Here is a 54,705-nt window from a genome sequence, read left to right on the forward strand (position 1 = left end):
CGCGGACTCGGAGCCGAGATCGGCGCGGAACTGGAGCGCCGCGGCTTCGAGGTGCTCGGGGTCTCCCGCAGCGCGGGTGAGGCGGTCGACCTGGCCGACCCGAGCGCGCTGACCTCCTGGCTCTCCGGAGACACCTTGCGCGACTTCCTCGCCGACGCCGACGACATCGTCCTCGTCAACAACGCCGGCCTGCTCGGGCCAGCGACGCTCGCCGGCGAGCAGGACGCCGAGGCCACCATCGCGGCCGTCAACGTCAACGTGACGGCGCCCATCCTGCTCACGAACGCGGTGCTCCGCGACCGCCCCGACGGACTGCCCGTGCGGGTCGCGCACATCTCCAGCGGCGCAGGCCGCCGCCCGCTCGAGGGATGGAGCGTCTACTGCGCGACGAAGGCCGCAGTCGACCACCACGCCCAGACCGTCGCGGCCGAGCAGCTGCCGGGAGTGCGGATCGCCGCCATCGCGCCCGGAGTCGTCGACACCGACATGCAGGCCGAGATCCGTGGCTCGCAGGACTTCCCGGCGCGCGAGGAGTTCGTCGCCATGAAGGACGAGGGCCGCCTGTCCACCGCGGCCGAGGCAGGCGCGGGTGTCGTCGACCTGCTTCTCTCTGACGGCTACGGCTCCGAGGTCCTGACCCGCATCTGAGCCCGCTCTCCTCTTCCGGTCGCGCCCATCACGACGCCCGCCTACACCCCGTTCTTCGCGATGGCCTCCGCCCTGGTCACCGACGTCGGCCGGCCGTTGCCGCACAGCTCGATCGTCGCCCGCGAGTACGGCTTCCCGACGGTGCTGGAACCGGCTCTGCGACGGCACGGATCAAGGACGGCGACGAGGTGACGGTCGACGGGGTCAAGGGGATCGTCCTGCTGGCGGAAGCCGACTGACCGCCGCGTCGACATCCTGGCCGACGCGGGCTCGCGGCACCCGGCACCGTTGGTTGACGCGCTCCCCACCTTCAGCACGGCCAGCGTCCGGAGCGTTCGCCGGCACCGACATAGGCTTGGGCCATGAACCCCCTTCAGTCGCTGCGCAACCTGATCGGCTCGGCCATCCGGTCCCGGGTAGCCGGGCCGGACCCGGAGGAGCGCGAGGCCAAGATCTGGGGCGCCGACGGTGAGCGCTGGCACAGGCCGAGCGACGCGATCTGGAAGGTCAACCGTGACGCGGCCATGTACGCGGGCGGCATCCGGGCCCTGCTGCTCCAGGCGCTGCACCCGGCTGCGATGGCCGGGGTCGCGGGCCACTCCGGCTACCGCTCCGACCCCTGGGGACGATTGCAGCGCACGGGCGAGTTCATCGCCATGACGACCTACGGCCCCGTCCCATCCGCGGAGGAGCTGATCGGCCGGATCCGCGCCGTCCACGAGCGGGTCCGCGGCAAGACAGACGACGGCACGCCTTACCGCGCCTCCGACCCGCACCTGCTCGAGTGGGTGCACGTGGCCGAGACCCAGAGCTTCCTCGCCGCCTACCAGCACTTCGGCCCTGAGGCTCTCGAGCAGGGCGAGGCCGACCAGTACGTCGCCTCAGCGGCCCCCGTCGGCGAACTGCTCGGAGCGGTCGACCTCCCCAGGACCGAGGCGGATCTGCTCGCCGTGATCGAGTCGTACCGCCCGGAGCTGCGCGCCTCACCCGCCGCGCTCGACACGGTCGACTTCCTGCTCAGGACCCCACCCGTCCCGTGGCCGGGCAAGCCCGGCTACTGGATGCTCGCCGCCGGGGCGATCTCGACGCTGCCGGTCTGGGCGCGCGAACTGCTCGGCCTTCCGACGTCGAAGTGGTTCGACCGCCTCGTCGGGTTGCCACTCGGCCGCCTCGCCACCCGGGTCGCCGGCTGGGCGATCGCGACGCCGAGAACCTCCGCCGAGCGCAAAGTGGCGGCGTGAGCCAGGACCTCGACCGCCTCATGGTGCGGGAGCGGATCGGGGACTTGCGCGACTTCGGCCCGCCGCCGACCGGCTGCTGGGGCCGGACCTGCATCGCGCGGTCGGCCTCGGAGTCGACGCGGCCTCCCCCTCCCGGCACCGGGCGAGCGGCTGGTGCTTCGGCTGGGTCCAATTTCGGCCCAGTCCTGGTGACCTCCGCGGTGCGCGACGACCGCACGGCCTCATCGACCTACGCCGCGCTGCCGGGCCATCCGGAGCGCGGGTGGGAGAGGTTCACCGTCGAGCGACGCGAGGACGGGACCTGGATCGAGGTCGAGGCACACCCCAAGCCTGCGACGTGGTGGTCGAGGCTCGGCGGACCCGCCACGTACGCGATCCAACGCTGGGTGACCCGGAGATACGTGTCCGCCGCGAAGGGCGACCGGTGAGCGACCTGGTCGACGCGGCCCGCTTGGCACTGCGCGCGGTGGCCGATCCCGAGCGAGCGCCCAGGCAGCAGGCCTACATGCGTTCCGCGATGCCCTTCAACGGGGTGGGGGTCGCTCAGGCGCGGGCCGTCGCCCGCGGTCTGGTCGCGTCGCACCGGTTCGCCACGGCCAGACAGTGGAGGGAAGGTGTCGCCGAACTGTGGGACGCGGCGACGCACAGGGAGGAGCGCTACGTCGCCATCGGCCTGATCCGACATCGCGCTTACCGGCGGTGGGCCACGGAAGCGTCAACGGTCGGCCTGCTGATCGTGGACGGCGCCTGGTGGGATCTGGTCGACGAACTGTCGCACTGCGTCGGAGACCTCTTCCGCGCACGCCCCGACACGATGACCGGCGTCATCCGGGCCTGGGCGCTCGACGAGGATCTCTGGTTGAGGCGCGCGGCGATCATCTGCCAGCTGGGCTTCCGGGAAGAGACCGACCTCGACCTGCTGAGTTACGCCATCGCAGGCTCGCTCGACGACGGCGACTTCTTCGCGCGCAAGGCCATCGGCTGGGCGCTCCGCGACTACGCAAGGACGGACGCCGAGTGGGTGCGTCGCTTCGTGGACCGACACCGCGGGCGGTTGTCGCCCCTCTCCGTGCGGGAGGCGCTGAAGCATCTCGGCTGAGCCGCGCGGGCTGGGCCCGCAACCCGGCGGCGCGTGCACCGTCCGGAATGCAGGCCCCCCGGCTCAGAAGACCTGGCGCCAGTTCGTCGTCGCCAGGTCGAGCAGCTCGTCGCCGCGACCGTTGAGCACGGTGCGGATCGCGTACAGGGCGAAGCCCTTGAGCTGCTCCTGCGTGATCTTCGGCGGGATGGTCAGCTCCTGCCTGCCGGTCGGGATGTCGATCAGGGCTGGCCCGTCATGCTTGAAGGCCTCTCTGAGCGTCTTCTCCAGATCGGCGGAGTTCTTGACGCTGTAGCCCGCGATCCCCATCGCCTCGGCGACCTTCGCGAAGTCGGGGTTGACCAGGTCGGTGCCGAAGTCGACGAACCCTGCGGCCTTCATCTCGAGCTCGACGAAGTTGAGACTCGAGTTGTTGAACACGACCACCTTGACCGGCAGCTTCTCCTGGACAAGCGTGATCAGGTCACCGAGCAGCATGGAGACGCCTCCGTCGCCCGACATCGTGATGACCTGCCGCTTCGGGAACGTGGCCTGCGCCCCGATGGCCTGCGGGACCGCATTGGCCATGCTTCCGTGGCTGAACGAGCCGAGGATGCGTCGCCTGCCGTTCATGGTGAGGTAGCGGGCGGCGTAGATCACGGGCGAGCCGACGTCGGGGATGAAGATCGCGTCGTCGGAGGCGATCTCATCGATCAGCTTCGCCACGTACTGCGGATGCAACGGCTTGCCCTTCGGCGACGGCGTGGCCAACTCGTCGAGCTTCTCGCGGGTCTTGCGGTAGTGCTTCTGGGCATCCTCGAGGTGACCGCGGTCCTTCTTCCTGGCGACGAGACCGTTCAGCGCCGCCGCGGTGTCCTTGACCGTTCCGATCAGGCCGAGGTCGAGCTGGACTCTGCGCCCCAACTGCTCACCGCGCACATCGACCTGGATGATCTTGGCGTCGTCGGGATAGAACTGCTGGTACGGGAAGTCGGTGCCGAGCATCAGCAGGGTGTCTGCGCTCGCCATGGCACGGTAACCGCTTGCGAAGCCGAGCAGGCCGGTCATGCCCACGTCGAAGGGGTTGTCGTACTCGATGGAGTCCTTGCCGCGCATGGCGTGCACGATCGGCGCCGCGAGGGTGTCGGCCAGCGCGACCAGTTCGTCGTGCGCCCCCGCGGCACCGGCGCCGGCCAGGATCGTGATCTTGCGGCCCCGGTCGAGCAGGTTGGCGGCCCGACGCAGATCCGTGTCGGCCGGAATCACCCGGGGAATCACCTCCGAGGCGAGCGCGAGCTCGTTGCTCACCGCGTCGCTGAGCGCCACGTCACCGGGGATCACGAGCACCGCGACGCCGCGCTTCGAGATGGCCTCCTGCATGGCGATGCGCAGCAGGCGCGGCATCTGGTCGGGGCTGCTGACCAACTCGGCCCAGACGGAGCACTCACGGAACAGCTCCTGCGGATGAGTCTCCTGGAAGTAGTTGGAGCCGATCTCCTCGGACGGGATGTGCGCGGCGATGGCAAGAACGGGAACCCGGCTGCGCTGCGCGTCGAACAGGCCGTTGATCAGGTGCAGGTTGCCTGGGCCACAGGAGCCCGCACACACGGTCAGCTTCCCCGTCAGCTCTGCCTCGGCCCCGGCGGCGAAGGCCGCGGACTCCTCATGACGGACGTGGACCCACTCGAGCTTCTTCGAAACGCGGACCGCGTCGGTGAGGCCGTTGAGCGAGTCTCCAGAGAGGCCGTAGATGCGCTCGACTCCCTGTGCTTCGAGCGATGAAATCAGATTCTGTGCGACATTAGCCATGTCTTGCATTCTTCATCATTCAACCTGTTGGACGAAGCCGAAAGCGGCAATCGGGCTTGTCAATGTTTACCCCAGTCGCGAACACGCCCGCGATGGCCTCGGCACAGACCCTTGACATACAACCAGTTGGTTGTATGTTGGACTCATGTCCGACGACGAGGAGCGCGCAGACGCGCTGTTCCACGCGCTAGCCGACCGGACCCGACGCGACATCGTCCGCCGGGTGCTCGCCGGCGAGCACTCCGTCTCGGCCCTGGCAGCGAAGTACGACATGAGCTTCGCCGCCGTGCAGAAGCACATCGCCGTCCTGGAGAAGGCCGGCCTGATCACCAAGCGCCGCCGAGGCCGCGAGGCCATGACGAGCGGCGACATCGACGCGGTGCGCTCGGTCGGCTCGATGCTCATGGAGCTCGAGACGATCTGGCGCGGCCGCATCGCCCGGATCGACGACCTGCTCGCCGAGACCTCGGACCACACACCACCGAAAGGCTGACCATCATGCCCGTCACCGCTACCACCCACGACCTCGAGTCCCGCACGATCACCATCACCGCCGACTTCGCCGCCCCCGTCGAACGGGTCTGGCAGATCTACGCCGACCCGCGCCAACTCGAGCGCACCTGGGGTCCGCCGAGCCACCCAGCGACCTTCGCAGCCCACGACCTCACCCCCGGCGGCCGGATGCACTACTACTTGACCGGCCCGGACGGGGAGAAGTACTTCGGCGTCTGGGAGGTGCGCGACGTCGACGCGCCCAACAGCTTCACCTTCGCCGACGGCTTCGCGGCCGACGACACCTACGCCGTCAATCCGGACCTGCCGGTCGGTGTGACCACGTTCTGCTTCACCCCCAACGGCGATGGCACCCGCATGATCGCCGTCACGACCTATCCGACCGTCGAGGCCCTGCAGCAGGTGCTCGACATGGGAGCCATCGAAGGCGCGACCCAGGCGATGGCCCAGATCGACGACCTCCTGGCCGCCTGAACGGCTGGCCCACCCGCGGGCGTGATTCAGGCCTGGGGGTGGTGGGCGCGAGTTCGTAGAAGCCGTGCAGGAGCTCGGACCAGCGTCCGTATTCGGGCGACTTCCGGAACCCGTCGGCATGGGCCTCGACCGAGTCCCAGGCGACCAACAGCAGGTAGTGGTCGGGCGACTCGAGCGACCGGCGCAGGGACACATTGAGGCAGCCCGCCTGCTTCTCCATCAGCGGGCGCGCCTCGATCCAGGCCTCTTCGAAGCGGTCGGCCTCGCCCTGGCGGACCTGGAGAACGGCGTGCTCGAGAATCATGGAACCATCGCCGACCCGGCTCCCCCGCTTGCCAGGCGCTTTCGCCTATGCACGGCAGGACACTCCGTCGCGAGGCCTCAGACGAGGTCCTCCAGGCCCGGCAGCTCGTAGCCACGCTCCTCGCTCCACTCGGCGGCACGTCATCGAGAGTGACCTCCCACGCGGCATCGGGAAGGCGCCGCCGCAGCGCGGTGACCCCAGCACGGAGGTGCAGCAGCGACTCGAACATGTGATCGGGGTCGGCGGACGGCTTCGACGAGCCGCTCAGCACCTCGGGCCGCTCCTGCGGATAGAAGCCGAGCAGTTCGGCGTCACCGACGCTGTTCTCGTTGAACGCCGCGCAGGACTGCTCGAGGAGTTCGCGCTCGGCATCAGTGACGGGAGCGGAGCTGGCTGCCGTGTAGGAGAGAGGAACACCCATGTGCCATCCTCCCCCGCCATGGGTTCTGCTCCGCGGACAAGCGGCCGTGCGTCGGAGCCGCCCCGGCTGCGCCGGGCGAGACGACCGCAGCACCTCTCACCGCCGGACGACACCAGCAGGGCCGCTCATGAAGCCCTCGCACGACTCCGTCGGCGGAGTCTGCTCAAGGAACGGAGGTGGGATCGCCGACGAACCAGGTGTGCCATTTTTGATTAGCCAAGGTAATGAGCTAGACTAATTAGCTGGAGAAACGGAGGGCACATGGCCACGAAGACGACGCAGACCATCGACGAGGCGGACATGTTCGCCCTCGCCAACGATCTGCGACTGGCCTGCCAGCGCATAGCGCGCAGGGTCAGGTTCGAGTCGACCAGTGCCGTCGCGCCCCACCAGTTCTCCGTGCTCGTCTACCTGGGCCGGGTCGGGCCGCAGACGCCCAGCCAGCTCGCCGCCCACGACAAGGTCAGCGCGCCGTCGATGACGCGCACCGTCAACTGCATGGCAGAGGACGGCCTCGTCGAGAAGGTCCCGCATCCCGACGACGGCCGCCAGGTCCTCGTCCGGGCGACCGAGGCAGGTGAGGCCGTCGTCCGCGAGACGATCGCCCAGCGCGACTCGTGGATGCTCGCGCACATCGAAGGCCTCGACGCGGCGCAACTCGCCCTGCTGCGTCAGGCCGCGGACCTGCTCCTGGAGGTGTCGGATGCCTGAACGCATGAAGACCTTCGCCTCCCTCGGCATCCGTAACTACCGCTACTTCTTCCTCGGCGCCCTCGTCAGCAACCTGGGCACCTGGATCCAGCGGATCGGCCAGGACTGGCTCGTCCTGACCGACCTGACCGACAACTCGAGCACCGCCCTCGGCATCGTCACCGCGCTGCAGTTCCTGGCCATCCCGCTGCTGGCCCCCTTCGCCGGCTCGATCATCGACCGCTATCCGAAGCGGAAGGTGCTCGTCGTCACCCAGATCGCGCTCATGCTCAACGCGCTCGGCCTGTGGGCGCTGGTCGCGACCGAGACCGTCGAACTCTGGCACGTGTACGGGTTCGCCCTGCTGATGGGCGCCATCACGGCCTTCGACAACCCGGCACGCCAGGCCTTCGTCTCCGAGATCGTGCCGCGCAACTACATCACCAACGCCGTCGGCCTGAACTCCACGTCGTTCAACGGTGCCCGACTGATCGGCCCCGGCCTCGCCGGCCTGCTTGTCGCGGCGGTCGGCGTCGGCCCGACGCTGCTGATCAATGCGCTCAGCTTCGTCGCCATGATCGGCGCGATCCTGCTGATGCACGGCGAGGAACTGCATCCCGCCCCAGTGTCCAAGACGCGCGGCGGGGCCATGGACGGCCTGCGCTACCTCGCCGGACGCCCCGACCTGATCGTCGTGCTCGTCCTGGTGTTCGTGCTCGGCACCTTCGGCATGAACTTCCAGATCTTCAACGCGACCATGTCGACCGTCGAGTTCGGAGTCGGCTCCGCGGAGTTCGGCCTGCTCGGCACGGTCATGGCGGTGGGCACCCTCGGCGGCGCGCTGATGGCGGCGCGACGGACCAAGCCGACGCTTCGCACGCTCGTGCTGTCCATGGTCGGTTTCGCGGTCAGCGCCCTCGCGCTGGCGCTCGCCCCCAACTACTACGTCTACGCGCTCCTGCTGATCCCGGCCGGGTTCTTCTCGCTGACGGCGATGACGACGGCGAACGCCTCGGTCCAGCTCGGCACCGCGCCCGAGTTCAGGGGCCGCGTGATGGCCGTCTACATGGCGATCTTCATGGGAGGAACCCCGCTGGGGTCGCCGCTGATCGGCTGGATCGGCCAGGTCCTCGGACCCCGCACCTCTGTGCTGGTGGCTTCCGTGACGACGGGTCTCGCCGCGGTCGGCGTGTTCGCCTACTTCGTCCTGCACAACGGGATGCGCGTTCGGATCGACCGTCACCCGCTGCGGTTGAAGGTCTGGACGCAGGAGCGTCGCCCGATCGACCCTGCCACGCCCGAACCGGCCGAGAGCAACGCCGTCGAGCGCATGGAGGACCGCCGCCGCCCCGAGCGGGCAAGGGCGGCATAGCGTGCGCGACGCCCGGCTCACCACTAGAGTCGGGCGTCAGAGCCACAGCGACCAACGGAGGCGGCATGGCCATCAGCGCCCTCGATCTGTTCAAGATCGGCATCGGGCCATCCTCGTCCCACACGATGGGCCCGATGCGGGCAGGAGCCATGTTCGTCTCCGCCCTCGGGGACCGGCTCGAGCTGGTCGAGTCCGTCCGGGTGGACCTGTATGGCTCCCTCGCCGCGACGGGGATCGGCCACGGCACCGACCGGGCGGTCGTCGGCGGCCTCATGGGCCTCGAACCGGACACCGTCGACCCCGACCACTATGCGACGGCGATCGCGGCGGTCGGGCGCGACAACACCCTCCTTCTCGCCGGACGCCGGGCCATCGACTTCGGCTGGGCCCGCGACCTTCGGCTGCATCGCGAGGCGCTGCCCCGCCATCCCAACGCGCTCGACCTGACCGCCTTCGACGCCGACGGCGGGGTCGTGCACAGCGACAGGTACTACTCCATCGGCGGCGGCTTCGTCGTGGACGAGGCGCAGGCAGCCGAGGGAGAGACCGGCGTGGAGGACGTGTCGGTGGAGTTCCCCTTCGCCACCGCCGTCGACCTGCTGGAGATCTGCCGACGCGAGGGCCTCAGCGTCGCCCAGGTCGTGGCGCGCAACGAGGAGGCCTGGCGGCCGGCCGCCGAGACCAGGGCGGGCCTGCTGCGGGTGTGGGAGGTGATGGACGCCTGCATCGCGCGCGGCACGCACCAGGAGGGCCTGCTCCCGGGCGGGCTCAACGTCCGCCGTCGTGCCCCCGAACTGCACCGTCGGCTCACCCGCGACGCCCGGCCCAACCTGATCACCGCGACCTTCGCCGCCATGGAGTGGGTGAACCTGTACGCGCTGGCGGTCAACGAGGAGAACGCAGGCGGCGGACGGGTGGTCACTGCCCCCACCAACGGCGCCGCGGGAGTGGTTCCGGCGGTGCTGCACTACTACATGGACTTCGCCGAGGATCCGGGTGAGGACGACGTCGTCGAGTTCCTGCTCGCCGCGACGGCGGTCGGCGTGCTGCTGAAGCAGAATGCGTCGATCTCCGGGGCTGAGGTGGGCTGCCAGGGAGAGGTCGGCTCGGCATGCGCCATGGCCGCTGCGGGCCTGGCCCAGGTGCTCGGCGGCACGCCTGAGCAGGTCGAGAACGCGGCGGAGATCGGGCTCGAGCACAACCTCGGCCTCACCTGCGACCCCATCGGCGGCCTGGTGCAGGTGCCGTGCATCGAACGCAACGCGATGGCCTCGGTCAAGGCGATCAATGCGGCACAGCTCGCGCTCGCGGGCGATGGGACCCACCGGGTGACGCTCGACCAGGCGATCCGGACGATGCGCGACACCGGCCGCGACATGCTCAGCAAGTACAAGGAGACCTCCGAGGGTGGCCTCGCCGTCGCCTTCATCGAGTGCTGACTAGGCGCCCCGCCCGACCACGCCGAGCTCTGCGAGGATCCGTCTGGTCGCCTCGATGCCGCTCACTCCGGGCATCCGGACGTCCCTGATCACCTCCGGCTCGAGCAGCTTCGCCGACGAGACCGCCTCGGCCCCGTCGGACGCCTCGCCGACGACCACGATGTCGTCCTGTGCCTCGAGCACGAGCCGGAAGCCGTAGCGCGCGCCCCACGGGCGTGGCGCAGCACGTTGGTCAGCGACTCCTGCACGATCCGGTAGACGGTGAGCCCGACGGCCGACTCGTCGTGAAGTCGAGGGAGTTGACGGCGACCTTGTCCGCGTACCGCTTGGTCAGTGACGTTGCCTTGATCATGTGAACTCCTTGTCCATGTCTGCGACGCTACGGCCGCCGCGCGGAATCCGCAGTGGCCGTCGGTGCCGTGCTCGCGGCCGACCAGCACCTGGGTCTACATCGCCGTCCGGACCGGGGTGGGGTCCGTTACGTGGAAGGCCACCCCGCGAAGCGACGACGCACGTCGTCGAAAGGTACCCAACCCCGCGCAGGAACCCGGGTCGAGGAACGCTGAAAGGCATCGTTACCTTTCGACGACGCCTGGCACGACTTCGCCGGCAGAGGCTCAAGGAACGGGAAATAGACGCCTGGCACCGCGTCGGCCGAGGCTAATCAGGGAACGAAGAAGGCGACGCCCCGCACGGCTCACTCGTCCTTGGCATCCTCCGCCGGCTCGGTGCGCTCGTTGAGTTCGATCCAGGACGAGTCGCAGCCGGGACAGCGGTAGACGGGCGCGCCCTCGACCCGCTCGTCGGTGGTGACGGTGCCGCAGGCGTCCTGGCAGGGCCAGCTGCTCAGGAAGCGGGCACTCATCGGCCGGTCCAGGTGGCGCGGAGCCAGTCCGCGCACAGGTCGATCCAGGCGTCCGCGTTCTCCGGCAGCGAGGCACGGTCAGCGTTGGCGACCGGGGTGGACGTCGACAGGCCGTGCTCGCCGCGGTCGAAGTGGTGGTACTCGAACGGGACGCCTGCCTCGGCGAGCGCCGTCGCGAAGCGGAGGGACTGCGTCGGCGGGACGACCGCGTCCTCGTTCGTGGTCCAGAGGAAAGTCGGAGGCACCTGGTCGGTGACATTGGCAAGGCAGTCGCCGAAGGTCAGCCACTCCCGCGACGAGTCGTCGGGCCAGTCCATGCTGAACACCGCGTAGCAAGGCACGATCGCATCGGGCCGCGAGCTGAACTCGAGCAGCCCGGAGTTGGACTCCACACCAGCGGCGACGAGTCGGTCGTACTCGTCCCTCTCTGCGGCGAGGAGATCCTCGGACTGCCAACTGGTGCCGATCATGCCGGTGACGTGTCCACCGGCCGAGAAGCCAAGGAAGGCCACACGCTGGGGGTCGACGCCGAGTTCTGCGGCGTGCGCTCGGACCCACCGCACAGAACGGGCAGCGTCGATCGCCGGGTTGGCGCCCTTCGCGTGCTCCCGGATGGAGTAGCGCAGGACGAACGTGTCGAACCCCTTGGCGAGAAACTCTGCGGCGACGGGGTCCGCCTCGCGCTGCGACAGGAACTGATATCCGCCGCCCGGGCAGATGATGACCGCGGGTCGGGGGTGCTCGAGCGGGGTCGGCTGCTCCTCCGGGCTCGGCGCGTCGTAGAGCGTCGCCTCGAGGGTGACGTCGCGTTCGGGATTCAGGTCGACCGTGAAGGTGCGCATCCCCACATCCTAGTGCGCGACCCGCCGCGACCTGCTTTCCAGATTCGGTCGCGCTCGGGCGGCGGCGGCTCGGACCGACCAGCGAAGAACCTGGACGAAGTGCTCGTCCGTTGGGTCCTGGCGGGCGAGGATGGGTTCATGAGCGAACTCGCCTTCGAACCCGACGATCCCCTCCTGGCCCGGGTGCGCGCCCTCGCGATCGACCTGCCAGGTGCGCAGGAGAAGCTCGTCGTCGGCCATCCGGCGTTCTACACGCGCAAGGTGTTCTGCTACTACGGCATGAGCCATAAGGTCGACGGCCACTGGGAACGTAGGCCCAGGACGGTCAGCTTCCTCCTTCCGGAGGACGAACGCCGAGCGATGCTCGAGGACCCGCGCGTTCACGTTCCTGGATACATCGGCCCCTACGGCTGGCTCTCGATGTTCCTCAACGATGAGACCGACTGGGCCGAGGTGGCAGAACTGATCCAGCTGTCGTATCGGGAGACCGCGGGCAAACGGCTGGCCGCCCAGCTCGATCGGCGCGAAGAAGACCATCCCGGGCCGTCGCTCCCGGCCTGACCCGCATCGTCCATCCGGAGCGCTCGGCCGTCGAGCTGGAGCGCCGAGCGCCGATGCAACGTAGGGACAAGTGCGCAAGGTGTCCGGCAACGGCGAGACGGCGCCGACCCGAAGGTCGACGCCGTCTGCACTGGGCGTGAAGGTCAGGCCTTCCTGCGCACCAGGCCGTAGATCAGGAGCACGAGGATCGCGCCGACGACCGAGAAGATCAGGCCCTTGATGGAGAAGATCTCGCTGTAGCTGACGCCGAGGAGGGCGCCGCCGAGGAAGCCTCCGACGAGTGCGCCGACGATACCGAGCAGCATGGTGGCGAGCCAGCCGCCGCCCTGCTCACCCGGAAGGATCGCCTTGGCGATGGCCCCACCCAGGAGGCCGATGATGATGTAACCGATGATTGTTCCCATTCGCGCCAGTCTGCCGTTCATCGGGAGGCCTGTAAAGCATCGATGCTTCTCAACGCCGCGTGCCACACGCCTGCCGAGGCGCCCGTCCCTACTCCGCGAACGCAGGAGCCTGGGGTCGGCGGAACGGAGCTCGTCCCTTGGCCGCGGCTGCCGCGCTGCGCGTCTCGCAGCGGCCAAGCCGAGATAGGTGCTTGTGGCGACCACATTGACGGGCGCAGGGTGCCGGATCGGCAGCGAGCCGACTCACCGCGCACCGACTCCTGCCGATGCCTGTGTCACCCTCCGACAAGGCTCCTGCCGACGCGCAATGCCCGAGTTTAATTCAGTGCATCCAGCGCGACGCCCACCGGCGTGTCGCCGTCGTTGCAACGCAGCGTCACGCGCTTGAGGCCCGGTCGGTCGATGACCTCCGCCACCAGACGGGCGACGGTCGATCGCGCGATCTCCCCTGCCGGAACGAGTCCTGTGTCGAGACTCACCCGGGGGTCGATCTCGATGCCACCGGCCGGCTCGAGGGTCAGCGCCGACGGTGCGACTATCACCCAGTCGACGAGGCTTCGGCGGATCGCGTCATCCGCATGGGCCTTCGCCTCGGCATAGGCGAAGAACGAGTTGTCGCTCGGCACGCCGTGATCGAGACGGGCTCCGAAGTACGACACCATGATCAGCCGGGTGCCGAGCGCCTCCGCCGCCCTCAGGACCCGGATCGCCGCCTCCTCGTCGACGGCCTTCGTCCGGGCGGGGTCGCCCCCACCTGCACCTGCCGACCAGACGACGATGTCGAAGCCGTCGACCAGTTCGTCGATGTCGCTCTGTCCGAGCCGCTCGACGTCGTTGACGAGCGCATGCGCGCCAGTGGCCTCGACGTCGGCGGCGTGGTCCGGGTTACGGATCACCCCGGTCACATCGTGGCCCTGCTGCACGAGAAGGGGCTCGAGCAGGAGCGCGATCTTTCCGTGGGCACCGATGATGAGGATCTTTGCCATGATTCGACCCTACGTCGGATCTCCCGGAATCATCCTGACCGGGCCGTTTCAGCAGAAAAGGGGGCGCCGCCGTCCAGGACGGACGGCGGCGCCTGCGGAAACTACTGGCCCTTGACCTTCCCGCTGACCCACTTGCCGAGGTCGCTGATGCCGCCGCCGACGTCGCGGGCGAGCTTTGCGAGGGCGTCTTCGCTCTGGTTGAAGTCCTTCGAGTAGGCGTCGGCCGCTGCGGCAGCCTCCTCGGAGATCTTCGCGTCCTTGTCACCCGCCCGACGGGGGTAGTCACCCTGCAGGATCTCGGCGTACTTGCCGGAGTCGACCCAGCGGCGCAGTTCGCTGGCCCGCACCACGTTCATCGGATGCGTGGTGCCGTCGACGAGAAGGAGTTTGGCGATCGAGTCGCGCAGGTCGTCGGAGTCCTGGTACTCGCGAGCCTGGGCCAGGAACTCCGTCTGGTCGAGGTCCTCGAGGTGACCGCCGGAGGCGAGCTTCATGTTGACCCGGATGGCCGCCTGGACGTCCTGGGTGGCGAGCAGGCCGGCCCGGTCGGAAGAGAGCTCGGACTTGCGTGACCACTCGCTGAGCGCCGAGCGCAGGGCGATCAGGCCGATGCCGCCGAAGGGGACGCTGGTAAGCGTCATGCCGAACATGAGGATGTACTGCAGCAGGGTCCGGTACAGCGCGTGGCCGCTCTCCGCATGACCGATCTCGTGGCCGAGGACGAAACGCAGTTCGTCGTCGTCGAGGAGGTCGACGAGCGCGGAGTTGACCACGATCTTCGGGGTGTCGATGCCGATCGTCATGGCGTTGAACACCGGCGAGGCCATCACGTAGAGCTCCGGAAGCTTCTGCACGTCGAGCGCGGTCGCGGCCTCAGCGTGGAGGCGGCTGATCCGTGGGAACTGACGCTCGCTGACGCGGACCGCGGAACCGAGCAGCATCATCTTGATTGCCCGTTCGTTCATGAACGCGGAGAACTTCTTCAAGATGGTGTCGAAGCCCTGCAGCTTTCGTAGCGCGACAAGGGCCCCACGGTCGGCGGGATGCTCCCAGGCGCGGCTGGAGATGCCTTTGAGGACGATGCGGTGACGGGTTGTTGCGCTGCTCTCGCTCATGAACCCAGTGTGCCCTCCCGCCGGACCAGGCAGCCTCAGACCCCGGTCTTGACCGCCCTTCGACCTCGGGACCGCCCTGTCCAAGACATGCCCCCATGGAACCGAGGTGAAAAGGAAGAGCCCCGGCATCAGCCGGGGCTCTTCACAGGTATCTCAGATCACTGAGCGACGACCTCGAAGGGCACGTGCGCCGTGACGGCACCGTGCAGCTTCACGTTGGCGGTGTGACCGCCGACGGTCTTGACCGGCTTCGAGAACGAAACCGAACGCTTGTCGATCGTGGGACCGCCGGCCTTCTTCACGGCGACCGCGAGGTCGTTGGCCGTGACAGCGCCGAACAGGTGGCCCTGCTCGGAGACGCGGGCGGGGATCTGGATGGTCAGGCCCTCGAGCTGGGTGCGGATCTCCTGCGCGTGCTCGACGCCGCGAACCTCGCGGGCGTCGCGGGCACGCTTGATGCCGTCGATCTGCTTCTCGTTGCCGCGGGTCCAGCGGATCGCCTTGCCCTGGGGCAGGAGGTAATTACGGCCGTAGCCGTCCTTCACCTCGACGATGTCGCCGGCGATGCCGAGCTTGTCAACCGTTCCGGTCAGGATGAGCTTCATGTGAGTGGTCCCTTCCTGATCAGCGCGCGGTCGACGCGTACGGCAGCAGGGCAACCTCACGCGCGTTCTTGACGGCGAGGGCGACCTTGCGCTGGTCCTGAACCGAGAGGCCAGTGACGCGGCGGGCGCGGATCTTGCCACGCTCAGAAATGAACTTCTTGAGCGTGTTGATGTCCTTGTAGTCGATGTTGGCGACGCGGGTCGTCTTCACCGGCATGATCTTCTTCTTGTTCACAGACTTGCGCTGTGGACCGGCCATTGTGGTGCTCTCCTTAGGTGATGGGCAGGATGCCCGTGAAAGCCCGTCTTGCGACGGAATGTGCCAGCTAGCCTTGGCGGGCTAGATAAGCGGGTGGATCAGAACGGGGGCTCTTCGGGCTGGGACTGCGCCCACGGGTCGTTCCCGCCGCGGTTGTTACCGCCGCCGGAGTTGCCGGAGCTGGCCCAGGGATCGGACTGCTGCGAGTTACCGCCGCTGTTGCCGCCGCCCTGATTGCCCTGCCACGAGCCGCCACCGCCGCCGCCACCCGTGGTGCGGGTGACCTTCGCGGTCGCGTAACGCAGGGCGGGACCGACCTCGTCGACATCCACCTCGAACACGGTGCGCTTCTCACCCTCGCGGGTCTCGTAGCTGCGCGACTTCAGACGGCCCGAGACGATGACGCGCATGCCCTTGGTGAGGGACTCCGCGACGTTCTCGGCGTACTGACGCCAAACCGAGCAGTTGAGGAACATGGCGTCGCCGTCCTTCCACTCGTTCGTCTGACGATCGAACGTGCGGGGGGTCGACGCGACCGTGAAGTTCGCCACTGCCGCCCCGTTGGGCGTGAAGCGAAGCTCAGGATCGGCGGTCAGGTTGCCGATGAGCGTGATGGGGGTCTCGCCTGCCATGTTTTCTGTGCCTTCCGATTGATCGGACTTCGATGTGCCGCTTCCGACACATCCTCGTGATACCAGTCATTCTCGACGGCCGGGCCGGCAAGTTTTCACGGTATCGGGAAGTTGTGGATTACTTCTTCGAGTCCTCGAGACGGAGAACCTTGGTCCGCACGATCTTCTCGTCGATGGTCATCAGACGATCCATCTCGGAAACGGTCGCGGGATCCGCGGTCACCTGGACGACCGCGTAGATCGCCTCGGACTTCTTGTTGATGTCGTACGCAAGGCGACGACGTCCCCAGATGTCGATGTTCTCGATGCTGCCGCCACCCTTGGTGATGACTTCGAGGTGCTTGTCAACGAGTGCGGGTGCCTGACGCTCATCAACGTCGGAATCGATGAGAACCATGACTTCGTACTTACGCATACTTCAGCCCCACCTCCTTCGGACTAACGGCCACGGGTCGATCCCGCGGCAGGAGGGCGTGACCGACCACATGGTCAGTCAGCGCGTAACTCTACCGTGAGCGTGAGCGGGGCGGAAATCTGGTCGGATCAGGCTGCGCGGAGCTCGTCGAGCCTTCCGCTGGCCTCGATCGTCTCCCAGAAGAGGTCGGCCCAGGCCCGGTAGCCCTTGTCATTGGGATGGAACCAGTCGGCCGCCGTGTTGGTGTGGAACCGCAGGTATCCGGTCTCGCGCATCGTCCGGTAGATCGGGACGAGATGGTGTCCGTAGGCGCCGATCAGGTGCGACGCGCGGGTCGTCATCGTCTTCGACCGCTGCGCGAGGCCGGGAATCATGAACCAGGGCACGTCGCCGACGAAGCTGCCCGGCGGAAGGGCGGCCAGGATCGCCTCGAAGCTCGACGCGAACGAGTCGACGGTGTTGTCCGCGGCGAAGACGACGTCGTTTCCTCCGATGTCGAGGGTGACGAGATCGGGGGTGAACCCGAGGTCCTCGAGCACCGGCAACTGCCGTGCGACGACGTCGCCGCTGACCGCCCCGGAGATGGACAGGTTCGTGATCGCGACGCGACGGCCGGTGGCGGATGCCAGGCGTTCACCGAGCAGCGAGACATAGCTGGCGCCGACGTGGGTCGCCCCGACGCCCTGGGCCGCGGAGTCTCCGAGCGCGACGTAGTGCAGCACACCCTCAGGATGGTCCTGTGGCCGCGACTCCCAATGGGCGCGGTAGTCGTCGACGTGACGGTTGATCAGCCGGTGGCCGCGCAGATAGTTGAGCCCGGCGGCGCCGGCGGCGGCCGCTGCGGCAACGACGGCGAGCCCGAGCGCGAAGCGGTTCATCGGCGGCGACGGTAGGGGCCGGGGATGACGGGGTTGCCGTCCTTCGCCCAGGCGCGGAGTCCGCCCGCGACCGACTCGGCGAGGACGCCTTGCTCGCGCAGCTGAGCCGCCGCGAGAGATGAGCGCAGCCCGTTGTCGCAGATGACGATGACGGCCGCGTCGCGCTCAGCGAGGGGATCGTCGCCGTGGATCGCGTCGAGCGGGTTGTCGCGCAGCGCTGCCGGATCGACCGGGCGGGCGCCGGGCGCGTGGCCCGCCTCGTACTCGACCTTCGTGCGGACGTCGACGAGGACAGCACCCTTGCTGAGAGCCATGAGCGTCTCTTCGATGCTCAGGCCTCCGGCGGATCGCTTACCGAGGAAGTCCATGAAACCCATGGCCCAATCGTGACCGTTACGGCGGCCTGAGCCAAGTCCGCCACGGAAATACCCGGTCTGCGTCCCCGTCGTGCCCTGGCGCGGTGCATCGAAAGGTCATCCATGCGCCGAACGTCTCCCACGCGCCGACAGCGGGTGCCAAGATGGATGAATGAGCGATCACGTAGAGGTGCACAACTACACATCCCAGGACGCGCAGCCGACCCTCGCCATCTTTCTCGAGGCCGTGACGAAGACCGCCGCGCCGCACTACACGCCCGAGCAGATCGGCGCCTGGGCCGCTCCCCGTGAGCGCGACCTCGTGACCTGGCATCAGCGGCGCAGCAGTCGGGCGACCCTTGTGGCCACCGTCGATGACGAGGCGGCGGGTTTCTCCGATGTCGACATCGAGGGGTTCATCGACATGCTCTTCGTCGCCCCGCGCTTCGGCCGACGCGGCATCGCGACCCGCCTGCTCCGCGAGGTCGAGTCACGGGCACGTGAGGTGGGTGCCCAGACCCTCTCGGTCGACGCGAGCGTCGTCGCCCGCCCGCTGCTGGAGCGGCTCGGCTTCAGCGTCGAGGCGGAGCAGCAGCCAGAGCTGCGAGGGGTGAGGCTGGTGAACTACCGGATGGTCAAACGCCTGGGCTGACTCAGAGGATGCCGATCTGGAACAGGCCGACGATGCCGACCAGCGCGCTGAGGCAGAGCCCGAGCAGCAGGTAGCCTGCCCACTTCCGCTTAGCCCACCATGCCGTCAGGACGGGCAGGACGACTCCGCCCGCCACCAGCGCGATCGAGACGGGAACCATCCAGCCAGGGGTGTCGACCGGTTGCAGATCTGTCCCCGCATTCGACGCGGCGGGCACCGTCAAGCCGACCAGGCCGGTGAAGAGCCCGGCCGAGGCGAGCAGGGCCGCGGCCAGCCCCATCACGAGTGCGCCGGGCCACGTCGCCCACCAGATCCGTCGCGGTCGTGCCATGGCCCCGAGTCTAGAGGGGTCGCTCCAGCCGTTTGCGAGGCGCCGACCTGGGCTCGGCTATGGGTCGCCGCCCCCTTCGGCCGGCCTCTCCCGCCGGTCAGCGGTCCTTGTGCTTGAGCTTGTCGAGCCGTTCGTACATCTCGTCGACCAGCGCCTTGAACCGCGCCTCCACCTCGCGACGGCGGACCTTCAGCGTCGGCGTGAGGAGCCCGTTGTCCATCGTGAACTCCTCGTCGACGACCTTCGTGTCCTTTGGCCGCTCCTGCGTTGGCAGCTTGGCCGTGATCTCCTCGACCCGCTTCTTGAGCTCGTCAAGGAGTTCGCTGGACTTCAGCCAGTCCTGCAGTTCGCCCTGCCACTGGCCGGCCTTCGCGAGCGCCTCCACGTGGGTGAGCGACGGCTTGACCAGCAGGGTGACGAACGGCCGGTTGTCGCCGAGCAGGACGGCGTGTTCGAACAGTGGGTCGGCGAGGATCAGGCCCTCGATCGGCTGCGGGGCGACGTTCTTGCCTCCGAGCGTGACGATGATGTCCTTGAGCCGGTCGGTGATCGTCAGGAAGCCGTCGGTGTCGATGTAGCCGACGTCACCGGTGTGCAGCCAGCCGTCGACGATGGTGTCCCGGGTCGCCTCCTCGTTGTTCCAGTACCCGAGCATCACGTTGGGGCCCTTGTAGAGGATCTCGCCCAGCTCGGCGATCCTCAGCTCGCCGCCGGCGAGGACCTTTCCGACGGTGCCCTCCTTGAAGTCGGTCGGTGCGTTGAACGAGACGAGCGGGGAGGCCTCGGTCAGCCCGTAACCCTGCATCACCGGCATGCCCACCGAACCGAAGAACTCCTCGATCTCCACCCGCAGCGGGGCGCCGCCGCAGGCGAGGACGGTCTTCGGCCCGCCCATGGCGTCACGCACGGCCTTGAGCACCAGCTTGTCCGCGAGCTTCAGCTGGCTGCGCAGCCACAGGCTGGGGGTGCGGCCCGCGCGGTGTGCGTACTGGTTGTGCCTGCCGACCTTGAGCGCCCAGGCGAAGATCTTGCGCTTGACCGGGGAGCCTGCGGCCTTGGAGTGCGCCGTCGTGTAGACGGTCTCGTACAGCTTCGGGACGCTGACCATCATGGTGGGCTGCGCGAGCACCATCTGCTCCGCGACGGTGCGCGCGTTGGCGACATAGGTGTTCATGCAGCCATGGGTCAGGACGACGACCGTCCAGGCACGCTCGAGCGCGTGCGAGAGGGGCAGGAAGCACAGCGAGTGGTCCTCGGGCGTGAGGTCGAAGAACTCGTCGAGGGCGTCGGCCTGCGCGATCAGGGCCTTGTGCTGGATCATCACGCCCTTGGGGTTCCCGGTCGTGCCGGAGGTGTAGATGATCGACGCCAGGTCGTCGCCGTCCGCCTCGGCCAGGCGGGCATCGATGGCGGCGAGGTCGGGTTCGGCCATGAAGTCGGTGTAGGAGACGACGTCGTCGGGCATGCCCTCATACGGGTGCACGACGACGACCCTGCGCAGGTCGGGAAGCTCGGCGGCGAGCACGCGCTCGGCCTCGCTCCTGCCTCCCACGAACATCACGGTCAGTCCCGAGTCGCGGCCGATATGTTCGATCTGCTCGGTCGTCGACGTGGCGTACAGGGGGACGGGGACGGCGCGGGCGGTGAGCGCTCCGAAGTCGATCTCCGACCACTCGGGGCTGTTGTTCAGGAAGATGCCGACCCGACTGCCGGCCTCGACACCCGCGTCGAGGAGGCCCTGCGCGACCTGGAGGATCTTGGCGCCGAACTGCGAGTAGGTCTGCACCGCCCAGTCGTCACCGGTGCGGATGCGCGTGGCCGGGCGCATCGGGTGTTCGGCGATGACCGAACGGAGCCTGGTGATGATGTGGTCGGACAAAGCGGCCTCCTGGGTCGTGTGCACGGCGTGCCCCAAGGGTACTGGCGCAACCCAGCCTCACGGGCGGTTCCACCCGTACCGGCGAGGTGGTCTCGCCGCCCATCGGCGGCTACAGTTGGTCGCACCCCTAGTAGGAGGTCCCGAGTGACTGACTGAGCCTGGCACGCCCCGTTGGCGTGCCGTCGTGAACAGACCGCATCCCAGCGACCCTCCAGGACTCACTCATGGCTCATTCCTCCCCTGCCGTCGTCGTTGACGGCCTCTCCTACCACCTCACCGATGGCACCGTCATCCTCGACGGTGTCAGCGCAACATTCCCCGTTGGCATGACCGGCCTCATCGGCCCCAACGGCTCCGGCAAGTCGACCTTGCTGCGGCTCATCTCAGGCGAGCTCGAACCGACCGCCGGGCAGGTGCGGGTCTCCGGAAGCGTCCACATGGTGCACCAGAGACTCTCCACCGCCGGCACCGTCGCCGACCTGCTCGGCATCGCCCCCGCGCGGCGCGCCCTCGCCGCGATCGAGGCGGGATCGGTCGACCAGGCCGACTTCGACGCCGTCGGCGACGACTGGGACGTCGACGCGCGCGCGGTGGCGGAACTGGCCGCCCTCGGGCTCGACGCCGACCCCTGCTTCCTCGACCGGGATGCCTCGACCCTCTCCGGGGGTGAGGCCACACGGATCGCGCTCGCCGGGGCCCGTCTGGCCCGCTCTGAGATCACCCTGCTGGACGAGCCGACCAACAACCTCGACACCCACATGAGGCGCTGGCTCTATGACGCACTCGACGGCTGGGACGGCGCGTTGATCGTGGTCAGCCACGACCGCGACCTCCTCGAGCGGGTCGACGCGCTCGTCGATCTCGACCCCCGCGGCACGGTCAGCTTCGGCGGCACGTTCAGTCAGTACCGCGGGCACAGGGCGACACTCCAGTCGGCGGCCGAGCGACGGCTCCGCGACGCCGACGCCGAGCTCGACCGGGCAAAGCGTCAGGCGCAGGCCGAGTTGCAGCGACAGGCACAGCGCGACCGGTCGGCGCGCAAGGAGCGGGCCCTCGGCAACGTGTCGAAGGGTGCGGTCGACTTCTACCAGAACCGCTCCGAGAAGAAGGCGGGCTCGAAGTCGCAGCTGCACGGCCAGGCCATTGCCGAGGCCGGGGAGGCGAGGGCCGAGGCGGACGCGGCCGCCCGGACGGCCGACACCATCCGGATCGCCCTTCCCGACACGACGGTTCCGGCAGGCAAGGGCGTGCTCCGCCTCGAGCTGGGCGGAATGCGTCTGGACGTGGTCGGGCCGGAGCGGATCCGCCTGACCGGCCACAACGGGACGGGCAAGTCGACACTCCTTGCCCGGATCCTCGGCGCGGGGAGCGAGCCGTGGCGCGACGCCGTCCTCGGCGACGTCAGCCTAGACCTTCCGCCGAGCGTTCCCACGGGCCTGCTCGCCCAACGCCTCGACGAGTTGGACGGATTCGGCAGCGCGATCGAGGCCGTGCGCGACGCCGCCCCACAACGCACCCCCCACGATGCCCGCGCGCTGCTCGCCCGCTTCCTGATCCGTGGCGACCGCGCCGACCAGTCGCCCCTGACGATGTCGGGCGGCGAGCGCTTCCGGGTCGCACTGGCCAGGACGCTGTTCGCCGACCCCGCGCCCCAGTTCCTCGTCCTCGACGAACCGACCAACAACCTCGACCTCGCCTCGGTCGAGCAACTCGTCGAAGCCCTGGACGACTACCGCGGAGCCCTGCTCATCGTCACCCACGACGAGCACCTCGCCGCCGACCTTAGGGTCACCAGACGGTGGCACCTGAGCCGCGGCGGCGCGACGCTCAGCGTCGAGGACGAGACCGTCTGATCAGCCGCGCGCCTCGTCCTCGGCGATCACACGGCGCATGCCCTCGATGGCCACGGGGATCAGGTTCTCGACCTTCGAGGCCTCCTTCTCCTCGTCGGTCATCGGAGCGAAGTCGTGGTGACCCATCACCATCATCACGCCGCCAGCGCGCACGCGGCGCACGGACGCGACGAGGAACAGGGCCGCGCACTCCATCTCGGAGACGAGGCAGCCTCCCTTGACCCAGGCGTCCCAGCGCTCGCGCAGCCGGGGGCCCACGGGCATCGAGTCGGGGTCGTGCTGCCCATAGAAGGAGTCCTTCGACTGCGAGACACCGATGTGGTAGCGCTTGCCGAGGTCCTTCGAGGCGGCGACGAGGCCGTTGATCAGGTCCTGGTCGGCGACCGCCGGGTACTCCATCGGGAGGTAATGCAGGCCGGTGCCCTCGTCGCGGATAGACGCGTTGATGACGGCGATGTCGCCGGGCTGGGTCTCGGGCTGCATGGCGCCCGAGGTGCCGACGCGCATGAAGGTGTCGGCTCCGACGTGGATCAATTCCTCGACGGCGATCGCGGCGCTCGGGCCGCCCATGCCGGTGGAGGTGACGGCGACGGGCACGCCGTCCAGCTCGCCCGCCCAGGTGGTGTGCTCGCGGTGGGAGGCCACGAACCGGGGGTTGTCGAAGTGCTGCGCGATGACCTCGCAGCGGCCCGGATCACCAGGCAGGAAGACGTAGCGACCGATGTCACCCTGCTTCAGGTGGATGTGGTACTCGTAGCCCTCTGAATAGGCCATGACTGCTCCTTCTCACGGAATGGGACCTCCTACGCTAACGCGGATCGCTACCCGCGTGGGACCACCCGGGTCTAGAGTTGTCCTGCTGACAGGAGGAACCGATGTCTGGACGCTGGGTGCGAGGCGCCGTGACGGCGCTTGCCGCGGCCTGTCTGGCACTGGCGGCGCTCCCGTCCTCTGCAGACGATGTCGAACCGGTGCGACGTGTGTCGTGCCCCACCGTCGAGGCGGTCAGCGCCACCTCCGGATACGAGCTCGACTCCCTCTCGTCGTCGGTCGGCTCCTGCTGGTACGGCTCACCCGTGAAGGGTCCTCGACACCGCATCGAGTTCACCTACACCAAGGATGCCGCCCTGAGCGATGCCAGGGCGCGGGTGGCCTCGTGGTCATCCCCCTCGCTCAAGGTCACCGAGGCGCCTGCCCTCGGCGAAGGCGCATTCGCTTGGTCCGACGGCTCGGGCAGCAACCTCTACTGGGAGGTCAGCCCCGGTGCCGTCGCAACGCTCAGCGGGGTCGGCGACGAAGCGACCGCAGCGAAGGTCGCGACCCTCTTCGCCCCGCAGATGCAGGTCTACACGATCCCAGGGGAACACTCCGTCGCCGGCCGCAAGTGGCGCACCACCTGCGAGAACTACTCGGCGACCGCACGCTGCCGCACCGAGATCTGGGCGTCGGTCATCGTCCCGAACGGAGACGGCTTCTCCACGAACCAGGGCTGGCAGTTCAACTCGCCGACCTACCGCTGGTCCGATCGTGAGATGTGGGGCACCAACCCGCTTGCCAACTCCGGAACCTGGACCGACTCGACGGGACGGCACTGGCGCACCGAGTGCGACACCGCTTCCACCGGGCGCGGCGCCTGCCGCAGCTGGTTCTTCGGCCCGACCCTCGACGCCTCCGCGTCCACCCCGACGGTGCGGCAGGCCTGGGTGTTCAACAACCAGGTGCTGTTCTCCTGACCTTCCCCGTGTTTGCGACGCCCCTCCCTGTTGCGACGCCGACCTGATGCCGACACCGTCAGCCGAAGCCCCATCCGAATCCCCGGAGCCGATCCAGTGCGATACGCCGACCCGCCCCATGCCCGGCCTACCTGGTGACCAGTGACTACGGGGGAGTACGCACTGCCTGGTCCTCGCGGCGATCGGCCCGTCGTGAGGTCCCGCCCGACCCAGCCGCGCCGGGCGATGTCGTGGGCGACCCCCAAGCCCGCCCACGACATCGGTCACTGGTCCCAGCGCATCGGCCGGCGAGACGAACAGTCCGGTTGACGGCCGGGCCACTCGCCGCCGAAGGACCGGTTGCATGGGCATCGCTGCGCGGTGTTGGGGTTTCGCAGCACCCGGAAGCGGCGTGGCGTGTGGCGATCCGTGTAGTCGAGCGTTGCGCCGGTGAGCACCTCGAGCGCCGGCTGGCTCACGAACAGTTCGGCGCCCGGGCACCCGAAGGCGGCGTCGCCCTCGACCCCCTTCGAGTCGGCGAACTCGTAGCTGAGTTCGCAGCAGCCCCGCCCGTCGAGCCACACCCGAACCGCGCCCCCGAGGCCGACGATCTTGTCGATCGCCTCACGCGTGACGACGAAGGGCGGAAAGACCGTGTCGTTGTCCATGACTAGAGGCTCCCAGGCTCCACCGACAATTCGTGGGATCGGCTTCCGCGCGAGGCTCACGCCTGCTTAGATGGGTATCTAAGGATGACGGACGGACATCGACTCGAAGGTCACCCTGCTCAAGACCATCGCCGACGCGACCCGACTCAGGATCCTCGGCCTGCTCACTGAGCGCCCGCGCACAGGCGGCGAGCTCGCGACCGAACTCGGCCTGAGCGCGCCGACGATCAGCCACCACCTGCACCGCCTCCGCGACGTCGGCATCGTCGACTCCGCCGACGACGCACAGCGCCGTATCTTGTCGCTCAACCGGACCCTGCTCGACGACGTTCGCGCGGTTCCCGCCCCGGAAGGCCCAGACGACCCGGATCACAAGCGGACGCTTCGCATCTTCTCCGACGGTGACCGCCTCCGCTCGATCCCCGCCAAGCGCAAGGCAAGGGTCAGCATCCTGCTCGAACTGCTGCGCCGCTTCGAGCCGGGCCGTCGCTACCCCGAACGCGAGGTCAACGACATCCTCCGCAGCGCCCACGACGACGTGGCCACGCTGCGTCGCGAGCTGATTGACTACCGCTACCTCCGTCGCGAAGGCGCCGTGTACTGGGTCAACGAACGCCAGCCGGCCCGCGACGCGAACGAGGCGCAGGAGGTTCCGGAGGGCGAGGCCGCCTGGCTGCGCGCGCTGCTGCGCTCCTGAGCCGGCGCGCCGGTCCGTGACAGCGCGGCGGGCGGCACAGCACGCAGGAGCCGAGGTGAGACGCCCTTCCCGTCTGCAAGACTCGTCCCAGATGAGTCTGTGAGGGGGCGCCATGTCCGTGATCATCGGGACGCTGACCAACGTCGCGCTGCTGATGTACCTGTCCCGTCGCCTCCTCGGGGTACCCGTCGGCTGGGGCCGCACCCTGGTCGTCGCCGCGCTGCAGAACATGGTCGGCTGGTACGCCGCCGAACAGGTGCTGGGAACCCTGGGGGTGACGGCGGACACCCCGACCCTTCCGGTCCTGCTGGTGGTCGTGGTGCTCGGTGGCTGCATCATCGCCTTCGACCTCATCGTGCTGACGGTGCTCGAGGCGATCATCCCGACCTGGAGCGTTCCGACCCTGACCAGCGTCGTGACCGGGTTCCCCTCCGCCGTGCGTAGGCTGCGTCGCTACGTCGTCATCTGGTGGATCCTGCTGAAGAACGGGCTGACCGCCTACATCGGCCCCGCCCCGAAGCGCGACCTCGACTCACCGCGGGTCGCGCGCTCACTGCGCAAGGCCCTCACCGAGGCCGGGGTCACCTTCGTCAAGTTCGGCCAGATGCTGTCGACGCGCGCCGACCTGCTGCCCGCGTCCTACGTCCGTGAGCTGTCCAAGCTGCACTCCGACGTCGAGGCCGAGCCGTGGAAGGACGTCTCGCCGGTGCTCACCGAGGCCCTGCCCCGTCCGAGCGACGAGGTCTTCAAGGAACTCGACGAGACGCCGATGGCGGCGGCCTCGGTCGCGCAGATCCACGGCGCGACGCTGCTCGACGGGACGCCGGTGGTGGTGAAACTGCAGCGGCCACAGGCGCGTCGCCAGGTCACCGCCGATCTCGACATCCTCCGCCGCCTCGCGGTCCGGCTCGAGAAGCGCACGAGGTGGGGGCGCCACCTCGGCGTCGTCGCGTTGGCCGACGGGTTCGCCGACTCGCTGCACGAGGAACTCGACTACACCGTCGAGGTCGGCAACATGCGCTCGGTCGCCGCCGCGTCGGATCTGCTCGTGCCCACCCCCTACCCGGAGCTGTCCTCCGAGCGCGTGATCGTCATGCAGCGGATCGCCGGCCGTCCCCTCTCCTCCGCGGCCGAACAGCTCGCCGCCCTGAGCGACGAGCAAAGGGCAGAGCTGGCCGACCGGCTGCTCAGCGGCGTGCTCCGCCAGATCTTCGTGCACGGCGTCTTCCATGCCGACCTGCATCCCGGCAACGTCATCCTCACCGACGACGGCGACCTGGCCCTGCTCGACTTCGGCTCCGTCGGCAGGCTGGATCGCCCCACCAGATCGGCGCTCACGATGCTGCTCTACGCCGTGGAGCGGCAGGACTCGATCGCCGCCACCGACGCGCTGCTGGACCTGATGGACCGGCCGTCCGGGCTCGACGACCGCGAGCTCGAGCGGGAGGTCGGCAAGCTGATGCTGCGCTTCGGGGACGGCTTCGCCCCCGGCGGCGCGGGCACCATGTTCGCCGAGCTCCTCAACGTGGTGGTCCGCTTCGGGTTCCGGGTGCCGCCCCAGCTCGCGGGCGTCTTCCGCACCCTCGGGACCCTTGACGGCACGCTCCAGTTGATCGATCCCGACGTCGACCTGATCGGCATCGCCCGCGACCGCGGCTCCGAACTTGCCCAGTCGTTGCTCGGCAGGGACGCCATCCGGGAGCAGGCCGAGCACCAGTTGGCGACGCTCATGCCGATGCTGTCGCGTCTGCCGAGGCGGCTGTCCCGGATCACCGAGCAATTGGAGGACGGCACGCTCTCGGTCAACATCCGCCCGCTCGGCGACGCCTCGGACAGGAGCTGGATCGCCCGCGTCGGAAGCCAGCTCAACCTCAGCCTGCTCGGCTGCGCGCTGCTGTTCGGCGGGCTGTTCCTGCTGACGAGGGCGGCCGGTCCGATGCTGCTCCCGACGGTGCCGCTGTGGCCGATCCTCGGCGCGGCCCTGCTCTTCGTCGCCTTCATCCTCGCCGCCCGGGTGCTGGCGGGGGTCTTCATCGCCGACCGGGAGTAGGGCGGGGGGCTGCGATGAGCACTTTTCCGGACTCGTTCAGGATGTGACCGCGCACACGGGCCTCGATGCGAAACGAACCCGGAAAGGTGCTCAAGGCGCCACCTGCCCCGAGCAGAGAACCGACGGGAACCGTCGGGATCCGCGGATAGGGTGGGGCCATGACCATCCGACTCGGCGCCCACGTCTCGTCCGTCCATCCGCTCACCGACGTCGCAGGGATCGGTGCCGAGCTCGTGCAGGTCTTCGTCGGGGATCCGCAGAGCTGGAAGAAGCCGGTCAGCCCGTTCCCCGAGGGGGCAGCCGCGCTCAAGGCTGCCGCGGATGCCGACGGCGTTGGCATCGTCGTCCACTCCCCCTACGTGCTCAACGTCGCGTCCACCAACAACCGGATCCGGATCCCGTCGCGCAAGCTGCTGCAGCAGACCATCACCGAGTCGGCGGCCGCAGGAGCCATGGGCGTCGTCGTCCACGGAGGCCACGTCACCGCCAACGACGACCCGGCGGTCGGCTTCGAGAACTGGCGCAAGTGCATCGACGGCCTCACCCTCGACGTGCCGATCTTCATCGAGAACACGGCGGGTGGAAACAACGCGATGGCGCGCCAGCTCGACGCGATCGAACGGCTCTGGGAGGCAATCGCAGACTCGCCGAACATCGACAACGTCGGCTTCTGCCTCGACACGTGCCACGCCCACGCCGCAGGCCTCGAGCTCGACGGCCTCGTCGGGCGCGTCAAGGCGATCACGGGCCGGGTGGACGTCATCCACTGCAACAACTCGCGCGACGCCGCGGGCAGCGGCGCCGACCGCCACGCCGGGCTGACGGAAGGGACCATCGATCCCGAACTCCTGGTCGGTGTCGTGTGTGAGGCAGACACGGCCACCATCCTCGAAACCCCAGGTGACGTGGCCGAACACGCCGCCGAGGTGGCCTGGCTGCGCGAACGTCTCGCCTGATCCTGGCACCGTCGCCTGCCTGCGGCGGAAAAAACCACCTCCGACGGATTGTCCCGATCCGATAAACTATCCCCGCCACCACGTACCCGACCCCGAAGGGACCTCTGGCGTGCTCTATGCCCTGATCGCCGTCCACGCGGTCCTCGGCGCGCTCACCCCCCTCCTGGTCAAGAAGCTTGGCGCGCGAGTCTTCTACGTCTTGTCGCTCGCCCCGCTCGCCGCGGGCGTCTGGCTGACGGTCGTCGCACCGGGAATCCTCGCGGGGGAACCGCACGTCGAGGCCTACCAGTGGATACCCACCCTCGACGTCAATCTCACCCTGCGCATGGGTCTCGTCCAGTGGATCCTGGCCATGATCGTGTCCTGGATCGGTTTCCTCGTGCTGCTGTTCAGCCGCTGGTACTTCGAGGGGCTGAAGTCGGGCAGGTCCGCAGCCATCCTGACGATCTTCGCAGGCACCATGCTCGGCCTCGTCACCGCAGACAACCTCGTGCTGTTGTTCGTCTTCTGGGAACTGACGACGATCTTCTCCTTCCTGCTGATCGGCCACGACCCGTCCAGGCGTGCCAACCGCGGAGCCGCGCAGACCGCCCTGATCGTCACCACCTCCGGCGGCCTCGCCATGCTGGTGGGTATCGTCGCGATCTGGCGCACCTCCGGGACCCTCTCGCTCGAGGCGGTCATCGCCGACCCGCCGACCGGGACGCTTGCCACGGCAGGCGCCCTGCTGATGCTGGTCGGCGCGCTCAGCAAGTCGGCTCTCGTGCCGTTCCACTTCTGGCTGCCTGGCGCGATGGCCGCACCGACCCCAATCTCGGCGTACCTGCACGCGGCGGCGATGGTGAAGGCGGGCGTCTACCTGGTCGCCGTCCTCGCTCCAGCCTTCGCCGACGCGCCCTACTGGCGACCCATCGTCCTGGCCCTCGGCACCGCCACCATGGTGCTCGGCGGCTGGCGGGCGCTGCGCCAGACCGACCTGAAGCTGCTGCTCGCCTACGGAACGGTCTCACAGCTCGGCTTCATGGTGCTGCTGCTCGGCCTCGGCACCCAGTCCGCCGCAATGGCAGGCCTCGGCATGGTCATCGCGCACGCCCTGTTCAAGTCGACGCTGTTCATGTGCGTCGGCCTGATCGACCATTCGGCGGGCACGCGCGACATCCGTGAGCTCAGCGGCGTCGGCTACCGGGTGCCCTGGCTGGCGATCCTCGGCGGCCTGGCCGCGCTGTCGATGGCCGGCATGCCCCCGCTGGTCGGCTTCCTGACGAAGGAGGCCGCCTTCGAGTCGATCACCTACCTGGTTGAGGGCGACCTGGCAGTTGTCTCCCCACTCGCCGCCGCAGCCATCGCGGTCGCGCTGGTCTTCGGCTCCGCCATCACCGTCGCCTACTCCCTGCGGTGGTGGTGGGGAGCGTTCGCCTCCAAGGACGGCGCCCCGGTGCTCAGCTGGCACCGGCCCGCGTTCGGGATGGCGGCGGTGCCCATGGCGCTGGGCGTGATCAGCCTGGTGCTGGGCTTCTGCGGACCGCTCCTGACGAAGCTCATCAAGCCGTACGCCGACACGCTTCCCGAAGGCCACGCCAGCCACGGCTTCGCCCTGTGGCACGGGTTCACCTGGCCGCTCGCCATGTCGGTCATCGCGCTCGGGGCAGGCATCGCCCTGTTCTGGTTCCGGCAGCGGATCGCCTCCATCCAGGCCACGTTCCCGCAGGTGGTCACCGCTGAGGAGCTCTACCACAAGTCGATGCACGGCATCGACCGGATAGCAGTCGAGGTGACGGCGCGCGTCCAGCGCGGCTCGCTGTCGATCTACCTCGGCACGATCCTCGTCACGCTCGTCGCCTTCTCCACCTACGCGATGCTGCGGATCCAGGTCTGGCCCAAGCTCCGCTTCTTCGACACCTGGCCCCAGCTCCTTGTCGCCATCGTGATGGCCACCGCCGCCTTCCTCGCGGCCACCTCCCGCGGCCGGATCCGAGCCGTCCTGCTTGTCGGCGTGACCGGCTACGGGCTCGCCTTCCTCTTCGCGGTCGGCGGCGCCCCCGACCTAGCGCTCACCCAGGTGCTGGTCGAGACGGTGACGCTGGTCGTCTTCGTGCTGGTCGTGCGCAAGCTGCCCCGCTACTTCACGAACCGACCGTTGAGCTCGACCCGCTGGTGGCGGGTTCTCGTGGCGCTGGCGACCGGCACCACCGTCACCCTGATCGCGCTCGTCGCGGCAGGAGCCCGCGTGGCCGATCCGATCTCCGACGCCTGGTACGACGCGGCCTACGAGTTCGGCTACGGCAAGAACATCGTCAACGTCGCCCTGGTCGACATCCGCGCTTGGGACACCTTCGGCGAGATCGCCGTCCTCGTCATCGCAGCGACCGGCGTCGCATCGCTGATCTTCCTCCGCTCCCGGGTGGGGGCCGTCGCCACGACGAAGGAGGTCTTCGCCAAGCGCGACGACGAGCAGCAGGCCGACAGCTCTCCCGGCGTGTGGCTGCGGGCGGGGCAGACCCTCTCCCCGATGGTCCGCTCCGTCGTGTTCGAGGTGGTCACCCGGATGCTGTTCGGCATCATGATCGTGGTGTCGATCTACCTCCTGCTCGCCGGACACAACTGGCCAGGAGGTGGTTTCGCCGGCGGACTCGTCGCGGGCATGGCCCTGATCATTCGCTACCTCGCCGCGGGCAGGCACGAACTGGACGAGGCCGCCCCGATCGACGCGGGGCGCCTCATGGGCGGCGGCCTGATCCTCGCCCTGATCTCGGCCATCGCTCCGCTGTTCGCCGGGGGGACGATCCTGCAGAGCTTCGACGTCCACCTCCACATCCCGCTGCTCGGTGAGCTCCACGTGGTCAGCTCGACCGTCTTCGATATCGGCGTCTACCTCGTCGTGGTCGGCATGCTGCTCGACGTGGTGCGAAGCCTCGGCTCGGGCATCGACCAGCACGCAAGCGAGGAGATCGCCCCGGTGCCGCTACCCGGCTCGACGAAGGCTCTGCCCGGATACGGAGGCCGCTGATGAGCGCGAACCTGACCCTCGCCGTCGCGGCCGGGCTCCTCGTCGCCTGCGGCGTCTACCTGCTGCTGGAGCGGTCGCTGACCCGCATCCTGCTCGGGGTGCTGCTGACGAGCAATGGCGTCAATCTGCTCTTCCTGATCGCCGCGGGATACCCGGGGACGCCGCCGATCGTCGGCCTGACCGACGAGAAGGTCTCCGATCCGCTCCCCCAGGCGATGGTGCTGACCGCCATCGTGATCACCATGGCCGTTGCGGCCTTCGTCCTCACGCTGGCCTACCGCAGCTTCCAACTGCACGGCCATGACGAGGTCGCAGACGATGTCGAGGACGCCCGCATCCGCGAGCTCGCCGACGCCGACGTGGCCTCCGAGTCCTATGAGGACACGACCTTCTCCGACACCGGCGCGAACGTGGTGAGCGAATGATCAACCTGCTCCCCGTCCCCGTCCTGCTTGCCATCTTCGGCGCGGCGACGACCCTTGTCGTCCCCCGCCGGCCAGGGGTCCAACGCCTGATCTCGGTCGCGTGCCTCTCCGGCATCGTCATCGTCGCCGGGCTGTTCATGTACGCCACAAGCACCACCGGCCCGATGGCGCTCTGGCTCGGCGGCTGGGCCGCACCGCTCGGCATCGCGCTGGTCGTCGACCGGCTGAGCGCCCTGATGCTGCTGGTCGCCTCGACCGTCGCGCTCGCCGTCCTCATCTTCGCCACCGGGCAGGACAAGGACGAGGTCCGCCGCGAGACCCCGGTGTCGATCTTCCACCCGACGTTCCTGCTGCTGGTGGCCGGCGTGTCGAACGCCTTCCTCGCGGGCGACCTGTTCAACCTGTTCGTCGGCTTCGAGATCCTGCTGTTCGCCTCCTACGTGCTGCTGACGCTCGGCGGCACCGCAGACCGGGTGCGCGCAGGCACGACCTATGTCATCGTCTCGCTGCTCAGCTCGTCGCTGTTCCTGATCTCCATCTCGGCGATCTACGCGGCAACGGGCACGGTGAACATGGCTCATCTGTCGGTGCGGCTGCGCGACCTGACCGAACCCGTCCAGCTGCTGCTGGAGGTGCTGCTGCTGGTCACCTTCGCGATCAAGGCGGCGGTGTTCCCGCTGTCGAGCTGGCTGCCCGACTCGTACCCGACAGCGCCGGCGCCGGTCACCGCGGTGTTTGCGGGCCTGCTGACGAAGGTCGGCGTCTACGCGATCATCCGCACCGAGACGATCCTGTTCCCGCTGCACACCCTCGACACCGTCCTGCTCGTGGCCTCCGGGCTGACGATGGTGATCGGCATCCTCGGCGCGCTGGCCCAGGTCGAGATCAAACGAATGCTGTCGTTCACCCTGATCAGCCACATCGGCTACATGGTCTTCGGCATCGCGCTGAACTCGACCGAGGCTCTGGCGGCCACCATCTTCTACACCGCCCACCACATCACCATCCAGGCGACCCTGTTCCTGGTGACCGGCCTGATCGAACGTCGCGGAGGCACGTCGTCGCTCGAGGGGCTCGGCGGGCTGCTGAAGACGGCCCCGCTGCTCGCTTTCTTGTTCTTCGTGCCTGCAATGAACCTCGGCGGCATCCCTCCCTTGTCCGGCTTCATCGGCAAGCTCGGCCTGCTCCAGGCCGGCGCGGGCGTCGGTGGTCCGCTCGTGTGGACCGTGATGGTGGCAGGCGTGTTGACCAGCCTGCTGACGCTGATGGCGATGGCGAAGGTCTGGAACCGCGCGTTCTGGGGCGTCACGCCGTCCGAGCAGCGACGCCAGGAGGCCATCGCCGCCAACCAGGATCCCGAGGATGTCGATGGCGACGACCCGCGCGTGATGCCCCCGCTGCAGGTCGGCGCGACCGTCGGACTCATCCTCTTCGGCATCGCGCTGACGGTGTTCGCCGGCCCTCTCTACGAGTACGCCCACGCGGCGGCCGAGACGCTGCGCGACGGGACGGTCGTCTCGATCGTCCTCCCGGAGGGACTGCGATGAGACAGAAGAAGAGCGCGGTCGTCGCGCGGTTCCGGTTCCGTCCCCTCTCCATCCTCGGCATGACGGCCGTCTGGATCATCCTGTGGGGCTCGATCTCGCCGATGGTGATCCTCTCCGGCGTGCTGCTCGGCTGGGTGATCGGCATCGTGTTCCCGCTGCCCCCCATGCACTGGGAGGGCCGCTTCCGGCCGCTCGGCTTCCTCAACCTCGTGTGGCACCTGATCCACGATCTGGTGGTCTCGTCGTTCAGGATGATCCGGCTGGCCTTCGCGAAGAAGGTCGACCTCAATGCAGGCATCGTCCGGGTCGATCTCGACAGCGACAACGACCTCTACCAGGTGCAGGTGGCCGAACTCATCTCGCTCGTGCCGGGCACCGTCGTCGTCGAGGTGGTCCGCCATCCGCGGCGCCTCTACCTGCACGCGATCGACCTGATCGGCCCCGACCCGGTCGAACGGGTGCAGCGGATGGCCCACGACATCGAGCTGCGCGTCGTCAAGGCGTTCGGCTCCAAGCAGGAACTGGCCGACTATCTCGAGCACCGGGCGAACTCGGAGACCGAGCCGGCCACGCTCGAGGAACTTCCCGAGATGGAGGTGGAGGAGTCATGATGCTCGCCACCCAAATCATCCTCAGCATCGCCGCGGTGGTGCTGTTCGTGTCGGCCATGATCGGCGTCAACCGGATCGCCGTCGGACCGTCCCAGCTGGACCGCTCCATCGCGGCCGACCTGATCGTCGCCGTCGTCGTCGCCGCCCTCGGCTTGTGGACGGTGTGGACCGACCTGTCGACCGAGCTGCTGATCCTCGTGCTCTTGTCAATGCTCGGGTTCACCAGCGCGGTGTCGGTGGCGCGGATGGTGAGCGACCGGATGGCCTCCCGCCGTCGGAGATTCACGCCGGTCAAGCGAGAGGAACACGACGCATGATCGACCAGATCTTCGACCTCATCGGGGCGGTCCTCGTCCTCCTCGGCGCCCTGCTGTGTTTCGGCGCGGCGATCTCGCTCGTGCGGTTCCCCGACGTGTTGGGCAAGATGCACGCCATCACCAAGCCCCAGGTGCTCGGCCTGATCACGATCGCCGTCGGGATCGCGCTGAGCCTGCGCACCTGGTGGGCGGCAGGGCTCTGTCTGCTCGTCGTGGTCCTGCAGCTGATGACCGCGCCCGTCTCGGCGAACCTGGTCGCCCGCAGCGCGAGCCGGTCCGGCCTCGTCGAGGACCAGTTCCTCAAGGTCAACCACCTTGCGGAAGATCTTGAGGAAGCCGGCTACAAGCGCGGCGAGCAGTGACGGGCGGGCTCAGGCCTCCTCTGGGGCTGCCTGCTCCTCGCTGACCGGCTCGGCGTCCACCGCGCGGTGCGGGCCCTCGTTGCGACCTTCTGCCCAGCAGATGCATGCCCGGTTGCCCTGGCGGTCCTGCAGCACACGGAAGTGCGGCGTCTCCCACGCGATGATGCCCCCGGCCTCAAGTGCGGCGTCAGTGCGGCGTTGGATCTCCTCGGGAGCGACGCTGACGTCGAGGTGGAAGCGCTGCGCCGGGACGGCATGGGGCTCGGCCTCCTGGAACCAGAGGACGGGTGCCCGTCCGCCCGGGTCGATCACGGTGTCCTCGTCCACGTGGTTCGGCGAGCCGGTCAGGATGACCGACCAGAACTGGTCGATCTCGGACTGGTCGACGGTGTCGAGGGCCAGCTCGACGAGTTGCACAGCCTCCGGCACCGCGGCGATTCCGCGGTCGACGGCCAGCATCGAGATCGCTCGCGCCAGGTCAATGTCGTGTTCGGTGACCCCACCCTCGGTGTGGGTCATCAGGGTGACGTCGACAGCTGGATAGGTGAGCGTGATGTCCGGGTGGTGGTCGGCCTCGTCGGCCGCCTCGGCGATCGCCGCGACGAAGTCAGCACCGGTCTCGAAGTCGACCGTCGCGAAACGGGCCGCGATGTGGTTGGTCACAGTGCGCCAGTCGGTGAGGCCGGCGTCGAGGATCTGCGGATTGGTGAGTCTCGTCATGGTTCAATCCTGCAACCAGAAGGACCTGGCGGCTCCGATCGGCCCAGATCGGCCTTCCCCGACGGCGTGGGCGCGCCACCCGGTTTCGCCCGTCGCCCGCCCAGACGCGCACCGACGTGAGGTCGGGGTCACATGGAGCGGAGCTCGTCGGCACGCGTGGCCAACTCCGACCAGTCGGGCGTCTCCGGCGCCTGGGCCGCCCGGTCGGCATACCGCCCGGTGTCCTCGTCGAGCCGGGTGAGGGCCAGGTTCAGCGCCTGCCGAATCGCGTCGCTGAGCCGGAGACTCTCGGCGAGGAGGTGCTGGGGGGCCTCGAGGATCGCCACGCCGTGCGGGGTCACCGACACGTGCACCTGCCCACTCTCGTCGCGGCCGTCGGCCTGGTCCGGGAACCAGGCGCCCTGAGGTGAGGGTTCCAGGTCCTGAGCCTCCGCCAACTGATCGAGCGCGAACGAGACCGCCGAGGCATGGTCGCCCGCAGCCGGCGGGTCGCTCGCCTGCACGACGGCCTCGACGAGCGCAGCGCGGTGAGTCGCCAGAGCGACGCTCAATGCCTCTCGCACCCCGGCAAGAGCCTCCTCGGCCCCGTGAGGGTCCGCCGGGAACCGCTCGAGGTGGAGCAGTTCCACCCTCCCGTTGACGAACCGCGCTGCCAGCCACGGAGCGTGCTGCTCGTACTCGGTGACGGTCCTCGTCGGTGCTGTCTCGCTCATACCAGTTCGAACCATCTCTGTGTGCCGTCTGAGACCGTGATCTCGTCGATCAGTCGGCCCGACGTCTCGACGCTTCGTTGCCCGGCTGGTGCCAGGCCGAGGCTCGACAGCAGCGCGTACTCGTCGGCGACGTGCAGCACCCGCCACGGCCGCTCCTCGGTCCCATCGCCGGAACCCGCGATGGCCTCCAGCGAGACCTCCGCATAGAACCGCTGCCGCTGCGACTCCTCCCGCTCACCGATGCCCCCGTAGGCGACGCTGAGCATTGCGTGCGCCGTCGGGGACAGCAGGACGCCGGGCATGAGCCGGGTGAGCAGCCGGATCAGCTCGTCGTGCCGGGAGGCGTCGGCCAGCTCTGTTGCCCGTTCCAGCCAGACGGTGGCCCTGAGGAAGTTGTGCGACGACGTGATCTCGCGGTGGAGTTCGGCCAGCCTCGTCGGGCCTGGTGCGTCGAGGTAGGCGCTGAAGGCGCTCTGCAGGCTCACTGGATCCTCCCAGGTTCGTCGAAGCGGCGGATCAGCTCCCCGCTACGGGTATCGAATGACGCGACGCCGCCGACGCCGTCCGCAAGATAGGTGGCCGCCCCGTCTGCGGAGAAGCCGACGGCGTGGCCGTAGCGGACCCCGTCACGCACCACGACCTCCTCGCCTCCGGGCTCCACGAGGGTGAGACGTGCGGGCATGCCGACGGCGAGCGTCGAATCGGCAAGCGCCTCCACCGTCAGCGGGGTCTTCTGGAACTTGTGTTCCGAGACGCTCGAGTCGGCCAGATCGACCGTGACGATCGCGTTCGCCCCGTCCGCGACTGCCACGGCCTTCGCCTTCCCAACGGCCTTCCAGCCTCCGGTCGAGGCGGGCAGGTCGGTCAGTGTCTGAGCAGGCTCCAACTCCGTCGAGAAGGACTGCAGCGAGGTGCCGTCTGCCGAAGTGACGAGGACGATGGCGGCGTCCGCGTCCAGCGTGAGCCAGGTCGGCGCCTCCACCTCGGGCTGCACGGACCGCACCTCGCTCAACGATTCGACATCCCACAGCCTCAGGGTCCCGTCCGCCCCCAGCGACACGAGGTGTTGAGCGTCCACCGCCTCGAGCCCGAGCACCGCGGTCGCCGCTCCCTTTGGGAGGGTGTGGCCCTTCAGTTCATCCACGAGGCAGCCTTCGCGATGCACCGCGAGGGTCCCGTCACAGGACGCGTTGATCGTCGCGTCGCCGCAGATCGCATAGGCCCAGGAGTCGGACCGTTTCGGTGCCAAGAGGCCGCTCACCCTCCCCGTCGCGGGATCCCAGGCCACGATCGCGTTGACGAACCAGGCCGTGACGCCGGCCTCGGTCGCGCGCACCGGGCCGAAGTAGGTGAGCTGCTGCATGTTGCCGCGGTCGTCGGAGACCGGCCCGCCCGAGCCGCCGCAGAGCGTCTCGAAGCGGAACTCGTGGTCGGCGAGGGTGACGCAGGTCGGCCTGGTGTCCACCGGTGTCGGGCCACCGGTGGACGCGGGTGGGGGGGAGCCGATCGTGGCAGGGGTGGCCGACGAGCCGACGTCCGGCGTGGTGCAGGCCGCCCCGCCGAGGGTGACCAGGGATGCCCCGAGCACGGTTCGGCGGCGTATGCCGGACTCGGCCATCAGAGGTACTTCTCCAGATCCTTCTCGCTGAGGTTGTTGACGTAGTCTCGGCCTGCGTCGCGGGCCCCCACCTCGATGGGCCTCGGCCAGTAGCTGTCCGGGTCCCCGCCCTTGTTGCGGACGTCGTTGCTGTTGAGCTGCTTCCAGCGTTCCGCCTCGTCTTTCGACATGCCCGCCTTGGTGTCCTCCCAAGGCCACCGGAATCCCATGCCCGTGTACTGGCGGCGATGCTCCATCTCGTGGATCACGGTGTTGATCGCGATCTGCGGGTCGTCGAGGTAGTTGATGTTGACGCGCAGCCGTCCGCTGTCGTGGGAGTAGTCGCCGTACGTCACGTAGCCTGGCTTCGAGGGGATGTTCGTGAAGTCGATCTTCACGGGGTCGAAGCCGTTCGCCCTGGCGTAGTCGTCGGCCATCTTCTGCAGGATTGCCTTGATCTTCTCTGGATCCTCGTCGTAGAGCTCCTGCCACTTCTTGGTGATCCCCGGGTCGAGGCGGCCGTAGACGTCTGCATTCTTCGTCGCAAACGTAGCCGGGAGATTGAGGTTGGCGAACGCGGCCTGGATCCCCGCGACCCCCTTGGCCTCAAGCTTCTGCAGTTCGCCGCGCACCACCTGGACAAAGACGGAGAGCGTGGCGGGGTCGGCACCGCTGAAGAACGCTTCCCAGAACTGTCGGTCGCGTTCCGCCGCGAGGATATACATGGACCCTGCGGCGCTGCCGCCGTCGCGGGCGGCGTTGCTGTACGCATCCTTTGTGCGTGTGGCCGCGGCGGCGAGGTCCTGCAGATGGTGGGTGATGGAGCCCGCGCCCCCCTCGCTGGCGGTGAACGCCTTGGCCGCGGGGCCGTCGTTGCTCGCCTGGACGTGGCGGACGCATCCGGCGGAGGTGAGGTTGGCGCTGGTCAGCGCCGTCGCGAGGGTCCCGTACGCCGACGAGAGCGCCGTCATGGCGCCCGTGTCGAGCTTCGGCTCGGCGATACCCGTTCGGGAGAACATGGCGCTCAGCTCCAGAACCTGGTGGAGGCGGCCGCCTCTTCGGTTGCCGCGTAGTCGGTGCCGGTGGCGACCATCTTCGTGGCGGTGGTCGTCATTCCCTCGTTCGCGGCGGCGACGAGTTGATGCCACGGCACGTTGCACAGAGCGTCGCCGGCAACGGCCGCGGCGTCGATGGGTGAGGAGGACTTGGCGGTGAGCGGCTGGGCCGTGATGACTGCGTACGCCGAGCGGTACATGTCGTCGGCGGCGGTATTCATCACCTCGCCGGCCTTCTTCCAGGTGGACGGCTCGAAGGTGGTCATCGCTGGCTCCTCACGGTGGCTTGGCTGGAAAGCCTAGGCCGCAGCGGGGTCAGTCGCCTGGGTAGCCAACGCAGGATTCGGTCACGGCAGCGGGGGCGCCACTTCGCCGCGAGCGCGGTCAGCTCAGCATCGCGTCGGCGAGCAGTTGGAGCCCGCGCTGCTTCGCCACCCACTGATCGGCCGGCTCCCCCGGCCTCGCGCCCTGGACGGCGTTGATCATGATCTCGTCGACCTCGAACTGCTCCGCGGTGTCCATCAGTTGGGCGCGGACCTGCTCCGGGTCGCCGATCGCCCAGGAGGCAACCGACGAGGCCACGACCTGCTTGAGCTCATCGGTCAGTACCGAGCGGACGTCCTCGCCGACGAGCCGAGCCCGCTGCAGTCCGCCGCCAGAGCGGAGCATGGCCATGGAGTACATGTGCGGCTCGGCGAGCTCCCACGCCTCCTCCGACGTTTCGGCGACCGAGACGTTCATCGTCAGGAACGTGCGGGGCTGCTTCCCGAAGTCGCCCGGCTTGAAGTGGCCGCGGTACAGCTCGAGGGCGCGCTTGGTGCCCTGACCGGAGAAGTGGTGCGCGAACACATAGGGCAGCCCGAGAGAGGCGGCAAGCTCGGCCGAGTAGTCGCTGGATCCGAGCAGCCACACCTGTGGGGCGACGGGCAGATCGGGCGCGGGCCGGAGGTGGTAGGTCTGGCCGTGCCTGAGCCGCACCGAGGCGCCGTCGGGGCTGAGCAGCGCGAGGATGTCGTGGATGTTGCTCGGGAACTCCTGCACCGGATCCATGGGGCGACCGTTGTCGTCGACGAAGTGCCCGCCACCGAGGTGTCCGCGGATCGCCGCCGAGGTGATGGGGTCGGTGCCGGGCGCGCGGCCGATGCCGAGGTCGATCCGGTCGCCGAAGACGTTGGCGAGCAGGGCGAACTGCTCGGCGACGGCCAGAGGTGAATGGTTCGGCAGCATCACACCTCCAGAGCCGAGCCGGATCCGCGAGGTGTCGGCGCCGAGGTACATCAACTCGACCGCCGGGGCGGTGGATGCGACGGACTCGGTGTTGTGGTGTTCGGCGACCCAGTACCTGGTGTAGCCCAGCTCGTCGGCCGCCTCCACCATCGCCTTGCTTGCGCGCAGCGATTCGGAGGTGGTCTGTCCGGTACGCACGTTGATCAGGTCGAGCACAGAGAGCCGCATGTCGTCCAGGCTACCCGCGCTCCTGGACGCGTGGACCCGAATCCGCTGTGGTTCGCCGAACGCCGAACCTGCGTCCGCGCCCTCGACTTGGCCTTACTTTAAGTTTCAACTACCCTGGACGGGTACCTCACCTCGACCAGAAGGACACCATGAAGATCGGCATCGTGCTCGGATCCATTCGCGACCACCGCAAGGGTGAATCCGTCGCCCGCTGGGTGCTCGACAACTACCCGGCACGCGAGGGCGTCGACTTCGAGATCATCGACGTGTCCGGGTTCGACCTGCCGCTGCTGAGCGACGAGACCCTCCCCGCGGCGCGGGGCGGCAGCTACGACGACCCGCGGGTCCAGTCCTTCGCCGACCGGATCGCGGGGTCGCGCCGAAGGAGGGCGAGGCGAAGGAGCTCACCGAACTGGTCGACGTCCTCGTGCCGATCGCGGCGAAGCTCGCCGCCTGAACCGTCGCGCCCGATGCCCCGCTGCCACCGGTGGCGGGGCATTTTGCTCATCCTCGTCCCTGACCCCCGGCGCGTAGGCGGTCAGGCCTGCGAAGCGCGGTAAGGTGACCACGTGACCAAGAGTGTGTTCATTGCCTCGTCGGAGCGGCAAGTCAGCAAGTCCTCAATTGCGCTTGGCGTGATCGACCTTTTCGCGCGCCAGGTGCGCTCAGTCGGCGTGTTCCGGCCGCTCGTCGCATCGTCTGAGCACGACGCCGTCACCGAGGCGATGCTGAGCCAGAAGGGCGTCAACCAGTCCTTCGAGTCGGCGATCGGCGTGTCCTACACCGAATGGGCCGAAGACCCGGCGCAGGCGATCGACACGATCGTCGCCAAGTACAACGCCATCGCGGAGACCCGCGACGCCGTGGTGATCCTCGGCTCCGACTACGAGGACATCGACACCTCTTCCGAGCTGGCCCACAACGCGACCATCGCCGCAAACCTCAACTCCCCCGTGCTCTTCGTCTGCCGCGCTGAGGACCGCTCCGTCGAGCAGGTCCGCCGTCTCACCGAGGCGGCCATCGAGGCCATCGAGCAGCAGCACAACACCGTCATCGGCATCGTCGCCTCGCACGCGGCGCCCGCAGAGGTCGACGCGCTGAAGACGGCGCTCGGCGGCCTCGGGGCCGCAGCCGTCTCCGTCCTGCCGTACAACGCCATCCTGCGTGCACCGTCGGTCGGCGAGCTGTTCGACGCCGTCGGCGCGACCCAGTGGCTCGGCCAGGTCGACTTCCGGCGCCACGAGTCGCTGCACACCCTCGTCGCAGGCATGACGCTGCCCAACCTGCTCACGCGCCTGCGCCGTGAGGCGACGGTGATCGTCCCGGCCGATCGGCTCGACCTGCTGCCCGGCCTGCTCATGGCACACCGCTCCCCCGACTACGGGCCGCTCGCCGCCCTCGTGCTGACCGGTGGCTTCGAGATCCCCGAGTCGGTGTCCAAGCTGTTCGCCGACTCCGCCATCGACCTGCCCATCGCCGTCACCGAGCGCGACACCTTCCCGACGGCGGTCGCCCTGCAGGCCGTCCGCGGCACGTCGACCAGCTCGGCGCGCAAGATGGCAGAGTCGCGCACGCTGTTCTCCCAGTACGTCGATGAGGACGCCCTCCTCACGGCCATCGATCTGCCTCGCACCGAGATCCGCACGGCGACGATGTTCGAGTACCAGATCATGCAGCAGGCCCGGGCCAACCGTCAGCGCATCGTCCTGCCAGAGGCCACCGACGACCGCATCCTCGAGGCCGCCTCGGTGGTGCTGCAGCGCTCCGTCGCCGAGCTGATCCTGCTCGGCGATTCGGCCAAGATCAGCCAGCGCGCCACCGAGCTCGGCCTCAACCTGAGCGGCGCCACGATCGTCAACCCGAACGACACGGAGCTCGTCGAGACCTTCGCCGCCGAGTACGCCCGGCTGCGCGCCCACAAGAACGTCACCCTCGAGCAGGCGCGCGAGAAGCTGAAGGACCTCTCCTACTTCGGCACCATGATGGTCCACCTCGACATGGCAGACGGCATGGTCTCCGGCGCGATCAACACCACCGCCAACACCATCCGCCCCTCGCTCGAGTTCATCAAGACCGTTCCGGGCGTGAGCGTCGTGTCCGGTTCGTTCCTGATGTGCATGAGCAACCGCGTGCTGGTCTACGCCGACTGCGCGGTCAACCCCGATCCCGACCCGTCGCAGCTGGCCGATGTCGCCATCTCGTCGGCGAAGACGGCCGTCGACTTCGGCATCGAGCCGCGGATCGCGATGCTCTCCTACTCCACCGGCGACTCGGGCTTCGGCGCCGACGTCGACAAGGTCCGCGAGGCGACCCGGATCGTCCGCGAGCGCGCCCCCGAGCTGAAGGTCGAGGGTCCGATCCAGTTCGACGCGGCCGTGGACGAGGTCGTGGCGCAGAAGAAGATGCCCGGCTCCGAGGTCGCGGGCCGCGCGACCGTGTTCATCTTCCCCGACCTGAACACCGGCAACAACACCTACAAGGCCGTCCAGCGCACCTCCGGTGCCGTGGCGATCGGTCCCGTCCTGCAGGGGCTGAAGAAGCCGGTCAACGACCTGTCGCGCGGCGCCCTCGTCGACGACATCGTCTCCACGATCACCATCACGGCCATCCAGGCCCAGTCCGTCTGACAAGCCCCTCCGCAGCAGCGGAGCAGCCGCCCCGGCGGCCATCTCAACTCAATGAACAAGGAAATGCCCATGTCGCAGCCGATCCTGCTCCTCAACTGTGGATCGTCGTCGATCAAGTACCAGTTGCTTGACCCGTCCCAGCCAGGTCCGCAGGCGGTGGGGATCGTGCAGCGCATCGGGCAGGACATGTCGACCATCGACCACGAGGTCGGCGGCTCCGAGTACCACGAGGACATCCGCTTCGCCGACCACACCGAGGCCGTCGCCGCCGTCGTGAAGATGTTCGTCGAGCACGGCCCCGATCTCGACTCGGTGGTCGCGGTCGGCCACCGCACAGTGCATGGCGGCTCCACCTTCGTCGAGTCGGTGCGGATCGACGACGCAGTGATCGCGAAGCTCGAGGAGCTCTCCGACCTGGCTCCGCTGCACAACCCTCCGGCCATCGCGGGCATCCGTGCCGCCCAGGAGGTGCTGCCCGACGTGCCGCACGTGGCGATCTTCGACACCGCCTTCTTCTCCACCCTGCCCGCGGAGGCCTACACGTACGCGATCGACGCCGAGCTCGCCGAGCAGTACGGCATCCGCAAGTACGGATTCCACGGCACCTCGCACAGCTACGTCTCGAAGAAGGCAGCCGAGTTCCTCGAGCGCCCCCTCACCGAGTTGAAGACGATCGTGTGCCACCTCGGAAACGGCGCCTCGATTTCCGCCGTCGACGGGGGCGTCGCCATCGACACGTCGATGGGCCTGACCCCGCTCCAGGGCCTCGTCATGGGCACCCGCTCGGGCGACGTCGATCCGGGCCTGCCGAAGTACCTCAACGTCGCCGCCCGGATGAGCGTCTCCGAGGTCGACACGATGCTGAACAAGAAGTCCGGCATGGCCGGCATGTGCGGCTACAGCGACATGCGCGACATCAAGACCCAGATCGAGGAGGGCAACGAACAGGCCCAGCTCGCGCTCGACGTCTACGTGCACCGCCTCGTCGGCTACATCGGCTCCTACATCGCGATCCTCGGCGGAGTCGACGCCCTCGTCTTCACCGCTGGCGTCGGCGAGAACGCCGACCACGTCCGCGGCCCGGTCATCCGCCGCCTGGAGGCGCTCGGCTTCGAGCTCGACGAGTCGGCGAACCTGGTCCGCTCCAAGGAGCCCCGCGACATCTCGACGCCCGGGTCGAAGGTTCGAGTCCTGGTCATCCCGACCAACGAGGAGTTGGCCATGGCCGAGGAGACCCTCGAGGTCATCGGCGCCGAGTTCTGATCCACCGCCGGGGGCCCGTGGCGATGCCGCGGGCCCTCAGTCATGCCCTGGTGCGGGAGTCGTCTACCTCAGGTCGGTAGAAGAAGAACGCGATCCCGATGGCGACGCCGGCGACGGCGAGCGCCACCATCGCCACCGCCAGGACGTAGGCCGCGACGCCGATCCGTGGCTCAAGGACCCACATCGCCGGCATCAGGTTCAACACGACGAGGCCGCCGAGCACGGCGACCACCAGCGCGATGATCCGCTGCGACCAGACGGGCGGCCTGCCGCTGCCCCGCGCCGCCCTCAGGTGCGCGACGGCGATCCACAGGCCCCCGCAGCAGGCGACGAGCAGCGTGCCCGCAAGCAGCCTCAGCGGGCCGAGGCCCGAGGGGATCAGGGCGAGCGAGACGCCGAGCGCGACGATGGCCGCCACCAGGACGACCACCGCCATCAGCGGCCGACGGGTCGCGGGGCCTGCGGGTTCCTGCATGCGACCGAGCATGCCAGACGCCGTCAGCGCCAGGGCGACAGTTCGCCCAGGGCCGCCACGGCCTCGATCTCGATCCTGAAGCGCTGATCGACCAGCGCCGAGACGACGACGAGGGAGGCGGCCGGGGCGGGGTGCGGCAGCCGCTGCCGCCGGACCGCGCGCAACGCCGTCCAGGTCGGAGCTGTCGGTGAGGAAGGAGGTCACCTTCACGAGCCGATCCATGCCGACGCTCCGCTCGCCGAGCAGCCGCTCGATCCGGTCGAGGCAGGCGGCCGTCTGGGCCCCGATGTCGTCGCGCACCTCGCCGCCGACCAACGGCACCTGCCCGGAGATGAAGAGGAGCGGCGGCTGCGCGAGGCGCGAGTCGCTGAAGACGGGGCGGGTGGAGTCGGTCATGGGATCCCCTCTCGTGGGCGACCACACACTCCTTCCGGAGCCGTTCACCCGTGTCGTTGTGTGAGCCGGACAACCGCGCGCGACAGCCGTTGTGCGGGAGCAACAAGACGTCAGCCGACGACGCCTACCGCTTGGGCGACCAGCCGCGCGGTGGCGTACCTTAGAGCCCATGGCTTCAGCTTTGATCACCGGTGGCACCTCGGGCATCGGGCTCGCTTTCGCGCGCGAGCTCGCGGCACGGGGAATGGACCTCATCCTCGTCGCGCGTGACGAGGCGAGGCTCGAGTCCGTCGCCGCCGAGCTGACCGAGGTCCACGGCGTCGCCGTCGAGGTCCTTCCCGCCGACCTTTCCGTCCGGGAGGACGTGCTGCGCGTGGCCGAGCGCCTCGAGGATCCGGCCCGGCCCGTCGAGTGGCTGGTCAACAACGCGGGCTTCGGCCTGCACTCGACCGTGCTAGATCCCGCCGACATCGACCTGCACGCGAAGGCGCTCGACGTGATGTGCCTCGCCATGCTGATCCTCGGCGGCGCCGCGGGGCGCGCCATGCGCAGCCGCGGCCACGGGCACATCGTCAATGTCGCCTCGTCATCTGCCGCCATCTTCACCGGCAACTACTCCGCCATCAAGGCGTGGGCCCGCACCTATTCGACGGGCCTCGCACTCGAGCTGCACGGCACCGGCGTCAAGGTCACCGGCCTACTTCCGGGCTGGGTCCGCACCGAGTTCCACGGCCGCGCGGGCATCAACGCGAGCAAGCTGCCCAACATCGTGTGGATCGACCCCGACAAGCTCGTCCGCACGGCCATCGAGGATGCCGAGAAGGGCCGCATCGAGTCGATTCCCGACTGGAAGTGGCGCCTCGCCATGTTCATCGGCGACCACGGCCCCCGCGGCCTCGCCCGTTTCGTCTCCCGCAAGTTGACCGCTTCGCGGAAGCAGCACTGACGTGGACCTCGAGCCGAGCAACAGCCGCTACACCTCGCGCGTCCAGGCGACCACCCGCCAGACGGCGCAGTTCCTGCTGCTCAAGCCCGCGCTCAGCCGCCTGCTCAAGATCCATGTCCACGGGCTCGCCAACCTCGACGGCCTCGAGGGCGCCTTCGCCGTCTTCGGCAACCATTCGTCCCACCTCGACGCCCCGCTGATCCTCTGCTCGTTGCCCAACCGGCTCTCCCGCTACGTCGCCACGGGCGCGGCGGGTGACTTCTTCTTCGGCAACTGGGTCAAGGCGATCTCCATGTCGCTGTTCATGAACGCCTTCGCGATCGACCGCGGAAAGGGCGGAAAGGGACGAAGGGGCATGGCGGGCCAACTGCTGTCCGACGGGGTCCCGATCCTGCTCTTCCCCGAAGGCACCCGCTCCCGCACCGGCGCGATGGGGCCGTTCATCCCCGGCGTCGCATCCCTGTGCGTCTCCCGCGGCGTCCCGGCCCTTCCTGTGGCGTTGGTCGGTGCCTACGAGGCGTGGCCGTCGAACCAGAAGCACCTGCCGAAGGGCCGGCCCGAGGTGCACGTGGTGTTCGGTCGCCCGATGGTCCCGTACCCGGGTGAGATCGCGCTGGAGTTCAACGAGCGGATGCGCCGTCAGGTTCTTGAACTGCACGACACGACGGCGCGGGCGTACGGTAAAAAGACACTGGCAGAGTACGAGCGGACAGAGGCCCTCCACCGGGCCGAACAGACAGAGATTGCCTCCTTGGTCGAAGACGCCAGGGAACAGGCTGACAAGCAGGAGGACTGATGATCGAGGGCGTCAAGCAGCAGAAGTGGTGGGGCTGGGGCGAAGAGGGCCTCGCCTACCGCTACGAGGACAAGCCCAAGTTCCCGGGCTTCGTCCAGAAGATGGTGGGCGTCGACATCACCCGGCCGGTCAAGCCGATCCCCCCGTTCTCCTCGCTCGACGTTCCCGCCTCCGAACTGTCCGACGAGCTGCGCGCGAAGTTCGTCGACGCGATCGGTGAGAAGTACGTCCAGACCGATGACGAGACCCGCGTGGTGCACGCCTACGGCAAGGGCGTCCGCGACCTGATCCGCATCCGCAAGGGCGACCTCGGCCGCGTCCCCGACGTCGTGCTCTACCCCGGCACCCAGGAGGAGGTCGAGGCCATCGTCGACGCGTCGGTCGAGGCCGACGCCGTCCTGATCCCCTTCGGCGGCGGCTCCAACATCGTCGCCGCCCTCGAGGCGCAGCCCGGCGAGACCAGGCAGGTCATCTCCGTGAACCTCGGCCGGATGAGCAAGGTTCTGGAGATCGACGAGACCTCCGGCCTCGCCCACATCCAGGCGGGCGTCTTCGGGCCCGACATGGAGGACCAGCTGAACGCCCGCGGCTGGACGATGGGACATCACCCCGACTCGTTCGTCTGGTCGACGCTTGGCGGCTGGATCGCGACCCGCAGCTCCGGCATGCAGTCCGACAAGTACGGCGACATCGCCGACATCGTCCGCGGCCTCACAATGGTCATGCCCGGCCAGGTGCTCCAGCTTCGCCCCCTCCCGTCCAGCTCCTCCGGCCCGAGCGTCCGCGAGATGGTGCTCGGTTCCGAGGGCCGCCTCGGCGTGATCACCTCTGCGTGGGTCAACGTGCACCGCATCCCCGAGGTGCGCGAACTCCAGGCCTACTTCTTCCCGACCTACGAGGACGGCCTCAAGGCATGTGAGCAGATCGTCTCCTCCGACGCCTCGGTGATGATGGCGCGCGTCTCCGACCCGATCGAGACGCAGTACATCATGGCCAACGGCAAGAAGTCGGGCCGCGTCTCGTCGCTCGCCAACAAGGCCATCCAGAAGATCATGCTGCAGAAGGGCTGGGACCTCGAGAAGATCGCGATGAGCTTCATCGGTTTCGAGGGCAGCGCCAACCACGTGCGCTACGAGAAGGGTCTCGTCGGCAAGATCGTCAAGGACAACGGCGGCATGGGCGTCGGCAAGGGCCCAGGAACGCTGTACGACCAGAAGAAGTACGACACCCCCTACATCCGCGACTTCATGCTCGACCGCGGCCTGATCTGCGACGTCTCGGAGACGACGACGCCGTGGAAATACGCGGCGGAGATCCACGCGAAGATCGTCGACCGCTTCGCCAAGGCGATGGACGACCTCGGTGTGCGAGGCGTCGTGTTCTGCCACCTCAGCCACTCGTACCACTCGGGCGCCTGCCAGTACTTCACCTTCGCCATCGCCGACGACTCCGACAACCAGGAGGCGACCTACGACGCCGCGAAGCGGGTCATCCAGCAGTCGTTCATGGACTTCCACGGCACCGTCTCGCACCACCACGGTGTCGGCGAGGAGCACAGCCCCTGGATGGACCAGGACATCTCGCCTGCTGGCGTGTTCATCCAGCGCAAGCTCTTCGAGGGCGTCGACCCCGGCCGCAACCTGAACCCGGGCAAGATCATCCACGACGGCGAGCCCGGCATCTCGTCGAACTCCAAGGACGCCTGAGCATCCTCGGGTCCTGGGCCGCGCCCGAGACCTGCGTGATGCGGAGGGCGACGGCCGATCCTCGCCCGCCCCCTGACGCGGGAGCGCGCGGCCGCCGTCGGGCATCTAGACTCGCTCCATGCTCACCGTGCTCTCGCCCGCGAAGTCCCTCGACTACGAGTCGAAGCTCCCCACCCGGAAGCACTCGGAGCCGCGACTGCTGGGACAGTCGGAGGGGCTGATCGAGATCATGCGGACGAAGTCGCCCGCGGACATCTCCCAGCTCATGCACATCTCCGACGAACTCGCCCACCTGAACGCGACCAGGTTCGCCGAGTGGTCGCGCGAGCACACGCCGAAGAACTCCCGACAGGCCATCCTCGCGTTCAACGGCGACGTCTACCAGGGGCTGCGGGCCTACGAGTTCGAGGCGAGGGACTTCACTGACGCCCAGAAGACCGTCCGCATCCTCTCCGGCCTGTACGGCCTGCTGCGTCCCCTCGACCTGATCGAGCCATACCGGCTCGAGATGGGAACGAGGCTCGCCTCCAGCCGCGGAAAGACCCTCTACGACTGGTGGGGCACGCAGGTGACCGATCTCCTGGCAAAGGACCTCGAGGGCTCCCCCGGCTCCCCCGTGCTGGTCAACCTGGCGAGCAACGAGTACTCGAAGGTGATCGACAGGCGGCGCCTCGGCGCCCGCGTCATCTCACCGCGTTTCGAGGACCGCGACGGCAACGGCGAACCGCGCATCGTCAGCTTCTTCGCGAAACGCGCTCGGGGCACGATGGCCGGCTGGCTGGTCCGCAACCGCGTCCGCTCTGCCGCGAAGCTGGTCGACTTCGACGCCGACGGCTACGCCTACGACGAGGCCCGCTCGACGAGGGACGAACCCGTCTTCGTCCGCTGATTTGTTGGGCGGGAACGCGATGAGGCGCGGCCAGACGGCCGCCCCTCATCTCTCGTCTCAGGTCAGAACTGGCTGAACACGGCCGCCATGAAGGCGATGTACAAGATGATGAACACGATGTACAGGGCGATCCCGACGATCCAGATGATCCCGAAGACCTTGCCGAGCGTGTAGCCGGTCTTCAGCTGGCCGCCCCACTGGAAGGGGGCCCCGGCCTCGATCTCCTTCTTCGCCTGAGCGCCCATGTACCAGGCGACGAAGGCGGTGACGCCGGTGAAGATCCCGACGATGCCGAGGATGAACACCATCTGCGACTGCGGGTGCTCCGGAGCGGGGATGTAAGCGCCGTAGCCGGGGCCGTAGCCCTGCTGCTGCCCATAGCCCGGCTGCTGACCCGGGTAGCCCTGGTTGTAGGGAACGGGAGCGTAACCCGGCTGCTGCGGCTGCTGACCGTACGGGGCCGAGCCGTAGGGGGCAGAGCCGTACGACTGCGGCTCGCCATAGGGCGAGGCGCCGTAGCTGGACTCGGCGTACTGGTTGTCTTGGCCACGGCCTGGGGTGCCGGGACGGAAATCAGGGTGTTCAGCCATGGGAAGGCCCCTTCCTTTCAGGGATGCTGCCAGTGTCTCACAGGACGGTGCTAGCTCCGCGGACGAAAAAGGGCCGGACGCCGAAGCGTCCGGCCCCTGACGGGTCTTGGGTCAGCTGCCGTAGACCGACATCGCGCCGAGACCGGTCGCGAAGAGGATGATCATCAGGATGATGTAGAACACGATGAGCACGATGTAGATGATCGAGAAGACCTTGCCGAGCATGTAGCCGGTCTTCAGCTTGGTGCCCTCCCATGCGTAGGGGGCTCCCGCCTCGATCTCCTTCTTGGCCTGGCCGCCCAGGTACCAGGCGATGAAGGCCACGATCGGCACGAAGATGCCGACGATGCCCAGGATGAACACGGTCTGGGTCTGGGGGTGCTCCTGAGCGCCGCCAACCGCGCCGTAGCCGGGCTGACCGGCAGGCTGGCCGTAGCCGTAGTTGGGCGACTGCTGCGGGTCAGGCTGGCCGTAGCCACCGGGCTGGGACATGTCGTCTCCTATGTGTAACTGGTCGTTGCCTAACGATTCTGTGTCATGCACCGGTTCAACCGCAAGGGTTTCGGTACACCAATTGGACGCTCCGACAAGCGGAGAGGCTCAGCCGAACATGATTGCCAGCATGATCAGGGCCGTGAACATCATCATGAAGATGGTGTAGACGATGCCGATCACGTACCCGGTCGTGGCCATTCCGCCGAAGCGGTACGGCGCCCCCTGGGCGATCTCCCGCTTCGCCTTCGCGCCCATGTACCAGGCGATCGGCGCGGTCACCCCGACGAAGAAGCTGGCGATCCCGAGCCCGAGGATCGCGCCGCTGGACGGGTGCTCGGGCACGGCGGCCTGGAACGACGCGTAGGGATAGGGCTGCACCGGGTACCTGGGCCCGTAGGGCTGGACCTGCGCGTACTGTGGGGCCCCCGGCTGCTGGTAGCCGTAGCCGTAGCCGTAGTTGGGCGGCTGCTGAGGCAGATGCTGTTGGACGGGCGCGGGCTGGGGGGTGCGGTAGTCGTCGACGACCGGCGCGGGGGTGGGCGCCACATAGCCGGCGTCGTAGGGCGTCGGCTCCTGGTCGAGGCTGTCGTATCCCGACGAGTAGGTGTAGTCGGGTGCCTGGCTGCCAGGGTTGTAGCCGTACTGCTCGGCCTCCGGTTCGACGGCGCTCGAGGCGGCGCGGGCCGCGGTGCCGGACCCGGGAGCGGTGGGCTCGTAGCTGTAGTCCTCGGAGGCGGACTCATGGGCGAGGTGTTCTGAGGCGGGCTCGACGCTTTCCTCTGCCGCACGGGCCGCAACGTGCTCGGGCATCGACGGCTCGGCCCCGGGGCCGCTCGACTCGTACCCCGTCGGGGCCTCGTCGGCTGAGCTCGAGTAGTCGGGGCTCAGATAGGTCGGCTCGTAGGGCTGCGGCTCGTGCTCATTCGGCGACGACATTTCCACCTCCGATGTGGGGTACAGCTCACAAGTGTATGCGCGACGCCGCGCACCCCGGCCAGCTCGCCGGGGTGCGCGGAACGCCGCTGGCTATGACTCTGCGAGCACCGCCCTTGCTGCCGCGAAGCGGGCGATCGGCACCCGGAACGGCGAGCAGCTGACGTAGTTGAGGCCGACCGAGTTGAAGAACTCGATCGAGTCGGGGTCTCCGCCGTGCTCACCGCAGACGCCGCACTTCAGCTCGGGCTTGACCGAGCGGCCCTTCTCGACGCCCATCGCCACAAGCTGGCCAACACCGTCGACGTCGATCGACTCGAAGGGGTTGCGCTCGAGCACATGGTCCATGACGTAGCTGGTCAGGAAGCCGTTCTCCGCATCGTCGCGCGAGATGCCGATGGCGGTCTGCGTCATGTCGTTGGTGCCGAACGAGAAGAAGTCGGCGTGCTCGGCGATCTGGTCGGCGACCAGCGCGGCCCGGGGCAGCTCGATCATCGTGCCGATGGTGTAGTCGAGCGTCTTGCCCGTCTTCGCCAGTTCGTCCTCGACGGCGGCCTTGACGATGGCCCGCTGGGTCTCGAGCTCCTGGCTGAGCGCGACGAGCGGGATCATGATCTCGACGCCGACCGTCTCGCCCTCACGGTCGAGGACGGCGAGCGCAGCCCGGACGATGGCGCGGGCCTGCATGTCGGGGATCTCCGGGTACAGCATCGCGAGCCGGACGCCGCGGGTGCCGAGCATCGGGTTGAGCTCGTGCAGCTTCTTGACCTGGGCGAGCGTCTGGCGGGCGTCATTGAGCTCGGGCCCCTCAGCGCCCTGCAGCTCAAGCTTCTGCACCAGGAGCGACTGCTCCACCAGGTTCGGCAGGAACTCGTGCAGCGGCGGGTCGAGCAGGCGGACGGTGACCGGGAGGCCCTTCATGGCGGTGAAGATGCCCTCGAAATCGGTCTGCTGCATCGGCAGGATCTCGGCGAGCGCCGCGGAGCGCTGCTCCGGGTTCTCGGCCAGGATCATCTTCCGGACGGCCGGGAGCCGGTCCTGGGCCATGAACATGTGCTCGGTGCGGCACAGCCCGATGCCCTCGGCGCCGAGTTCGCGGGCCTTCGAGGCGTCCTCGAAGTTGTCGGCGTTGGCGCGCACGCCGAGGCGACGCACGCCGTCGGCCCATTCGACCAGCCGGGTGAAGTCGTCGTTGATCTGCGGCGGGATGAGGTCGAGCGCCTCTCCGTAGACCTTTCCGGTCGAGCCGTCGAGCGTGACGACATCGCCCTCGTTGAACACGTGCTCGCCGATGGTGAGCGTCTTGCCAACGGGGTCGATCTTGATCCCGGCGGCGCCCGCGACGCACGGCTTGCCCATGCCGCGCGCGACCACGGCCGCGTGGGAGGTCATGCCGCCGTGCGCCGTGAGGATGCCCTGGGCGACGATCACACCGTGGATGTCGTCGGGGGTTGTCTCGAACCGGACGAGCACGACGGCCTCGCCCCGCTCGCCGCGCTCGGCGGCGGTGTCGGCGTCGAAGACCACCTCACCGACGGCGGCACCCGGCGAGGCGGGAAGTCCGGTCGCGACCGCGGTCTTTCCATGGTTCGGGTCGATGGCGGGGTGGAGCAGTTGATCGAGCTGTGCGGGCTCGATGCGCAGGAGCGCCTCCTCCTTGGTGATCACGCCCTCGTCGACGAGATCCGAGGCGACCTTGAGGGCGGCGGCGGCGGTGCGCTTCCCGTTGCGGGTCTGCAGCAGGTAGAGCTTGCCGTCCTCGACGGTGAACTCCATGTCCTGCATGTCCTTGTAGTGCTGCTCCATCTTGTGCATCGTGTCGACGAGCTGGCGGTAGGCCTCGGGGAGCACCTCCTCCATCTCGGCCAGAGGCCGCGGCGTGCGGATGCCTGCGACGACATCCTCACCCTGGGCGTTGACGAGGAACTCGCCGTAGAGGGCCCTCTCGCCGGTCGACGGGTTGCGGGTGAAGCAGACGCCGGTCGCCGAGGTCTCGCCGCGGTTGCCGAAGACCATCTGCATGATGTTGACGGCCGTGCCGAGGCTCGCGGGGATGTTGTTGGCGCGGCGGTAGACCTCTGCGCGGGGGTTCTGCCACGACTTGAACACGGCGTTGACTGCGCGGTTCAGCTGCTCATGCGGGTCGGACGTCCACTCGCCGCCGAGCGCCTCGTTGGCGATCTCCTTGAAGGTGGCGACGAGCTGCTTGAGGTCCTCGGCGCTGAGGTCGGTGTCGTTCTCGACGCCGCGGTCATGCTTGAGCGCGGTCAGGGCGTCCTCGAAGGCGTGTGCGGGGATCGACTCGACGACCTCTCCGTACATCTGGATGAACCGGCGGTAGCAGTCCCAGGCGAAGCGTTCGTTGCCGAACTCCTCGGCGAGCGCCATGACGGAATCGTCGGAGATGCCGAGGTTGAGGATGGTGTCCATCATGCCCGGCATCGAGAAGACGGCACCGGAGCGCACCGATACGAGCAGCGGTTTCTCGGAGGCCCCGAGCCTTCGCCCGGTGCGTTCCTCGAGCCGCGCCAGCCCGGCCGCGATCTGGTCGGCGAGGCCCTCTGGCCACTGCCCGCCGTTGTTCATCGTCTCAACGCACGCCGTCGTGGTGACGGTGAACGCGTCGGGTACCGGAACTCCGACCTTGTTCATCTCCGCGACGCCGGCACCCTTGCCGCCGAGCAGGCTCTTCATGCTCGCGTCACCGTCTGATAGGTCGTAGATGTAACGATCGTCACTCATGGTGGGGAAATCTCCTTTGACTGCCCAGGTTGCGGGGACTTCGGCGTCCCGGTCCCAAGCCTAGCTCCCACGCTTTTCTCGCGTGGGGTGGGGACGGATTGTCCTAACCCCGCGGGCGACCGCTCGGAAACGGAGAGCGCTCCCAGCCAACTTGCGCCCGTTGGACACCCACTGGGAGCTGCGTCCGAGATTGTTGTTGATCCAGGCCTGCGCGGGCTCGCCTTGTACGTCAGGTTGTTGAACACCCATCCGTTGCTGGTGACGTGGCGACCGTTCTTCTCCGCGACCTGGGTGGCCAGATCTCGGTGCGGCAGCGCGGCGCATTGGGGGAGT

At 68.4% G+C, this 54,705-nt stretch carries 60 protein-coding genes and 1 pseudogene (1 of these 61 cut by a window edge); 31 read left to right on the forward strand and 30 right to left on the reverse strand.

The window, feature by feature from the left end:
* The 5 genes from BW733_RS06615 to BW733_RS06635 all read left to right on the forward strand — a co-directional run.
* Positions 1-648: the 3' portion of an SDR family NAD(P)-dependent oxidoreductase gene (locus tag BW733_RS06615; RefSeq protein ID WP_077349026.1), read on the forward strand. Its footprint begins 33 nt before the window's first position; the window shows 648 of its 681 coding nt (coding positions 34-681); its start codon lies off the left edge, out of view; its stop codon occupies positions 646-648.
* Positions 649-708: 60 nt separating this feature from the next.
* Positions 709-840: a PEP-utilizing enzyme gene (locus tag BW733_RS06620; RefSeq protein ID WP_202970348.1), complete on the forward strand. Its 132-nt coding sequence runs from the start codon at positions 709-711 to the stop codon at positions 838-840.
* Positions 841-1,010: 170 nt separating this feature from the next.
* Positions 1,011-1,889, forward strand: a complete 879-nt coding sequence (locus tag BW733_RS06625) for an oxygenase MpaB family protein (protein ID WP_077349028.1) — start codon at positions 1,011-1,013, stop codon at positions 1,887-1,889.
* Complete coding sequence (locus tag BW733_RS06630) at positions 1,886-2,317, forward strand: DUF1990 family protein (protein ID WP_077349030.1); 432 nt, start codon at positions 1,886-1,888, stop codon at positions 2,315-2,317. The genes BW733_RS06625 and BW733_RS06630 overlap by 4 nt, the downstream gene beginning before the upstream one ends.
* Positions 2,314-2,988, forward strand: a complete 675-nt coding sequence (locus BW733_RS06635; RefSeq protein ID WP_077349032.1) for a DNA alkylation repair protein — start codon at positions 2,314-2,316, stop codon at positions 2,986-2,988. The genes BW733_RS06630 and BW733_RS06635 overlap by 4 nt, the downstream gene beginning before the upstream one ends.
* Positions 2,989-3,051: 63 nt before the next feature.
* Here the strand turns inward: BW733_RS06635 and poxB are convergent, their stop codons facing one another.
* Positions 3,052-4,776 (reverse strand): ubiquinone-dependent pyruvate dehydrogenase, encoded by a 1,725-nt coding sequence (gene poxB, locus BW733_RS06640; RefSeq protein WP_077349034.1) that lies wholly within the window; start codon positions 4,774-4,776, stop codon positions 3,052-3,054.
* Between the two features lie 145 nt (positions 4,777-4,921).
* On the opposite strand from poxB, the gene BW733_RS06645 reads away from it, so the two are divergent.
* Positions 4,922-5,269, forward strand: coding sequence for an ArsR/SmtB family transcription factor (locus BW733_RS06645; protein WP_077349036.1), 348 nt, complete (start codon positions 4,922-4,924; stop codon positions 5,267-5,269).
* 5 nt (positions 5,270-5,274) lie between these two features.
* Positions 5,275-5,763: an SRPBCC family protein gene (locus BW733_RS06650; protein ID WP_077349037.1), complete on the forward strand. Its 489-nt coding sequence runs from the start codon at positions 5,275-5,277 to the stop codon at positions 5,761-5,763.
* On the opposite strand, the gene BW733_RS20050 is transcribed toward BW733_RS06650, so the two are convergent.
* Entirely contained in the window at positions 5,657-6,067 is a 411-nt protein-coding gene (locus tag BW733_RS20050) for an antibiotic biosynthesis monooxygenase family protein (RefSeq protein WP_077349039.1), read from the reverse strand. The genes BW733_RS06650 and BW733_RS20050 overlap by 107 nt on opposite strands.
* Before the next feature lie 682 nt (positions 6,068-6,749).
* Between BW733_RS20050 and BW733_RS06660 the strand changes: the two genes are divergently transcribed.
* The 3 genes from BW733_RS06660 to BW733_RS06670 all read left to right on the forward strand — a co-directional run bounded on the left by BW733_RS06660 (position 6,750) and on the right by BW733_RS06670 (position 9,989).
* Positions 6,750-7,199, forward strand: a complete 450-nt coding sequence (locus tag BW733_RS06660) for a MarR family winged helix-turn-helix transcriptional regulator (RefSeq protein WP_077349041.1) — start codon at positions 6,750-6,752, stop codon at positions 7,197-7,199.
* On the forward strand, positions 7,192-8,550 hold the full coding sequence (locus tag BW733_RS06665; RefSeq protein WP_077349043.1) for an MFS transporter: 1,359 nt from the start codon (positions 7,192-7,194) through the stop codon (positions 8,548-8,550). Before BW733_RS06660 ends, BW733_RS06665 begins: the two co-directional genes overlap by 8 nt.
* Before the next feature lie 65 nt (positions 8,551-8,615).
* Positions 8,616-9,989, forward strand: a complete 1,374-nt coding sequence (locus BW733_RS06670; RefSeq protein ID WP_077349045.1) for an L-serine ammonia-lyase — start codon at positions 8,616-8,618, stop codon at positions 9,987-9,989.
* Here the strand turns inward: BW733_RS06670 and BW733_RS06675 are convergent, their stop codons facing one another.
* The 3 genes from BW733_RS06675 to BW733_RS06685 all read right to left on the reverse strand — a co-directional run bounded on the left by BW733_RS06675 (position 9,990) and on the right by BW733_RS06685 (position 11,696).
* Positions 9,990-10,172, reverse strand: a complete 183-nt coding sequence (locus BW733_RS06675; protein ID WP_077349047.1) for a response regulator — start codon at positions 10,170-10,172, stop codon at positions 9,990-9,992.
* A gap of 514 nt (positions 10,173-10,686) precedes the next feature.
* Positions 10,687-10,854, reverse strand: a complete 168-nt coding sequence (locus BW733_RS18230; RefSeq protein ID WP_161490160.1) for a hypothetical protein — start codon at positions 10,852-10,854, stop codon at positions 10,687-10,689.
* Positions 10,851-11,696: an alpha/beta hydrolase gene (locus BW733_RS06685; RefSeq protein WP_077349051.1), complete on the reverse strand. Its 846-nt coding sequence runs from the start codon at positions 11,694-11,696 to the stop codon at positions 10,851-10,853. The genes BW733_RS18230 and BW733_RS06685 overlap by 4 nt, the downstream gene beginning before the upstream one ends.
* A 138-nt stretch (positions 11,697-11,834) precedes the next feature.
* On the opposite strand from BW733_RS06685, the gene BW733_RS06690 reads away from it, so the two are divergent.
* A complete protein-coding gene (locus BW733_RS06690) occupies positions 11,835-12,257 on the forward strand; it encodes an MmcQ/YjbR family DNA-binding protein (RefSeq protein ID WP_077352787.1) in 423 nt (140 codons plus the stop codon).
* 143 nt (positions 12,258-12,400) lie between these two features.
* Here BW733_RS06690 and BW733_RS06695 read toward each other — a convergent pair whose 3' ends face one another.
* The 9 genes from BW733_RS06695 to BW733_RS06735 all read right to left on the reverse strand — a co-directional run bounded on the left by BW733_RS06695 (position 12,401) and on the right by BW733_RS06735 (position 17,928).
* Positions 12,401-12,661, reverse strand: a complete 261-nt coding sequence (locus BW733_RS06695) for a GlsB/YeaQ/YmgE family stress response membrane protein (RefSeq protein WP_077349053.1) — start codon at positions 12,659-12,661, stop codon at positions 12,401-12,403.
* A 317-nt stretch (positions 12,662-12,978) separates the two neighbouring features.
* Positions 12,979-13,647, reverse strand: coding sequence for an SDR family oxidoreductase (locus BW733_RS06700; RefSeq protein ID WP_077349055.1), 669 nt, complete (start codon positions 13,645-13,647; stop codon positions 12,979-12,981).
* 101 nt (positions 13,648-13,748) lie between these two features.
* Positions 13,749-14,762, reverse strand: coding sequence for a M48 family metallopeptidase (locus BW733_RS06705; protein ID WP_077349057.1), 1,014 nt, complete (start codon positions 14,760-14,762; stop codon positions 13,749-13,751).
* 158 nt (positions 14,763-14,920) lie between these two features.
* Positions 14,921-15,367 (reverse strand): 50S ribosomal protein L9, encoded by a 447-nt coding sequence (gene rplI, locus BW733_RS06710; RefSeq protein WP_077349059.1) that lies wholly within the window; start codon positions 15,365-15,367, stop codon positions 14,921-14,923.
* Positions 15,368-15,386: 19 nt separating this feature from the next.
* Positions 15,387-15,626, reverse strand: a complete 240-nt coding sequence (gene rpsR / locus BW733_RS06715; RefSeq protein WP_077349061.1) for a 30S ribosomal protein S18 — start codon at positions 15,624-15,626, stop codon at positions 15,387-15,389.
* A gap of 98 nt (positions 15,627-15,724) precedes the next feature.
* Positions 15,725-16,258: a single-stranded DNA-binding protein gene (locus BW733_RS06720; RefSeq protein ID WP_077349063.1), complete on the reverse strand. Its 534-nt coding sequence runs from the start codon at positions 16,256-16,258 to the stop codon at positions 15,725-15,727.
* 118 nt (positions 16,259-16,376) lie between these two features.
* The gene (gene rpsF / locus BW733_RS06725; protein ID WP_077349065.1) at positions 16,377-16,673 is read right to left on the reverse strand and encodes a 30S ribosomal protein S6; all 297 of its coding nucleotides are present in this window, start codon (positions 16,671-16,673) and stop codon (positions 16,377-16,379) included.
* 128 nt (positions 16,674-16,801) lie between these two features.
* The gene (locus BW733_RS06730) at positions 16,802-17,551 is read right to left on the reverse strand and encodes an SGNH/GDSL hydrolase family protein (RefSeq protein ID WP_077349067.1); all 750 of its coding nucleotides are present in this window, start codon (positions 17,549-17,551) and stop codon (positions 16,802-16,804) included.
* Entirely contained in the window at positions 17,548-17,928 is a 381-nt protein-coding gene (locus tag BW733_RS06735) for a rhodanese-like domain-containing protein (RefSeq protein ID WP_077349068.1), read from the reverse strand. The genes BW733_RS06730 and BW733_RS06735 overlap by 4 nt, the downstream gene beginning before the upstream one ends.
* A 151-nt stretch (positions 17,929-18,079) precedes the next feature.
* On the opposite strand from BW733_RS06735, the gene BW733_RS06740 reads away from it, so the two are divergent.
* The gene (locus BW733_RS06740; RefSeq protein ID WP_077349070.1) at positions 18,080-18,559 is read left to right on the forward strand and encodes a GNAT family N-acetyltransferase; all 480 of its coding nucleotides are present in this window, start codon (positions 18,080-18,082) and stop codon (positions 18,557-18,559) included.
* A gap of 1 nt (position 18,560) precedes the next feature.
* On the opposite strand, the gene BW733_RS06745 is transcribed toward BW733_RS06740, so the two are convergent.
* Together BW733_RS06745 and BW733_RS06750 are read right to left on the reverse strand one after the other, a co-directional pair.
* On the reverse strand, positions 18,561-18,890 hold the full coding sequence (locus tag BW733_RS06745; protein WP_077349072.1) for a hypothetical protein: 330 nt from the start codon (positions 18,888-18,890) through the stop codon (positions 18,561-18,563).
* A 97-nt stretch (positions 18,891-18,987) separates the two neighbouring features.
* A complete protein-coding gene (locus tag BW733_RS06750) occupies positions 18,988-20,769 on the reverse strand; it encodes an AMP-dependent synthetase/ligase (protein ID WP_152024598.1) in 1,782 nt (593 codons plus the stop codon).
* Positions 20,770-20,993: 224 nt separating this feature from the next.
* Between BW733_RS06750 and BW733_RS06755 the strand changes: the two genes are divergently transcribed.
* Positions 20,994-22,622, forward strand: coding sequence for an ABC-F family ATP-binding cassette domain-containing protein (locus tag BW733_RS06755; protein ID WP_077349074.1), 1,629 nt, complete (start codon positions 20,994-20,996; stop codon positions 22,620-22,622).
* On the opposite strand, the gene udp is transcribed toward BW733_RS06755, so the two are convergent.
* Entirely contained in the window at positions 22,623-23,396 is a 774-nt protein-coding gene (gene udp / locus BW733_RS06760) for a uridine phosphorylase (RefSeq protein WP_077349076.1), read from the reverse strand.
* A gap of 101 nt (positions 23,397-23,497) precedes the next feature.
* On the opposite strand from udp, the gene BW733_RS06765 reads away from it, so the two are divergent.
* Complete coding sequence (locus BW733_RS06765; RefSeq protein WP_077349078.1) at positions 23,498-24,355, forward strand: hypothetical protein; 858 nt, start codon at positions 23,498-23,500, stop codon at positions 24,353-24,355.
* 263 nt (positions 24,356-24,618) lie between these two features.
* On the opposite strand, the gene BW733_RS06770 is transcribed toward BW733_RS06765, so the two are convergent.
* Positions 24,619-25,002: a HesB/IscA family protein gene (locus BW733_RS06770; RefSeq protein WP_077349079.1), complete on the reverse strand. Its 384-nt coding sequence runs from the start codon at positions 25,000-25,002 to the stop codon at positions 24,619-24,621.
* A gap of 160 nt (positions 25,003-25,162) precedes the next feature.
* Between BW733_RS06770 and BW733_RS20055 the strand changes: the two are divergent.
* The 10 genes and pseudogenes from BW733_RS20055 to mnhG all read left to right on the forward strand — a co-directional run.
* Positions 25,163-25,270 (forward strand): annotated as a pseudogene (locus BW733_RS20055) (ArsR family transcriptional regulator); the annotation flags it as partial.
* Positions 25,271-25,300: 30 nt separating this feature from the next.
* Complete coding sequence (locus BW733_RS18680) at positions 25,301-25,699, forward strand: DUF2087 domain-containing protein (protein ID WP_152024599.1); 399 nt, start codon at positions 25,301-25,303, stop codon at positions 25,697-25,699.
* 112 nt (positions 25,700-25,811) lie between these two features.
* The gene (locus BW733_RS06780) at positions 25,812-27,749 is read left to right on the forward strand and encodes an ABC1 kinase family protein (protein WP_077349081.1); all 1,938 of its coding nucleotides are present in this window, start codon (positions 25,812-25,814) and stop codon (positions 27,747-27,749) included.
* A gap of 158 nt (positions 27,750-27,907) precedes the next feature.
* Positions 27,908-28,705: a deoxyribonuclease IV gene (locus BW733_RS06785; RefSeq protein ID WP_077349083.1), complete on the forward strand. Its 798-nt coding sequence runs from the start codon at positions 27,908-27,910 to the stop codon at positions 28,703-28,705.
* Between the two features lie 109 nt (positions 28,706-28,814).
* Positions 28,815-31,712, forward strand: a complete 2,898-nt coding sequence (locus tag BW733_RS06790; protein ID WP_077349085.1) for a Na+/H+ antiporter subunit A — start codon at positions 28,815-28,817, stop codon at positions 31,710-31,712.
* A complete protein-coding gene (locus BW733_RS06795) occupies positions 31,712-32,137 on the forward strand; it encodes a Na(+)/H(+) antiporter subunit C (protein WP_077349087.1) in 426 nt (141 codons plus the stop codon). Before BW733_RS06790 ends, BW733_RS06795 begins: the two co-directional genes overlap by 1 nt.
* Positions 32,134-33,684, forward strand: a complete 1,551-nt coding sequence (locus tag BW733_RS06800) for a Na+/H+ antiporter subunit D (protein WP_077349089.1) — start codon at positions 32,134-32,136, stop codon at positions 33,682-33,684. The genes BW733_RS06795 and BW733_RS06800 overlap by 4 nt, the downstream gene beginning before the upstream one ends.
* Positions 33,681-34,295: a Na+/H+ antiporter subunit E gene (locus tag BW733_RS06805; RefSeq protein WP_077349091.1), complete on the forward strand. Its 615-nt coding sequence runs from the start codon at positions 33,681-33,683 to the stop codon at positions 34,293-34,295. The genes BW733_RS06800 and BW733_RS06805 overlap by 4 nt, the downstream gene beginning before the upstream one ends.
* Entirely contained in the window at positions 34,295-34,612 is a 318-nt protein-coding gene (locus BW733_RS06810) for a monovalent cation/H+ antiporter complex subunit F (protein WP_161490161.1), read from the forward strand. Before BW733_RS06805 ends, BW733_RS06810 begins: the two co-directional genes overlap by 1 nt.
* On the forward strand, positions 34,609-34,974 hold the full coding sequence (mnhG, locus tag BW733_RS06815; RefSeq protein WP_237268327.1) for a monovalent cation/H(+) antiporter subunit G: 366 nt from the start codon (positions 34,609-34,611) through the stop codon (positions 34,972-34,974). Before BW733_RS06810 ends, mnhG begins: the two co-directional genes overlap by 4 nt.
* A gap of 9 nt (positions 34,975-34,983) precedes the next feature.
* Here mnhG and BW733_RS06820 read toward each other — a convergent pair whose 3' ends face one another.
* From BW733_RS06820 to BW733_RS06850, 7 genes are all read right to left on the reverse strand, one after another.
* On the reverse strand, positions 34,984-35,694 hold the full coding sequence (locus BW733_RS06820) for a 4a-hydroxytetrahydrobiopterin dehydratase (RefSeq protein WP_077349095.1): 711 nt from the start codon (positions 35,692-35,694) through the stop codon (positions 34,984-34,986).
* Between the two features lie 128 nt (positions 35,695-35,822).
* Positions 35,823-36,407, reverse strand: a complete 585-nt coding sequence (locus BW733_RS06825; protein ID WP_077349097.1) for a hypothetical protein — start codon at positions 36,405-36,407, stop codon at positions 35,823-35,825.
* The gene (locus BW733_RS06830; RefSeq protein WP_077349099.1) at positions 36,404-36,892 is read right to left on the reverse strand and encodes a DUF4919 domain-containing protein; all 489 of its coding nucleotides are present in this window, start codon (positions 36,890-36,892) and stop codon (positions 36,404-36,406) included. Before BW733_RS06830 ends, BW733_RS06825 begins: the two co-directional genes overlap by 4 nt.
* Positions 36,889-38,025, reverse strand: coding sequence for a WD40 repeat domain-containing protein (locus BW733_RS06835; RefSeq protein ID WP_077349101.1), 1,137 nt, complete (start codon positions 38,023-38,025; stop codon positions 36,889-36,891). The genes BW733_RS06830 and BW733_RS06835 overlap by 4 nt, the downstream gene beginning before the upstream one ends.
* Entirely contained in the window at positions 38,025-39,023 is a 999-nt protein-coding gene (locus tag BW733_RS06840; RefSeq protein WP_077349103.1) for a hypothetical protein, read from the reverse strand. Before BW733_RS06840 ends, BW733_RS06835 begins: the two co-directional genes overlap by 1 nt.
* A 5-nt stretch (positions 39,024-39,028) precedes the next feature.
* Positions 39,029-39,325 (reverse strand): hypothetical protein, encoded by a 297-nt coding sequence (locus tag BW733_RS06845; protein ID WP_077349105.1) that lies wholly within the window; start codon positions 39,323-39,325, stop codon positions 39,029-39,031.
* 118 nt (positions 39,326-39,443) lie between these two features.
* Positions 39,444-40,514: an LLM class flavin-dependent oxidoreductase gene (locus BW733_RS06850; RefSeq protein WP_077349107.1), complete on the reverse strand. Its 1,071-nt coding sequence runs from the start codon at positions 40,512-40,514 to the stop codon at positions 39,444-39,446.
* Between the two features lie 149 nt (positions 40,515-40,663).
* On the opposite strand from BW733_RS06850, the gene BW733_RS06855 reads away from it, so the two are divergent.
* The 3 genes from BW733_RS06855 (at position 40,664) to BW733_RS06865 (ending at position 44,404) form a co-directional block, all read left to right on the forward strand.
* Positions 40,664-41,074 carry an NADPH-dependent FMN reductase gene (locus BW733_RS06855; RefSeq protein WP_077349109.1) on the forward strand — a complete coding sequence of 137 codons (411 nt, stop codon included), beginning with the start codon at positions 40,664-40,666 and terminating at the stop codon, positions 41,072-41,074.
* Positions 41,075-41,083: 9 nt separating this feature from the next.
* Positions 41,084-43,141: a phosphate acetyltransferase gene (gene pta, locus BW733_RS06860; protein ID WP_077349111.1), complete on the forward strand. Its 2,058-nt coding sequence runs from the start codon at positions 41,084-41,086 to the stop codon at positions 43,139-43,141.
* A 69-nt stretch (positions 43,142-43,210) separates the two neighbouring features.
* Positions 43,211-44,404 (forward strand): acetate/propionate family kinase, encoded by a 1,194-nt coding sequence (locus tag BW733_RS06865; protein WP_077349113.1) that lies wholly within the window; start codon positions 43,211-43,213, stop codon positions 44,402-44,404.
* A 40-nt stretch (positions 44,405-44,444) separates the two neighbouring features.
* On the opposite strand, the gene BW733_RS06870 is transcribed toward BW733_RS06865, so the two are convergent.
* Positions 44,445-45,275, reverse strand: a complete 831-nt coding sequence (locus BW733_RS06870) for a RidA family protein (RefSeq protein WP_161490162.1) — start codon at positions 45,273-45,275, stop codon at positions 44,445-44,447.
* A gap of 169 nt (positions 45,276-45,444) precedes the next feature.
* On the opposite strand from BW733_RS06870, the gene BW733_RS06875 reads away from it, so the two are divergent.
* The 4 genes from BW733_RS06875 to yaaA all read left to right on the forward strand — a co-directional run bounded on the left by BW733_RS06875 (position 45,445) and on the right by yaaA (position 49,612).
* Positions 45,445-46,221, forward strand: a complete 777-nt coding sequence (locus tag BW733_RS06875; protein ID WP_077349115.1) for an SDR family NAD(P)-dependent oxidoreductase — start codon at positions 45,445-45,447, stop codon at positions 46,219-46,221.
* Between the two features lies 1 nt (position 46,222).
* Positions 46,223-47,017, forward strand: coding sequence for a lysophospholipid acyltransferase family protein (locus tag BW733_RS06880; protein WP_077349117.1), 795 nt, complete (start codon positions 46,223-46,225; stop codon positions 47,015-47,017).
* Positions 47,017-48,723: an FAD-binding oxidoreductase gene (locus BW733_RS06885; protein ID WP_077349119.1), complete on the forward strand. Its 1,707-nt coding sequence runs from the start codon at positions 47,017-47,019 to the stop codon at positions 48,721-48,723. The genes BW733_RS06880 and BW733_RS06885 overlap by 1 nt, the downstream gene beginning before the upstream one ends.
* A 118-nt stretch (positions 48,724-48,841) precedes the next feature.
* Positions 48,842-49,612, forward strand: coding sequence for a peroxide stress protein YaaA (gene yaaA / locus BW733_RS06890; protein ID WP_077349121.1), 771 nt, complete (start codon positions 48,842-48,844; stop codon positions 49,610-49,612).
* A gap of 62 nt (positions 49,613-49,674) precedes the next feature.
* On the opposite strand, the gene BW733_RS06895 is transcribed toward yaaA, so the two are convergent.
* The 4 genes from BW733_RS06895 to ppdK all read right to left on the reverse strand — a co-directional run bounded on the left by BW733_RS06895 (position 49,675) and on the right by ppdK (position 54,372).
* Complete coding sequence (locus tag BW733_RS06895; RefSeq protein WP_077349123.1) at positions 49,675-50,202, reverse strand: hypothetical protein; 528 nt, start codon at positions 50,200-50,202, stop codon at positions 49,675-49,677.
* A 111-nt stretch (positions 50,203-50,313) separates the two neighbouring features.
* Entirely contained in the window at positions 50,314-50,694 is a 381-nt protein-coding gene (locus BW733_RS06900) for a hypothetical protein (RefSeq protein ID WP_077349125.1), read from the reverse strand.
* A gap of 108 nt (positions 50,695-50,802) precedes the next feature.
* Positions 50,803-51,633 (reverse strand): DUF4190 domain-containing protein, encoded by an 831-nt coding sequence (locus BW733_RS06905; RefSeq protein WP_077349127.1) that lies wholly within the window; start codon positions 51,631-51,633, stop codon positions 50,803-50,805.
* Between the two features lie 90 nt (positions 51,634-51,723).
* Positions 51,724-54,372 carry a pyruvate, phosphate dikinase gene (gene ppdK, locus BW733_RS06910; protein ID WP_077349129.1) on the reverse strand — a complete coding sequence of 883 codons (2,649 nt, stop codon included), beginning with the start codon at positions 54,370-54,372 and terminating at the stop codon, positions 51,724-51,726.
* Between the last annotated feature and the right edge of the window lie 333 nt (positions 54,373-54,705).

It is taken from the genome of Tessaracoccus flavescens, from assembly GCF_001998865.1.
Classification (GTDB): domain Bacteria; phylum Actinomycetota; class Actinomycetes; order Propionibacteriales; family Propionibacteriaceae; genus Arachnia; species Arachnia flavescens.

Coding starts and splice junctions, on each gene's coding strand:
- BW733_RS06620 (WP_202970348.1), top strand. CDS start 709: ATGGCCTCCGCCCTGGTCACCGACGTCGGCCGGCCGTTGCCGCACAGC.
- BW733_RS06625 (WP_077349028.1), top strand. CDS start 1,011: ATGAACCCCCTTCAGTCGCTGCGCAACCTGATCGGCTCGGCCATCCGG.
- poxB (WP_077349034.1), bottom strand. CDS start 4,776: ATGGCTAATGTCGCACAGAATCTGATTTCATCGCTCGAAGCACAGGGA.
- BW733_RS06645 (WP_077349036.1), top strand. CDS start 4,922: ATGTCCGACGACGAGGAGCGCGCAGACGCGCTGTTCCACGCGCTAGCC.
- BW733_RS06650 (WP_077349037.1), top strand. CDS start 5,275: ATGCCCGTCACCGCTACCACCCACGACCTCGAGTCCCGCACGATCACC.
- BW733_RS20050 (WP_077349039.1), bottom strand. CDS start 6,067: ATGATTCTCGAGCACGCCGTTCTCCAGGTCCGCCAGGGCGAGGCCGAC.
- BW733_RS06660 (WP_077349041.1), top strand. CDS start 6,750: ATGGCCACGAAGACGACGCAGACCATCGACGAGGCGGACATGTTCGCC.
- BW733_RS06665 (WP_077349043.1), top strand. CDS start 7,192: ATGCCTGAACGCATGAAGACCTTCGCCTCCCTCGGCATCCGTAACTAC.
- BW733_RS06670 (WP_077349045.1), top strand. CDS start 8,616: ATGGCCATCAGCGCCCTCGATCTGTTCAAGATCGGCATCGGGCCATCC.
- BW733_RS18230 (WP_161490160.1), bottom strand. CDS start 10,854: ATGAGTGCCCGCTTCCTGAGCAGCTGGCCCTGCCAGGACGCCTGCGGC.
- BW733_RS06685 (WP_077349051.1), bottom strand. CDS start 11,696: ATGCGCACCTTCACGGTCGACCTGAATCCCGAACGCGACGTCACCCTC.
- BW733_RS06690 (WP_077352787.1), top strand. CDS start 11,835: ATGAGCGAACTCGCCTTCGAACCCGACGATCCCCTCCTGGCCCGGGTG.
- BW733_RS06695 (WP_077349053.1), bottom strand. CDS start 12,661: ATGGGAACAATCATCGGTTACATCATCATCGGCCTCCTGGGTGGGGCC.
- BW733_RS06700 (WP_077349055.1), bottom strand. CDS start 13,647: ATGGCAAAGATCCTCATCATCGGTGCCCACGGAAAGATCGCGCTCCTG.
- BW733_RS06705 (WP_077349057.1), bottom strand. CDS start 14,762: ATGAGCGAGAGCAGCGCAACAACCCGTCACCGCATCGTCCTCAAAGGC.
- rplI (WP_077349059.1), bottom strand. CDS start 15,367: ATGAAGCTCATCCTGACCGGAACGGTTGACAAGCTCGGCATCGCCGGC.
- rpsR (WP_077349061.1), bottom strand. CDS start 15,626: ATGGCCGGTCCACAGCGCAAGTCTGTGAACAAGAAGAAGATCATGCCG.
- BW733_RS06720 (WP_077349063.1), bottom strand. CDS start 16,258: ATGGCAGGCGAGACCCCCATCACGCTCATCGGCAACCTGACCGCCGAT.
- rpsF (WP_077349065.1), bottom strand. CDS start 16,673: ATGCGTAAGTACGAAGTCATGGTTCTCATCGATTCCGACGTTGATGAG.
- BW733_RS06730 (WP_077349067.1), bottom strand. CDS start 17,551: ATGAACCGCTTCGCGCTCGGGCTCGCCGTCGTTGCCGCAGCGGCCGCC.
- BW733_RS06735 (WP_077349068.1), bottom strand. CDS start 17,928: ATGGGTTTCATGGACTTCCTCGGTAAGCGATCCGCCGGAGGCCTGAGC.
- BW733_RS06740 (WP_077349070.1), top strand. CDS start 18,080: ATGAGCGATCACGTAGAGGTGCACAACTACACATCCCAGGACGCGCAG.
- BW733_RS06745 (WP_077349072.1), bottom strand. CDS start 18,890: ATGGCACGACCGCGACGGATCTGGTGGGCGACGTGGCCCGGCGCACTC.
- BW733_RS06755 (WP_077349074.1), top strand. CDS start 20,994: ATGGCTCATTCCTCCCCTGCCGTCGTCGTTGACGGCCTCTCCTACCAC.
- udp (WP_077349076.1), bottom strand. CDS start 23,396: ATGGCCTATTCAGAGGGCTACGAGTACCACATCCACCTGAAGCAGGGT.
- BW733_RS06765 (WP_077349078.1), top strand. CDS start 23,498: ATGTCTGGACGCTGGGTGCGAGGCGCCGTGACGGCGCTTGCCGCGGCC.
- BW733_RS06770 (WP_077349079.1), bottom strand. CDS start 25,002: ATGGACAACGACACGGTCTTTCCGCCCTTCGTCGTCACGCGTGAGGCG.
- BW733_RS06780 (WP_077349081.1), top strand. CDS start 25,812: ATGTCCGTGATCATCGGGACGCTGACCAACGTCGCGCTGCTGATGTAC.
- BW733_RS06785 (WP_077349083.1), top strand. CDS start 27,908: ATGACCATCCGACTCGGCGCCCACGTCTCGTCCGTCCATCCGCTCACC.
- BW733_RS06795 (WP_077349087.1), top strand. CDS start 31,712: ATGAGCGCGAACCTGACCCTCGCCGTCGCGGCCGGGCTCCTCGTCGCC.
- BW733_RS06800 (WP_077349089.1), top strand. CDS start 32,134: ATGATCAACCTGCTCCCCGTCCCCGTCCTGCTTGCCATCTTCGGCGCG.
- BW733_RS06805 (WP_077349091.1), top strand. CDS start 33,681: ATGAGACAGAAGAAGAGCGCGGTCGTCGCGCGGTTCCGGTTCCGTCCC.
- BW733_RS06810 (WP_161490161.1), top strand. CDS start 34,295: ATGCTCGCCACCCAAATCATCCTCAGCATCGCCGCGGTGGTGCTGTTC.
- mnhG (WP_237268327.1), top strand. CDS start 34,609: ATGATCGACCAGATCTTCGACCTCATCGGGGCGGTCCTCGTCCTCCTC.
- BW733_RS06820 (WP_077349095.1), bottom strand. CDS start 35,694: ATGACGAGACTCACCAATCCGCAGATCCTCGACGCCGGCCTCACCGAC.
- BW733_RS06825 (WP_077349097.1), bottom strand. CDS start 36,407: ATGAGCGAGACAGCACCGACGAGGACCGTCACCGAGTACGAGCAGCAC.
- BW733_RS06835 (WP_077349101.1), bottom strand. CDS start 38,025: ATGGCCGAGTCCGGCATACGCCGCCGAACCGTGCTCGGGGCATCCCTG.
- BW733_RS06840 (WP_077349103.1), bottom strand. CDS start 39,023: ATGTTCTCCCGAACGGGTATCGCCGAGCCGAAGCTCGACACGGGCGCC.
- BW733_RS06845 (WP_077349105.1), bottom strand. CDS start 39,325: ATGACCACCTTCGAGCCGTCCACCTGGAAGAAGGCCGGCGAGGTGATG.
- BW733_RS06850 (WP_077349107.1), bottom strand. CDS start 40,514: ATGCGGCTCTCTGTGCTCGACCTGATCAACGTGCGTACCGGACAGACC.
- BW733_RS06855 (WP_077349109.1), top strand. CDS start 40,664: ATGAAGATCGGCATCGTGCTCGGATCCATTCGCGACCACCGCAAGGGT.
- BW733_RS06865 (WP_077349113.1), top strand. CDS start 43,211: ATGTCGCAGCCGATCCTGCTCCTCAACTGTGGATCGTCGTCGATCAAG.
- BW733_RS06870 (WP_161490162.1), bottom strand. CDS start 45,275: ATGACCGACTCCACCCGCCCCGTCTTCAGCGACTCGCGCCTCGCGCAG.
- BW733_RS06875 (WP_077349115.1), top strand. CDS start 45,445: ATGGCTTCAGCTTTGATCACCGGTGGCACCTCGGGCATCGGGCTCGCT.
- BW733_RS06885 (WP_077349119.1), top strand. CDS start 47,017: ATGATCGAGGGCGTCAAGCAGCAGAAGTGGTGGGGCTGGGGCGAAGAG.
- yaaA (WP_077349121.1), top strand. CDS start 48,842: ATGCTCACCGTGCTCTCGCCCGCGAAGTCCCTCGACTACGAGTCGAAG.
- BW733_RS06895 (WP_077349123.1), bottom strand. CDS start 50,202: ATGGCTGAACACCCTGATTTCCGTCCCGGCACCCCAGGCCGTGGCCAA.
- BW733_RS06900 (WP_077349125.1), bottom strand. CDS start 50,694: ATGTCCCAGCCCGGTGGCTACGGCCAGCCTGACCCGCAGCAGTCGCCC.
- BW733_RS06905 (WP_077349127.1), bottom strand. CDS start 51,633: ATGTCGTCGCCGAATGAGCACGAGCCGCAGCCCTACGAGCCGACCTAT.
- ppdK (WP_077349129.1), bottom strand. CDS start 54,372: ATGAGTGACGATCGTTACATCTACGACCTATCAGACGGTGACGCGAGC.